At 72.6% G+C, this 55033-nt stretch carries 53 protein-coding genes, 4 tRNA genes and 1 pseudogene (2 of these 58 running past the window's edge); 25 read left to right on the top strand and 33 right to left on the bottom strand.

The genetic code is table 11. From position 1 onward, the window contains the following. The 6 genes from ACIPPM_RS11965 to ACIPPM_RS11940 form a co-directional block, all read left to right on the top strand. Window positions 1-720 carry the 3' portion of an ROK family protein gene (locus tag ACIPPM_RS11965; protein ID WP_401446060.1) on the top strand. The gene continues 411 nt to the left of window position 1, outside the view, so 720 of the gene's 1131 nt are visible here — the last part of the coding sequence; its start codon lies off the left edge, out of view; it ends in the stop codon at window positions 718-720. 108 nt (window positions 721-828) lie between these two features. Continuing rightward, the gene (locus ACIPPM_RS11960; RefSeq protein ID WP_401446057.1) at window positions 829-1911 is read left to right on the top strand and encodes a hypothetical protein; all 1083 of its coding nucleotides are present in this window, start codon (window positions 829-831) and stop codon (window positions 1909-1911) included. A gap of 144 nt (window positions 1912-2055) precedes the next feature. After that, window positions 2056-2835: an HAD-IIA family hydrolase gene (locus ACIPPM_RS11955; RefSeq protein WP_388994084.1), complete on the top strand. Its 780-nt coding sequence runs from the start codon at window positions 2056-2058 to the stop codon at window positions 2833-2835. Window positions 2836-2952: 117 nt separating this feature from the next. Next, window positions 2953-3588, top strand: coding sequence for a hypothetical protein (locus ACIPPM_RS11950; RefSeq protein WP_401446054.1), 636 nt, complete (start codon window positions 2953-2955; stop codon window positions 3586-3588). Window positions 3589-3600: 12 nt separating this feature from the next. Continuing rightward, window positions 3601-4260 (top strand): class F sortase, encoded by a 660-nt coding sequence (locus tag ACIPPM_RS11945; protein ID WP_401446052.1) that lies wholly within the window; start codon window positions 3601-3603, stop codon window positions 4258-4260. A gap of 106 nt (window positions 4261-4366) precedes the next feature. Next, on the top strand, window positions 4367-5371 hold the full coding sequence (locus ACIPPM_RS11940) for a glycoside hydrolase family 6 protein (protein WP_401446049.1): 1005 nt from the start codon (window positions 4367-4369) through the stop codon (window positions 5369-5371). 24 nt (window positions 5372-5395) lie between these two features. Here ACIPPM_RS11940 and ACIPPM_RS11935 read toward each other — a convergent pair whose 3' ends face one another. The 3 genes from ACIPPM_RS11935 to ACIPPM_RS11925 all read right to left on the bottom strand — a co-directional run bounded on the left by ACIPPM_RS11935 (window position 5396) and on the right by ACIPPM_RS11925 (window position 9642). Then, window positions 5396-7330, bottom strand: a complete 1935-nt coding sequence (locus ACIPPM_RS11935; protein WP_401446047.1) for a galactose oxidase-like domain-containing protein — start codon at window positions 7328-7330, stop codon at window positions 5396-5398. After that, window positions 7327-9204: a glycosyltransferase family 2 protein gene (locus ACIPPM_RS11930; protein WP_401446044.1), complete on the bottom strand. Its 1878-nt coding sequence runs from the start codon at window positions 9202-9204 to the stop codon at window positions 7327-7329. The genes ACIPPM_RS11935 and ACIPPM_RS11930 overlap by 4 nt, the downstream gene beginning before the upstream one ends. A gap of 364 nt (window positions 9205-9568) precedes the next feature. Beyond that, window positions 9569-9642 (bottom strand) — tRNA-Lys (locus ACIPPM_RS11925). 185 nt (window positions 9643-9827) lie between these two features. Here ACIPPM_RS11925 and ACIPPM_RS11920 point away from each other — a divergent pair. The 4 genes from ACIPPM_RS11920 (at window position 9828) to ACIPPM_RS11905 (ending at window position 13607) form a co-directional block, all read left to right on the top strand. After that, window positions 9828-11123, top strand: a complete 1296-nt coding sequence (locus ACIPPM_RS11920; protein ID WP_401446042.1) for a peptidoglycan-binding protein — start codon at window positions 9828-9830, stop codon at window positions 11121-11123. An 86-nt stretch (window positions 11124-11209) separates the two neighbouring features. Further along, window positions 11210-12334, top strand: coding sequence for an SPFH domain-containing protein (locus ACIPPM_RS11915; protein WP_401446040.1), 1125 nt, complete (start codon window positions 11210-11212; stop codon window positions 12332-12334). Window positions 12335-12467: 133 nt separating this feature from the next. After that, window positions 12468-13082 carry a lytic polysaccharide monooxygenase gene (locus tag ACIPPM_RS11910; RefSeq protein ID WP_401446038.1) on the top strand — a complete coding sequence of 205 codons (615 nt, stop codon included), beginning with the start codon at window positions 12468-12470 and terminating at the stop codon, window positions 13080-13082. A gap of 117 nt (window positions 13083-13199) precedes the next feature. After that, the gene (locus ACIPPM_RS11905) at window positions 13200-13607 is read left to right on the top strand and encodes a DUF3592 domain-containing protein (RefSeq protein WP_401446456.1); all 408 of its coding nucleotides are present in this window, start codon (window positions 13200-13202) and stop codon (window positions 13605-13607) included. A gap of 49 nt (window positions 13608-13656) precedes the next feature. Here ACIPPM_RS11905 and ACIPPM_RS11900 read toward each other — a convergent pair. The 7 genes from ACIPPM_RS11900 to ACIPPM_RS11870 form a co-directional block, all read right to left on the bottom strand. After that, window positions 13657-13730 (bottom strand) — tRNA-Lys (locus ACIPPM_RS11900). A 79-nt stretch (window positions 13731-13809) separates the two neighbouring features. Next, window positions 13810-14568 carry an IclR family transcriptional regulator gene (locus ACIPPM_RS11895; protein WP_401446035.1) on the bottom strand — a complete coding sequence of 253 codons (759 nt, stop codon included), beginning with the start codon at window positions 14566-14568 and terminating at the stop codon, window positions 13810-13812. Window positions 14569-14785: 217 nt separating this feature from the next. After that, a complete protein-coding gene (gene ehuA, locus ACIPPM_RS11890; protein WP_401446033.1) occupies window positions 14786-15559 on the bottom strand; it encodes an ectoine/hydroxyectoine ABC transporter ATP-binding protein EhuA in 774 nt (257 codons plus the stop codon). Continuing rightward, the gene (gene ehuD / locus ACIPPM_RS11885; protein ID WP_401446031.1) at window positions 15549-16199 is read right to left on the bottom strand and encodes an ectoine/hydroxyectoine ABC transporter permease subunit EhuD; all 651 of its coding nucleotides are present in this window, start codon (window positions 16197-16199) and stop codon (window positions 15549-15551) included. Before ehuD ends, ehuA begins: the two co-directional genes overlap by 11 nt. Beyond that, window positions 16196-16840 carry an ectoine/hydroxyectoine ABC transporter permease subunit EhuC gene (gene ehuC / locus ACIPPM_RS11880; protein ID WP_401446029.1) on the bottom strand — a complete coding sequence of 215 codons (645 nt, stop codon included), beginning with the start codon at window positions 16838-16840 and terminating at the stop codon, window positions 16196-16198. Before ehuC ends, ehuD begins: the two co-directional genes overlap by 4 nt. Then, on the bottom strand, window positions 16837-17766 hold the full coding sequence (ehuB, locus tag ACIPPM_RS11875) for an ectoine/hydroxyectoine ABC transporter substrate-binding protein EhuB (RefSeq protein WP_401446026.1): 930 nt from the start codon (window positions 17764-17766) through the stop codon (window positions 16837-16839). The genes ehuC and ehuB overlap by 4 nt, the downstream gene beginning before the upstream one ends. A 65-nt stretch (window positions 17767-17831) precedes the next feature. Next, on the bottom strand, window positions 17832-18779 hold the full coding sequence (locus ACIPPM_RS11870; RefSeq protein WP_401446023.1) for a D-2-hydroxyacid dehydrogenase: 948 nt from the start codon (window positions 18777-18779) through the stop codon (window positions 17832-17834). Window positions 18780-18998: 219 nt separating this feature from the next. Here ACIPPM_RS11870 and ACIPPM_RS11865 point away from each other — a divergent pair, with 219 nt between their 5' ends. Together ACIPPM_RS11865 and ACIPPM_RS11860 are read left to right on the top strand one after the other, a co-directional pair. Further along, a complete protein-coding gene (locus ACIPPM_RS11865) occupies window positions 18999-19730 on the top strand; it encodes a decarboxylase (protein ID WP_388994039.1) in 732 nt (243 codons plus the stop codon). A gap of 105 nt (window positions 19731-19835) precedes the next feature. Then, a complete protein-coding gene (locus tag ACIPPM_RS11860; RefSeq protein ID WP_401446020.1) occupies window positions 19836-20924 on the top strand; it encodes an LLM class flavin-dependent oxidoreductase in 1089 nt (362 codons plus the stop codon). Between the two features lie 29 nt (window positions 20925-20953). Here ACIPPM_RS11860 and ACIPPM_RS11855 read toward each other — a convergent pair whose 3' ends face one another. Then, window positions 20954-22783, bottom strand: a complete 1830-nt coding sequence (locus ACIPPM_RS11855) for a putative bifunctional diguanylate cyclase/phosphodiesterase (protein WP_401446017.1) — start codon at window positions 22781-22783, stop codon at window positions 20954-20956. A gap of 393 nt (window positions 22784-23176) precedes the next feature. Between ACIPPM_RS11855 and ACIPPM_RS11850 the strand changes: the two genes are divergently transcribed. Next, window positions 23177-24391: a M6 family metalloprotease domain-containing protein gene (locus ACIPPM_RS11850; protein ID WP_401446453.1), complete on the top strand. Its 1215-nt coding sequence runs from the start codon at window positions 23177-23179 to the stop codon at window positions 24389-24391. 63 nt (window positions 24392-24454) lie between these two features. Here the strand turns inward: ACIPPM_RS11850 and ACIPPM_RS11845 are convergent. The 7 genes from ACIPPM_RS11845 to ACIPPM_RS11815 all read right to left on the bottom strand — a co-directional run bounded on the left by ACIPPM_RS11845 (window position 24455) and on the right by ACIPPM_RS11815 (window position 30679). Continuing rightward, window positions 24455-24528 (bottom strand) — tRNA-Lys (locus ACIPPM_RS11845). Beyond that, window positions 24519-25151, bottom strand: coding sequence for a bifunctional DNA primase/polymerase (locus tag ACIPPM_RS11840; RefSeq protein WP_401446015.1), 633 nt, complete (start codon window positions 25149-25151; stop codon window positions 24519-24521). Before ACIPPM_RS11840 ends, ACIPPM_RS11845 begins: the two co-directional genes overlap by 10 nt. Window positions 25152-25226: 75 nt before the next feature. Then, window positions 25227-25598, bottom strand: a complete 372-nt coding sequence (locus ACIPPM_RS11835; protein WP_399710496.1) for a hypothetical protein — start codon at window positions 25596-25598, stop codon at window positions 25227-25229. Between the two features lie 114 nt (window positions 25599-25712). After that, window positions 25713-27050, bottom strand: a complete 1338-nt coding sequence (locus ACIPPM_RS11830) for an AAA family ATPase (protein WP_401446012.1) — start codon at window positions 27048-27050, stop codon at window positions 25713-25715. Then, complete coding sequence (locus tag ACIPPM_RS11825; protein WP_401446009.1) at window positions 27047-28645, bottom strand: hypothetical protein; 1599 nt, start codon at window positions 28643-28645, stop codon at window positions 27047-27049. The genes ACIPPM_RS11830 and ACIPPM_RS11825 overlap by 4 nt, the downstream gene beginning before the upstream one ends. Next, a complete protein-coding gene (locus ACIPPM_RS11820; RefSeq protein ID WP_401446006.1) occupies window positions 28636-29829 on the bottom strand; it encodes a hypothetical protein in 1194 nt (397 codons plus the stop codon). The genes ACIPPM_RS11825 and ACIPPM_RS11820 overlap by 10 nt, the downstream gene beginning before the upstream one ends. Beyond that, window positions 29726-30679 (bottom strand): phosphatase PAP2 family protein, encoded by a 954-nt coding sequence (locus ACIPPM_RS11815; RefSeq protein ID WP_401446004.1) that lies wholly within the window; start codon window positions 30677-30679, stop codon window positions 29726-29728. The genes ACIPPM_RS11820 and ACIPPM_RS11815 overlap by 104 nt, the downstream gene beginning before the upstream one ends. Before the next feature lie 215 nt (window positions 30680-30894). Here ACIPPM_RS11815 and ACIPPM_RS11810 point away from each other — a divergent pair, with 215 nt between their 5' ends. Beyond that, the gene (locus ACIPPM_RS11810) at window positions 30895-31491 is read left to right on the top strand and encodes a histidine phosphatase family protein (RefSeq protein WP_401446002.1); all 597 of its coding nucleotides are present in this window, start codon (window positions 30895-30897) and stop codon (window positions 31489-31491) included. A 5-nt stretch (window positions 31492-31496) separates the two neighbouring features. Here ACIPPM_RS11810 and ACIPPM_RS11805 read toward each other — a convergent pair whose 3' ends face one another. Next, window positions 31497-32927, bottom strand: a complete 1431-nt coding sequence (locus tag ACIPPM_RS11805) for a hypothetical protein (RefSeq protein ID WP_401446000.1) — start codon at window positions 32925-32927, stop codon at window positions 31497-31499. 265 nt (window positions 32928-33192) lie between these two features. On the opposite strand from ACIPPM_RS11805, the gene ACIPPM_RS11800 reads away from it, so the two are divergent. Then, complete coding sequence (locus ACIPPM_RS11800) at window positions 33193-33600, top strand: hypothetical protein (protein WP_401445998.1); 408 nt, start codon at window positions 33193-33195, stop codon at window positions 33598-33600. Window positions 33601-33687: 87 nt separating this feature from the next. Further along, window positions 33688-34554, top strand: coding sequence for a spermidine synthase (locus ACIPPM_RS11795; protein WP_393596730.1), 867 nt, complete (start codon window positions 33688-33690; stop codon window positions 34552-34554). 31 nt (window positions 34555-34585) lie between these two features. Here the strand turns inward: ACIPPM_RS11795 and ACIPPM_RS11790 are convergent, their stop codons facing one another. Both ACIPPM_RS11790 and ACIPPM_RS11785 read right to left on the bottom strand, forming a co-directional pair. Continuing rightward, window positions 34586-35449: an LLM class flavin-dependent oxidoreductase gene (locus ACIPPM_RS11790; protein ID WP_401445996.1), complete on the bottom strand. Its 864-nt coding sequence runs from the start codon at window positions 35447-35449 to the stop codon at window positions 34586-34588. A gap of 64 nt (window positions 35450-35513) precedes the next feature. After that, the gene (locus tag ACIPPM_RS11785; RefSeq protein WP_401445993.1) at window positions 35514-36041 is read right to left on the bottom strand and encodes a hypothetical protein; all 528 of its coding nucleotides are present in this window, start codon (window positions 36039-36041) and stop codon (window positions 35514-35516) included. 121 nt (window positions 36042-36162) lie between these two features. On the opposite strand from ACIPPM_RS11785, the gene ACIPPM_RS11780 reads away from it, so the two are divergent. The 3 genes from ACIPPM_RS11780 (at window position 36163) to ACIPPM_RS11770 (ending at window position 39828) form a co-directional block, all read left to right on the top strand. Further along, window positions 36163-36867 (top strand): response regulator transcription factor, encoded by a 705-nt coding sequence (locus ACIPPM_RS11780; protein ID WP_393913696.1) that lies wholly within the window; start codon window positions 36163-36165, stop codon window positions 36865-36867. Further along, a complete protein-coding gene (locus ACIPPM_RS11775; protein WP_401445990.1) occupies window positions 36864-38240 on the top strand; it encodes a sensor histidine kinase in 1377 nt (458 codons plus the stop codon). Before ACIPPM_RS11780 ends, ACIPPM_RS11775 begins: the two co-directional genes overlap by 4 nt. 148 nt (window positions 38241-38388) lie before the next feature. Continuing rightward, complete coding sequence (locus tag ACIPPM_RS11770) at window positions 38389-39828, top strand: cellulose binding domain-containing protein (protein ID WP_401445988.1); 1440 nt, start codon at window positions 38389-38391, stop codon at window positions 39826-39828. 61 nt (window positions 39829-39889) lie between these two features. Here the strand turns inward: ACIPPM_RS11770 and ACIPPM_RS11765 are convergent, their stop codons facing one another. The 4 genes from ACIPPM_RS11765 to ACIPPM_RS11750 all read right to left on the bottom strand — a co-directional run bounded on the left by ACIPPM_RS11765 (window position 39890) and on the right by ACIPPM_RS11750 (window position 44670). Then, entirely contained in the window at window positions 39890-41341 is a 1452-nt protein-coding gene (locus ACIPPM_RS11765) for a GH1 family beta-glucosidase (protein WP_401445985.1), read from the bottom strand. Window positions 41342-41448: 107 nt separating this feature from the next. Beyond that, the gene (locus ACIPPM_RS11760; protein WP_401445982.1) at window positions 41449-42333 is read right to left on the bottom strand and encodes a carbohydrate ABC transporter permease; all 885 of its coding nucleotides are present in this window, start codon (window positions 42331-42333) and stop codon (window positions 41449-41451) included. After that, window positions 42320-43351 carry a carbohydrate ABC transporter permease gene (locus tag ACIPPM_RS11755; RefSeq protein WP_401445980.1) on the bottom strand — a complete coding sequence of 344 codons (1032 nt, stop codon included), beginning with the start codon at window positions 43349-43351 and terminating at the stop codon, window positions 42320-42322. The genes ACIPPM_RS11760 and ACIPPM_RS11755 overlap by 14 nt, the downstream gene beginning before the upstream one ends. Next, on the bottom strand, window positions 43348-44670 hold the full coding sequence (locus tag ACIPPM_RS11750; RefSeq protein ID WP_401445977.1) for an ABC transporter substrate-binding protein: 1323 nt from the start codon (window positions 44668-44670) through the stop codon (window positions 43348-43350). The genes ACIPPM_RS11755 and ACIPPM_RS11750 overlap by 4 nt, the downstream gene beginning before the upstream one ends. Before the next feature lie 298 nt (window positions 44671-44968). On the opposite strand from ACIPPM_RS11750, the gene ACIPPM_RS11745 reads away from it, so the two are divergent. Further along, window positions 44969-46027 carry a LacI family DNA-binding transcriptional regulator gene (locus tag ACIPPM_RS11745; RefSeq protein WP_401445974.1) on the top strand — a complete coding sequence of 353 codons (1059 nt, stop codon included), beginning with the start codon at window positions 44969-44971 and terminating at the stop codon, window positions 46025-46027. A gap of 36 nt (window positions 46028-46063) precedes the next feature. Here ACIPPM_RS11745 and ACIPPM_RS11740 read toward each other — a convergent pair whose 3' ends face one another. Further along, a complete protein-coding gene (locus ACIPPM_RS11740) occupies window positions 46064-46750 on the bottom strand; it encodes a TetR/AcrR family transcriptional regulator (protein ID WP_401445972.1) in 687 nt (228 codons plus the stop codon). A gap of 116 nt (window positions 46751-46866) precedes the next feature. Between ACIPPM_RS11740 and ACIPPM_RS11735 the strand changes: the two genes are divergently transcribed. Further along, window positions 46867-48309: an MFS transporter gene (locus ACIPPM_RS11735; RefSeq protein WP_401445970.1), complete on the top strand. Its 1443-nt coding sequence runs from the start codon at window positions 46867-46869 to the stop codon at window positions 48307-48309. Window positions 48310-49050: 741 nt separating this feature from the next. Then, window positions 49051-49272, top strand: coding sequence for a hypothetical protein (locus ACIPPM_RS11730; protein ID WP_401445968.1), 222 nt, complete (start codon window positions 49051-49053; stop codon window positions 49270-49272). Between the two features lie 40 nt (window positions 49273-49312). On the opposite strand, the gene ACIPPM_RS11725 is transcribed toward ACIPPM_RS11730, so the two are convergent. After that, window positions 49313-49489, bottom strand: coding sequence for a hypothetical protein (locus tag ACIPPM_RS11725; protein ID WP_401445965.1), 177 nt, complete (start codon window positions 49487-49489; stop codon window positions 49313-49315). Beyond that, complete coding sequence (locus ACIPPM_RS11720; protein WP_401445963.1) at window positions 49486-49998, bottom strand: hypothetical protein; 513 nt, start codon at window positions 49996-49998, stop codon at window positions 49486-49488. Before ACIPPM_RS11720 ends, ACIPPM_RS11725 begins: the two co-directional genes overlap by 4 nt. Before the next feature lie 292 nt (window positions 49999-50290). Between ACIPPM_RS11720 and ACIPPM_RS11715 the strand changes: the two genes are divergently transcribed. Together ACIPPM_RS11715 and ACIPPM_RS11710 are read left to right on the top strand one after the other, a co-directional pair. Then, entirely contained in the window at window positions 50291-50500 is a 210-nt protein-coding gene (locus ACIPPM_RS11715; RefSeq protein WP_401445961.1) for a hypothetical protein, read from the top strand. Continuing rightward, window positions 50466-50999 (top strand): annotated as a pseudogene (locus tag ACIPPM_RS11710) (DUF6879 family protein). The gene ACIPPM_RS11715 and the pseudogene ACIPPM_RS11710 overlap by 35 nt, the downstream one beginning before the upstream one ends. Before the next feature lie 54 nt (window positions 51000-51053). Here ACIPPM_RS11710 and ACIPPM_RS11705 read toward each other — a convergent pair. The 5 genes from ACIPPM_RS11705 to ACIPPM_RS11685 all read right to left on the bottom strand — a co-directional run bounded on the left by ACIPPM_RS11705 (window position 51054) and on the right by ACIPPM_RS11685 (window position 54323). Then, window positions 51054-51461, bottom strand: coding sequence for a hypothetical protein (locus ACIPPM_RS11705; protein WP_401445959.1), 408 nt, complete (start codon window positions 51459-51461; stop codon window positions 51054-51056). 86 nt (window positions 51462-51547) lie between these two features. Continuing rightward, window positions 51548-51620, bottom strand: a tRNA-His gene (locus ACIPPM_RS11700). Between the two features lie 106 nt (window positions 51621-51726). After that, window positions 51727-52329, bottom strand: coding sequence for an oligoribonuclease (gene orn / locus ACIPPM_RS11695; RefSeq protein ID WP_393596766.1), 603 nt, complete (start codon window positions 52327-52329; stop codon window positions 51727-51729). A 104-nt stretch (window positions 52330-52433) separates the two neighbouring features. Then, on the bottom strand, window positions 52434-53654 hold the full coding sequence (locus ACIPPM_RS11690; RefSeq protein ID WP_401445956.1) for a GlxA family transcriptional regulator: 1221 nt from the start codon (window positions 53652-53654) through the stop codon (window positions 52434-52436). A 387-nt stretch (window positions 53655-54041) separates the two neighbouring features. Then, window positions 54042-54323, bottom strand: coding sequence for a hypothetical protein (locus tag ACIPPM_RS11685; RefSeq protein WP_401445953.1), 282 nt, complete (start codon window positions 54321-54323; stop codon window positions 54042-54044). A 312-nt stretch (window positions 54324-54635) separates the two neighbouring features. Here ACIPPM_RS11685 and ACIPPM_RS11680 point away from each other — a divergent pair, with 312 nt between their 5' ends. After that, window positions 54636-55033: the 5' portion of a universal stress protein gene (locus ACIPPM_RS11680; RefSeq protein ID WP_388993983.1), read on the top strand. It continues 130 nt past the right edge of the window; only the first 398 of its 528 coding nucleotides appear in the window; its start codon is at window positions 54636-54638; its stop codon lies beyond the right edge, outside the window.

Genomic DNA, 55033 nt, shown 5'->3' with positions numbered 1-55033 from the left:
GACGAGGTGACCGCGCTGGTCACCGAGGTGCTGGGGCACGGTCTCGCGGACGCCGGGACGCTGCTCGGGGTCGGGGTCGCGCTGCCGGGCCCGCTGGACCACGTCGGCGGGGTGCTGCACCGGGTGACCGGCTTCCCGGAGTGGGAGGGGTTCGCGCTGCGGGACGCGCTCGCCGGGCGGCTCGGGGTGCCGGTGGTCGTCGACAAGGACACCAACGCGGCGGCGCTCGGACTGGCCGCGGGCGGCGAACGGGGGTCGTTCGCCTATCTGCACCTCGGTACGGGTCTCGGCGCCGGTCTGGTGATAGGCGGCCATGTGCACCGGGGGGCGCGCACGGGGGCCGGGGAGTTCGGGCACCAGGTGATCCAGCTGGACGGACCGCCGTGCGAGTGCGGGGACCGGGGGTGCCTGGAGGCGCTGTGCCTGGCGGCCGTCGGCCGGGGTGAGACCGCGGAGGCGGCGCGGGTGCTGGGGGTCGGGGCGGGGAATCTGGCGGGGCTGCTGGACATCGACCGGGTGCTGCTCGGCGGGCGGACCATCGCGTCGGCGCCGGAGGTCTACGTCCGGGGGGTCTCCGGGATTCTCGCCGCGCGGGCCCGGCGCGAGGGGCTGCCCGGCGAGACGGTCCCGGTCCGGCTGGCGCCGGGCGGGGAGCGGGTGGTGGCCGTGGGGGCGGGGCAGTCGCTGCTGGCGCCGGTGTTCGGGCGCGCGGGCGGCTGAGCGGGCCTGCCGGTTGGCGCAGCCCGGGTCCACTGATCGGGCGGAGATGCGGGGCGGGACGGAGCGGTGCGGTGGCGGGGGACGGGCTTCCGGCATGTTCATGTGTTCATGCGATTGTCCTCGGCCCTGTCGTCGTGCCTGTCCCGGTCCCGCGCCTCCGCGTCCGCCGCCGTACCCGCCTCGCTCTGTCTCGTCGCCGTCACCGCGCTCGCGCCCGTGTCGCCCGCGGCCGCGGTGGTCCCGTGCACGGCGGGCGACGACGGTTCCTTCCCGCTCGACACCCGTGTCCACGGCGGTCCCGCCACCTACGAGGCGGGTGGGGCGCCCGGGACCTGGTACATCGACCTCGTCAACTCCGGGTCGCAGGCGTGCGCCGGGGTCCACCCGGTCGTGGTCCTCGTCGACGACGAGCGGCTGCTGCGGCCGTCCCAGGCCAAACTCGACTTCTACGACGGCCACAAGCGCCGCCCGGTCCGGCTGGAGAGCACCGACCAGCAGGAACTGGTCGGCGTGGTCGGGGCCGACGGTTTCGCCGGGTACACGGTGGCGCCCGGCAAGACCGTCACCGTCAAACTCCGTCTGATGATCACCTCCGACGCCTTCGCCGACCACGTCACCGCCAAGGCGGCCCTGGTCCAGCGGCGCGGCCAGGACGGGGAATGGGTGGGGGAATCCGAGGACTACGTCTTCGACATCGACGGCGAGGAACCCGCACGCCGCCCGGACGAGCAGCGCGATCCCGGCCGCTCGCAGGGCCCCGTACCGCCGGACGAAACGAGCGGGTCCAGTCGCCCGGCCCGTCCGGCCGACACCGACGAGCCCGCCCGTCCGGTGGGTACCGACGAGCCTGTCCGGCCGGCCTCCACCGACGAGCCCGGCGACACCGCCGACCCGGACGAACCCGACGGCACCCCGGTCAGCCCCTCCCGGGCCCCCGACACCACGGAAGCGGGCGTCACCCCGGCCGCCGAGGAGCCGTCCGCCACGGAGTCCGCCACCACCGCCCCCCTGGCCCCCGTCGACCCCGACCCGGACGCCGACGGCGACGCCGATGTCGACGACCCCGACCAGCAGCCCGCCGAACTCGCCCGCACCGGCCAGGCCCTCCCGCGTGGCCTCCTCGCGGCGGTCGCGGCCCTCCTCGTCGTCCTCGGCGCCACCGCCCTGCTGCTGACGCGCAGACGCCCCTGACCTCGCCGGACACCCGAACCCGGCACCGGTTCCGCCACCCGACCCGACGCCGCGCCCCACACCCACCCCCCACCCCCGCAACCCCTCCCACCTCACTACCCTGGACCCGTCAGCCGTCGGCAGCGCTCGCAGGAGGACGTACGCATGGCAGACCGCAGGCCCATCGAGTCATGGCTCACCGACATGGACGGGGTGCTGATCCACGAGGGTGTGCCGATCCCCGGCGCCGACGCGTTCCTGAAGAAGCTGCGCGAGGCGGAGCGGCCGTTCCTGGTGCTGACGAACAACTCCATCTACACCGCCCGCGATCTGCACGCGCGGCTGACCAGGCTGGGCCTGGACGTGCCGGTGGAGAACATCTGGACCTCCGCGATGGCCACCGCCCAGTTCGTGGACGAGCAGCGGCCCGGCGGCAGCGCGTACGTCATCGGCGAGGCCGGGCTGACCACCGCGCTGCACGACGTCGGCTACATCCTCACCGACCACGACCCCGACTTCGTGATCCTGGGCGAGACCCGGACGTACTCCTTCGAGGCCATGACCAAGGCGGTCCGGCTGATCAACGACGGTGCCCGGTTCATCGCCACCAACCCGGACAACGTCGGCCCCTCCACCGAGGGCGCGTTGCCCGCCACCGGCTCGGTCGCCGCGCTGATCACCGCCGCGACCAAGAAGAAGCCGTACTTCGTCGGCAAGCCCAACCCGCTGATGATGCGCGCCGGACTCAATGTGCTCGGCGCCCACTCGGAGACCTCCGCGATGATCGGCGACCGCATGGACACCGACGTCCTCGCGGGACTGGAGGCCGGGATGCGCACCTTCCTGGTGCTCACCGGGGTCACCCAGGCAGACGAGATCGACCGCTACCCGTTCCGTCCGTCCAAGGTCGTCGACTCCATCGCCGACCTGGTGGACCTGGTCTGAGCTGCGGGTTTACCGCCACCTTCAAACCCGGTCCCACCCGTACGGAGCAACCGGACGCCCTGTGCGGATGCGGAGGCGCACCGGACGGGGGAACCTCCCAGTATCTGGAGGTTCACGATGGGCTCACTTCGCCTCACTCTCTGTACTGGAATCCTCGTCGCCGCCGCGTTCACGCCGGTGGCCCACGCGGCGGACGGCGACTCGCACGGCACCGGTGGGCTCACCGTGGCCCCGGCCATCCCGGTCCCCGGTACCGATGTGTCGCTGCGGGTGCGCGGCTGCACGGCGTCGCAGGGCACGGCGGTCTCGAGCGCGTTCGTCTCGGACGCCCGGCTGACCGGCGGGCAGGGCGACCTCTCCGGGGAGACCCGCGTCCGCACCTCGCTCAAGGCGGGCGCCTACGACGTGCGGATCACCTGCGCCGACTACTCGTTCACCGGCCGGATCAGCGTCGACGAGTCCGGGCACGGCACGCGCCCCGACACCGGCTCCGGCTCCGACTCGGGCCCCGGCTCCGGTTCCGGTTCCGGTGACGAGCCCGACACCGGGCCGTCCCCCGTCGCTCCGGTCCACGCGGGCGGCGGCGGTACGGCGGCCGGTGGAGGGGCCGACACCAGCACCCTGTTCGCCACCGTGGCCCCCACCGGCTCCGGCCCCGGCGCCGCCCAGGCCCTGACCGGGCTGGCCCTCGCCGGCTGTACGGCGGTCACGGTCGGGGCGCTCCGATCCCGGCGGAGCCGGAAGAACGGCTGAGCGGGAGCCGGAATGTCCGAGGAGCGAGGGCACACCACCGCCACCGGCCGCCTGATCACGGTCGTGGCCTGGGGCGTGCTGCTGCTCGGACTCTGGCTCTGGGGACGGGACGCGACCGGGCTGCCGGAGAACCCCGGCTCCACCGCGCACGGCGATGTGGCCGGACTCGGCGGCATCACCCTGCCCGCCCCGGCGACCCCGCTGTCCGACTCCGTCCCGCAACGCGTCGACATCCCCCAACTCGCCGTCCAGGCACCCGTGGTGAAGCGCGGCCTGGACAGCCGGGGCGGTATCGACCCGCCGCCCTTCGACCAGCCGGGGGTGGTCGGCTGGTACGGCGCCGGGACCACACCCGGCGCGGCCGGCACCGCGCTGCTCGTCGGCCATGTCGACACCGAGACCCGGCCCGCCGTCTTCTACCGGCTCAGCACCCTCGAACCCGGCGAGACCGTCCGGGTGGTCCGCGCGGACGGCAAGGTCGCCCGGTTCACCATCGACGACGTCGAGGTCCTCCCCGCCGACCACTTCGACGCCGAACGCGCCTACGGCACCCGCCACCCCGGCCGCGCCGAACTCCGCCTGATCACCTGCGGCGGCACCTACGACCGCACGAGCCGCACCTACACGGCCAACGTGGTCGTCTCCGCGTACCTCACCGGCACGGGAGCCTGAACACCCCTGACCGTCAAAGGCGTTGGCTTCCGCGTACTCCCATGTCCGGCACGGCCGGTATGCCAGGATTGGCCCTCGGGAACCAATGCGCCCAGGGGGGAATCGCATGTTCGAGAACTGGGGGACCCGGGCGTCCGTGGTGCTGCTGGGGGCGGCGCTGCTGACGGCCGGGTGCTCATCGGGAGGCCGTGAGGAAGGTGCCGGGGGAGCGCCGGTCACCCGGCGGCCCGCGTCCGCCGACCCCTACTGGGTCAACCCCGATGGCAACGCCGCCCGCCAGGTCGCCGCCTACGAGAAGGCCGGGAAGAAGACCGAGGCCGCGCGGATACGGCGGATCGCCGAGCAGCCCGTGGGGGAGTGGATCGGCCCGGAGAACCCGGAGCGGGAGGCGCGCGGGTACACCGAGGCCGCCGCGCGGGCCGGCCGTACCGCCCTGCTGGTGCTCTACGACATCCCGCACCGCGACTGCGGCCAGTACTCGCGAGGAGGCGCGGCCGACGGAGCCGCGTACCGGGCCTGGATCGGCGGAGTGGCGCGCGGCATCGGGGACCGGGCCGCCACCGTCGTCCTGGAACCGGACGCCCTGCTCCACCTGGTGGACGGCTGCACACCCGCGGAGTTCCACGAGGAGCGCTACGACCTCCTCAGGGGCGCGGTCGCCACGCTCACCTCCCTGAAGAACACCAAGGTGTACCTGGACGCGGGCAACGCGGGCTGGGGCCAACCCGACCAGATCTTCCAGCCGTTGAAGTCGGCGGGCGTGGCGGACGCCGACGGGTTCGCCGTCAACGTCTCCAACTTCTACTCCACCGAGGACTCCATCGCGTACGGCAAGCGGCTTGCCGCCGAGGTCGGCGGCAAGCACTTCGTCATCGACACCAGCCGCAACGGCAACGGCCCGTACACCGGGGGCGCCCCCGAGGAGCGCTGGTGCAACCCGCCGGGCCGCGCCCTGGGCCAACCCCCGACCACGAAGACGGCCGACCCCCTGGTCGACGCCTACCTGTGGGTGAAACGCCCGGGGGAGTCGGACGGCGAATGCAAGGGCGGCCCGAGGGCGGGGGCCTGGTGGCCGGAGTACGCCCTGAAGCTGACCCCCCAGACCCCCTAGGTCCCCCCGGACCCCCTAGTCCCCCTAGGGGACCCGTACCCACCGGGCCTTGGACGGCGTCCCCTGGTCGTCGTCCACGAACAGCATGTACCAGCCCGACTGCACCAGGTTCCGGTTCCCCGGCACCCGCACGGTGATCCGGTCGCCCGAGACACTGAAGTCCAGCGCGATCGACCGCTGGTCCACGTCCGTCACATGCGTGGCCGCGCTCGGCCGGATCAGCCGCACCTTGCGGATGCTCGGCGCGTGCTGCGAGACGAACGTCCCCGACCCGCCCCGCGCGATGCTCTGCGGCCCCGCGCCCAGCGAGGGCCGGGAGCCCCGGTACAGGTAGGGCGGGATGTAGATCTCGATCCGCTGCTCGAAGCTGCCCGGCCTGGTGTTCGCCCGATCCCCGTACAGCGGGTCGGAGCCGAAGAACATCACCCGCCCGTCCGGCAGCAGGATCGACCCGGAGTGGTAGTTCCGCCCCACCAGCGGATCGGCGACCCGGGTGAAGCGGTCACTGTCCGGGTGGTAGATCCGCGCCTGGAGGATGTCGGAGTCACCGCGCCCCCGGTAGTCCTCCGAACCGCCCGACACCAGCACGGTGTCGTCGGGCAGCACCGAAGCCTGCGGATACCGGGTGCCCTTCTCCAGCGAAGGCCCGTCCACGAAGCGCGGAGTCCGCGCCCTGAGGTCGATGAGCCGGGTCTTCCTGCTGGACAGCGCGGACTCGCCGACCCCGCCCCCGCCGATCACCAGGAACCGTTCGTCCTGCGCCGGAGGCAGCAGCACCGTGCCCGAGGTCTCCAGCCGGTCGGGATCGCTCAGCCCGGGCAGCTCGGTGAACTCGTTGCTGCCCACGTCCCAGACGCCGGGCTTGCGCCCCACGTCGTCCGGCCCGTACCCCGCGTTGGAGCCCGAGTAGAAGACCTTGCCGTTCTGCATCAGGAATAGCGCCGGATAGGTCGGGAACTGCCGGACCTTCGGGGTGTACGCCCACTTCTTCGTCGCCGGGTCGAAGACCTCGTTCTTGCCCGGCACCAACTGGCCGATGTCGTCCAGGCCGGAGACGCTGAGCACCTTGCCGTCCGACAGGGTGGTGAGCGTCGGGTACCAGCGGGCCTCGTTCATCGGGTCGACCTTGATGTACCGCTCGGCCACCGGATCGAACTCGAAGGCGTCGCGAATCCCCTGGAAGTCCTTCTTGTCGAGCGCCAGCTTCTGCGCGATGCCGTACGTGTTGCGCGCCTCGGCGCCGGTGAGCCCGCGCACCCGGTAGTTGTCCTGGGTGCCGGTCTCGTACCGGGTGCCGCTGCGCTGCGCCTCGACGTAGATCCGGCCGAGACCGGGGTCGTTGCGCAGATAGCGGCCCGCGCGGTCGAAGACCTTCCTGGCGCGCGGGACCAGCACCGGGTCCTTGGAGACGAAGGTGCGGCCGTTGCTCTTCCCGGTGAAGCGGGTGCCCGCGGGCAAGGTGACGGGGCGGTCCGGGTCCTCGTTGTGGACGATCATCAGACCGCCCGCCTTGGTGACGTCGCCCTTGAGCTTCTCGTACCGCTTGGTGCCGCCCGCGATCAGTAGCCGGCCGTCGGCGAGCTGGGTGTGGCCGGTGCAGAAGAGGTCCTTGGGGGTGGGGATCTTCTTGATCGTGCCCTTGACCGGGTCCCAGAGCCGGGTGTCGAACCGCTTCGCGTCGAAGTTCTCCTGCTTGTTGCCCGACCCCGCCACCAGCAGCACCTTGCCCGTCCGCAGCAGCGCCGCGTGGATGGTGTCCTGGCGGTACTCCGCGGGGAACTCCACGACCTCCCAGCGGCCGTTGGCGGCCTTGTACTCCGGCTTGTCGATCTTGTACTGGTGGTACCGCTCGGTGCTGAAGCGGTACAGCCACGGCCCGTTCATCCCGGCCAGCGCGAGGACCACCACGGCGCCCATCCCCAGTCGGCGGGCGCGGCGGCGGCCGGTGAGCTGCCTCATTCGTCACGCCCTCCGAGCCCGCCGACGGCGATCCGCAGGGTCTGCTCGCTGTCACGTGCCGTGCGCTGCACCGGGACACGTGGCGCGGGCGGCTGTTCCGGTACGGGCTCGTGGGCCGCGCCCGGCGCCCGCTCGCCCCGCAGCGACCAGCCCCACACCAGGATCGGCGAAGCCGTGATCAGCAGCGCGAAGACCGCCCAGGTGATCATCGCGGGGTGGGCGTGGCCCAGCGTGAAGCCCGCGGTGAGGGAGCCCGCGAAGACCGCGATGAAGAACCAGTGGATGCGGAACGTCCCGAACAGCGTGTCCGGGCTGGCCGAGTCGCCCTTGGGGGTCACCACGAACCCGCTCTTGCGGCGCAGCACCGCGTCCAGCAGCGAGCGGGCGTACACCGGCGCGGACAGCGCCGACATCATCATGCCCGCGATGCCGCCGGACCCCTCCGGCTCGTGCGGGGAGACGTTGTGCCGCCGGTTCCAGATGTACAGGCCGATCTGGAGCGCGGAGGCGTTGCCGTACAGCATCAGCCACACGGTGGGGTCGATGTTCACGCCCGAGGCGCCCAGGCCCAGGAACAGCGCGCAACTCAGGGCGGCCAGAATCCAGTTGAGGGCGGACATCGGGTAGAAGACGATCATCAGGGTGTAGTTGAGGAGCTTGCCCGGCGGCAGGGTGAACAGGCCCTTCCCGTACTGCTTGAGGATCGTCTCGTAGGTGCCCCGCGACCAGCGCAGCTGCTGGGTGAAGAAGTCGGTCCAGGCGTTCGGGCCCTCGCCCACCGCGAGCACGTCCGGGGTGTACACCGACCGCCACTTGCGGCCGGTGGCCGGGTTCGTGGCGCGGTGCATCTCGAAGCCGGTCGCCATGTCCTCGGTGATCGAGTCGTACAGCCCGCCGATCTGCTTGAGCGCGCTGATCCGCACCGCGTTGGAGGTGCCGACGAACATCGGGGCGCCGTAGCGGTTCCCGGCGCGCTGGATCAGCGCGTGGAAGAGGAACTGCTGCGACTCGGCGGCCTTGGTGACGAACGTGTCGTAGTTGCCGTACACCTGCGGGCCGATGACGAAGCCGACGTCCGGGTCCCGGAACCAGCCGAGCATCCGCTCCAGGTAGTTGGGAAGGGGCACGTGGTCGGTGTCGACGGAGGCGAAGAAGTCGTAGCCGTCGCCGTGCGCGTCCAGCCAGGCGTTGTAGTTGCCGTGCTTGGTCCGTGCGCGGTGCGGGCCCGAGGGCTGGTTCCACCTCGCCACGCCCTTGCGGCTGAAGTGGCGGACACCGAGCCGGGCGCAGACCTCCTTGACGGCCGGGTCGTCGCCCTCGTCCAGCAGCCAGACGTGCAGCAGGCCCCGGTGCCGCAGCCGGACAGCCGCCTCCAGGGTCCGGGTGACCATCTCCAGCGGCTCCTTGCCGGGCACGAAGGAGGTCAGGAACGCCACGCGGGTCCCGGCCTCGGGCACCACCGGCACCGGGTCGCGGGCGACGAGGGTGGCGTGCGCGTTGGACAGCACGTTCAGGCAGCGGAAGAACTCGATCAGGCCGATCGAGACCAGCATGACGGTGTCCAGCGCGGGCAGGAAGCCGTACGCCGGGTAGTCCCGCTCGGTCCAGTGCTCCGGCTGGAGCAGCCAGGCCAGCAGGACGAGCGAGAGCAGCGGGGCGGCGCCCAGCATGAGCGCGGCGCGAATCCGGTGCGGCTCCTGCGAGAGCAGCGAGCGGTAGCGCACGGTGTAGGGCTCGTCGGCGGGCGGCTGGGTGAGCGGGCCCGCGAGCCTGCTGTAGTGCTCGTAGTCGTATCTCGGCAGGCTCTCCGCGGCCCGGCCGGGCCGGTGCGCGATGGTTCTCGGTCTTGCGGTCCGTGACGGAGCGTCCGTCATGAGTCATCCCCCCACACGCGGGTCAGCGCGTGTTTCGTCAGTCCTTCCGCCCGCGACGGACCTCCCCAGGCCGTCGCGGGCGACTTCAAGGCATACGGCCGTGACCACGCCCTGACTCACCGTGAGCAGGGCAGGGAACGGCGATGCTCCGGTCGCGACGCGAGATGCCCCCCTGGGCGCGGTCCGCGACCGGCACTTCCCCCCAACTGCCGCGCTTCCACGGCATCGTGGACAACAGGGTTCTACGCCGACGAGCATGATCGCAAGATGCGAAACATGCTGTTTACCGGTCAAAACCGTTCATTGCGGTGACGGGAAACGCAAGCAGGCCCCCCGTTCGCACGGGGGGCCTGCTCGTTGTCTGTGCGCCGCCAGGGACTCGAACCCCGGACCCGCTGATTAAGAGTCAGCTGCTCTAACCAACTGAGCTAGCGGCGCTTGCTGACGGGAAAACTCTACAGGACCCACCGGGGTGCTCCACGCCACCTCCGATCGCCCGGACGGCGCCCGGCGGGGGCGTGTGCACCATTCGGACCGTCAACATGCGCGTCACGCGGACAGTTGTGAGACTGATCAACGTGCACACACGCGGACATATCCACCCCGAATGTGAGGCAGATCGCATGACCGCTCCGGTGTTCGAGGAGTTCGATCCGGTGAGCGACTGCGAGTGCCTCGGCTGCGTCCGGTGGCGGCGGCTCGCCCCCCGCCCGTCGTCCGCCCGTACCGGGGGCCGCCCGGCCGCCCGGGGCGCGGTGGTCGTGGCCGCCGCCGCGTCCGCCGTCCTCGGCGCCGTCCCCGCGGCCGGTGCGCTCACCCAGGCGCCGCCCCCGCACGCGGCCCCGCACCGCCCCGGCGCCCCGGCGGCGGACGGGGACTCCGCGACCCCGCAGGGCGGCACCGCACCCCTGCACGGCCCGGCCGGCTCACCCGCCCGGCCCCAGGCCAAGACCCCGGCCACCACCCGGACGGCGATCATCAACCGGGCCAAGCTGTGGGTCACCGCGCAGGTGCCGTACAGCATGACCAAGTTCTGGTCGGACGGGTACCGCCAGGACTGCTCGGGCTATGTCTCCATGGCCTGGGGGCTGCTCTCCAACGAGTGGACGGGCAGCCTGGGCCAGTTCGCGGTGAAGATCACCAAGGAGGAACTCCAGCCCGGCGACATCCTGCTCTTCCACAACCCCGCCGACCCCCAGGGCGGCTCGCACGTCGTGCTCTTCGGCGGCTGGACCGACTACACCCACACCGCCTACACGGCGTACGAGCAGACGCCCCCGCACACCCGCCGCCAGAGCACGCCCTACCCCTACTGGAACAACACCACCAAGTACGTCCCCTACCGCTACAAGGGCGTGACCGCGGGGACTGCGGGCGCCGAGCCGACGACCGCCCCGGTGCCCTTCCCCGGCACCAAGTACTTCGGGCCCGGCGCGAACAACAAGTACGTCACCCAGCTCGGCGAGATGCTGGTGACCAGGGGCGGCGGCTCCTACTACGCGACGGGACCCGGCCCGGTCTGGGGCGAGGCCGACCGGCGCGCCACCCAGGCGTTCCAGAAGGCCCAGGGCTGGACCGGCGCCGACGCAGACGGGCTGCCCGGCCCGCGCACCTGGGAACTGCTGGTCACCGGTGGCGGCAAGGACATCGCCCCCGGCGGGAAGGCGAACCCCGGCGGGGTGCCCGCCTTCCCCGGCAAGGACCGTTTCCGGCCGGGCGCGAACAACCCCTCTGTCACCCAGCTGGGGCGGCAACTGGTGAAGAAAGGATTCGGCAGGTTCTACGCCACCGGGCCCGGACCGCGCTGGAGCGAGGCGGACCGGCGGGCCGTGGAAGCCTTCCAGCGCGCCCAGGGCTGGCGCGGCGGAGCGGCGGACGGCTATCCGGGCCCCGAGACCTGGCGCCGCCTGTTCGGCTGAGACGCCCGGTCACCCTGGGTCCCGAGTCGGCGCGGGACCCCGCATCCCTTGTCATGACGCACCCGGCGCGGAGGCTGGAGGCACCCATGAGCACGACCACATCACACACCCATGAGCCCGAGGAACACCCGGAGAGCCTGCCGGGCGGCGCGGGGACGGCCGTCCGGTCGCCCCGGCTGATCCACAACGAGGCGACCACCGAGATCCCCGTCCATCTGCTCTTCCGTGACGAGCCCGCCCCCGCCGCCGAGGCGCGGCGGCCCGCCGTGGTGAACCGTCGGCAGGGCACCGGCGAACACCCCCGGCTCGGCCGTCCGGCCCCCGTCCGCAGACGGCCCGAGCTGCGCCCCGACCCGGAACTCCAGGAACGTCCCGCGCGGGTGCTGCCCGGCGCGGCCGGGGTGGTGGCCGGGCTCGGCGGGGTCGCCGGATGCCTGGCCACCACCTGGTGGGCCGGGGTGCTGCCCGGGGAGCTGCTCGGCCCGCACCCCGGCGCGGGGCTCGGTGCCGCGCAGTGGGCGGCGTACGCGGGCGCCGGGACGCTGGGGCTGTTCGGCTTCGGGGGGCTGGCGCGCGGGCGCACCGGCCGGGCCTGGGTGCTGGGCCTCTTCGGCCGCTACCGGGGGACGGTCCGGCGTACCGGCCTGCTGTGGATCAACCCGCTGCTGCGGCGGCGCCGGGCCGATGTGCGGCTGCGGCACTGGCGCAGCGGCGCGGTGCCCGCGGCCGACGCGAACGGGGTGGCGCTGCGGGTGGTGGTGCTGGTGGTGTGGCGGGTGCGGGACACCGCGCGGGCGCTGCTCGGCATCGAGGAGCACGAGACCTACCTGCGCGAATGCGTGGAGGCCGCGCTCGCCCGGGTCCCGGTGGAGCTGCCCGGCGGGGCGCGCAGCGGGGCCGACGCGGCCGGGGACGCGCTGACCCGGCTGGTGGCGGCGGACGTGGCGCCGGTCGGGGTGGAGGTGTTCTCCGTGCAGCCGGTCCGGGTGGAGTACGCGCCCGAGGTCGCCGCCGCCATGCACCGGCGCCGGATCGCCGCGCTGGACGCCCAGCAGCGGGCCACCATGCTCAGCTCGGTGGTGGACTCGGTCGAGGACACCGTCACCCGGCTCACCACGCGCGGGCTGGTCGAGCTGGACGACTACGAGCGCAAGGCGCTGGTCCGGGATCTGACGGTGGCGTTCTGCTCGGCCCGCGCGGAACCGGCCTGACGCGTGCCGCCGGATGGTATGGACACGTTCAACTCCCGGTAATAATCTGACACTTGGTCTGGACCTATCGCACCGTCACCGCACAGCGCGGCTCAGTGAACCTTCCCCCACGACGTTCCCCAGGAGCGGCAGCATGCGTACCAGGACCAGGTTGTCAGCGTTGTCCGCGGCCGTGCTCGGCATGGCCACGGCCGGCGCGTTCGTACTCTCCACCGGCGGCGCCAGCGGCCACGGCTACACCGACCTCCCCGTCAGTCGGCAGAAGCTCTGCCAGAACGGCTCCGTGGCCAACTGCGGCGACATCCAGTGGGAGCCGCAGAGCGTCGAGGGCCCCAAGGGCTTCCCCGGCTCCGGCCCCGGCGACGGCCAGCTGTGCGGCGGCGGCAACAGCCGCTTCGGCCAGCTCAACGCCCCGAACACCCCCGGCGGCGGCGCGTGGCCCACCACCCGGGTCACCGGCGGCCAGTCGTACACCTTCCGCTGGCAGTTCACCGCCATGCACGCCACCAGCGACTTCACCTACTACGTCACCAAGCAGGGCTGGAACCAGAACCACGCCCTCGCCCGGTCCGACCTCAACCTGACCCCGTTCCTCTCGGTGCCGTACAACGGCCAGCGCCCGCCGTCCACGCTCAGCCACAGCGGCACCCTGCCCCGGGGGCTGACCGGCCACCACATGATCCTCGCGGTGTGGAACGTGGCCGACACCACGAACGCCTTCTACGCCTGCTCGGACGTCACATTCTGAGCTTCGCTTGAGGCCAACCGCCCTGTCCCATGGGTACGTTCACGGCACGCCGGTCCACCGGAGCGGCGTGCCGACCCAGGGGGCCTGATGGACGCGTTTCTCTACCTAGTGCCCGGAGTGATCTTGACCGGGTGTGTCTTCGGTGCGGTCCAGGTGATCCGCCGCGCCCTGCGCACCAGCCGGACGTGGGCCCACGGCCTGACCGCCGAGGGGCGCTGCCTCAACACGTACATGAAGACCAGCGGCGGCAACGACGCCGCCGTACGCAGCACGCTCCACCACGTCTACGAGTTCACCACCCGCGAGGGCCGGCGGTTCCGGTTCGACGAGGTCGGGGGCGACTCTACCGTGGTGGCGGGCGACCATGTGGTGGTGCGCTATCTGGCGGAGCGGCCGCAGTGGGCCACCGCGCTCGAGCCGTCCCGGGGGCGGCTGATCCTCGGCACCGGGGTGCTGGTCGCCTTCCTCGGGGCGATGGCCGTGGGCTGCGTGCTCTTCGCCGTGTCGGCGCATTCGGCCCTGTAGGAAAACGCTGAGGGGCGGATCGGTTTCCCGACCCGCCCCTCAGCAGATGTGCGCCGCCAGGGACTCGAACCCCGGACCCGCTGATTAAGAGTCAGCTGCTCTAACCAACTGAGCTAGCGGCGCGTGACTCTCGCCTTCCGCTTCTCGCGGCTGGCGACAGAGAAAATACTACCTGGTCCCCGGGGGTGCTCCGGACCACCTCTTACAGGGTGAGCGAGAGCAGGACCGGGGCCGCGTGCCGGTTGAGGGCGTCCGCGGCCTGGCGCAGCCGGTGCGCCCGCTCCACCGGCAGGGACACGGCCAGACAGCCCACGGAGGCTCCGGCGGTGATCGGGACGGCCGCGCACACCGTGCCGACCGCGTACTCCTGGAGGTCCAGCACGGGGACCGTGGGCGACTGGGACTCCAGCCGGGAGAGCAGCAGCTTGTCGCTGGTGATCGTGCGCGAGGTGAGCCGGGCCATCCGGTGCCGGGAGAGGTGGTCGCGCCGGGCGTCGTGGTCCAGCTGGGTCAGCAGGCTCTTGCCGACGGCGGTGGCGTGCGCGGAGGAGCGGAAGTCGACCCACTCGTTGACCGCGGGGGCGCCCGGTCCGGCCGCGTACTGGGTGACCTGGACCTCGCCGTCCTCGTACCGGCTGATGTAGACGGCCGCGCCGACCGAGTCGCGCAGCCGGTCCAGGGTGTGCTGGAGCTTCTCGCGCAGGGCGCGCTCGTGGCCGTGGGCCGAGGTGAGGCGGCGCAGGGTGTCGCCGGTGACGTAGGCGCCGTCGGCGGTCCGCTCGACGTACCCCTCGCGGCGCAGCATGCGCAGCAGGGCGGTCAGCCGCCCGGAGTCCAGACCGGCCTCGCGGGCCAGCCCGGTACCGGCGACCCCGGCGGGGTGGCGGGCCACGGACTCCAGCACGCGCAGCGCGTCCTGGGCCGAGTGGTACGGGGCGGTCGGCTCGTGCATCAGCGCCACGGTTTCCCCCTGCGCTCGCTTCCTGGGCCGCGAGATCCGGTCGGCGGATCGCTTCCACGGTAGCGGCCGAGCAGCGGGCGGGGAGGGGGTGTTGACGAGATCCGAGGGCCGCCGACGCCCCTCCGAGCTGCGGAGGCGACCCGCTGGCATATGCCCGAGGCATCATCCAGTGCCTGGACCTCGGCTTCCCGCCTTCACCCTCCTCCGCGCCCGGCCGCTACAGCACCGCGCTGAGGAATTCCCGCGTCCGCTCCTGCTCCGGGTCGCCGAAGATCTTGTCCGGCGGCCCTGACTCCACCACGCGTCCCTGGTCGAACATCAGCACCTGGTCGGAGATGTCCCGCGCGAAGCCCATCTCGTGGGTGACGCAGAGCATGGTGATGTCGGTGCCGCGCGCGATGTCCCGCAGCACGTCCAGCACGCCCGCGACCAGCTCCGGGTCGAGCGCGCTGGTCACCTCGTCCAGCAGCAGCACCCGCGGCCGCATCGCCAGCGCCCGCGCGATCGCGACCCGCTGCTGCTGGCCGCCGGAGAGCCGGGTGGGCCGGGCGTCGAGCTTGTCGGAGAGCCCGACCAGCTCCAGCAGCTCGCGGGCCCGCGCCTCCGCCTCGTCCTTCGACAGCCCGAGCACCTGGACCGGCGCCTCGGTGATGTTGCGCAGCACGGACATGTTCGGGAACAGGTTGAAGTGCTGGAAGACCATCCCGATCTTCTTCCGCACCTCCCGGACCTGCTTCTCCGGCGCCGGGAACAGGGCCTGGCCGTCCACCGTGATGGTGCCCTCGTCCGGCTCGGTGAGGGTCATCAGCAGCCGCAGGATCGTGGTCTTGCCCGACCCGGAGGGGCCGATCAAGGTCACGTGTCTGCCCGCGTCCACGGCGAAGTCCAGCCGGTCGAGCACGGTGTTCGCGCCGAAGCGCTTGGTGACCCGCTCCAGCCGGATCAGCTCACCGGACTGGTGCTGCTTCGGCAGGGTGATGTCAGCGGACAAGGCGTCGCTCCAGTGCTCGCAGAAGAAGGGAGGCCAGGTAGGAAAGGACGATGAAGGCCACGCCGATCACGGTCAGCGGCTCGGTGAACTGGAAGTTCGACTGCGAGAACAGCCGGGCCCGGCCGAGCATCTCCAGCACGGTGATCACCATCAGCATCGGGGTGTCCTTCAGCATGGAGATCACGTAGTTGCCGAGTGCCGGGATCACCCGGCGCAGGGCCTGCGGCAGGATCACCGCGGTCCAGATCCGCCGCCGGGGCAGGCTCAGCGCGGTCGCCGCCTCCCACTGGCCGACCGGCACGGCCTCGATCCCGGCCCGGTAGACCTGCATGGTGTACGTCGAGTAGTGCAGCCCGATGGCGAAGACACCGGTGGTCAGCGCCGAGAAGGTCACGCCCCACTCGGGCAGCACGTAGAACAGGAAGAAGAGCTGCACCAGCAGCGGGGTGTCCCGCACGAACTCGGTGACCACGCCCACCGGCCAGCGCACCCAGCGCGAGGGCACCCGCATCAGCAGCGCCCACCCCAGCCCCAGCGAGAACGACAGCAGCGAGCCGAGCGCCACCACCTGGAGCGTGACCAGCAGACCCCGCCAGAAGTACGGCATGAAGTCGCTCACGGCGTTCCAGTCCCACGTCACGCGGCACCACCCTTCAGCCGCTTCTCCAGCGACCGCATCAGCCGGGTCAGCCCGAACGCGATCACGAAGTAGACGAGCAGCACGTACGTGTAGATCTCCGCGCTCTGCTGGAGGGCGAGCCGCACCAGGTTGGCGCTGAAGGCAAGGTCGCCCATGCCCATCACCGACACCAGCGCGGTGCCCTTGAGCAGCTCGATCAGCAGGTTGGAGAAGGGCGGGATCATCTCCGGCACCGCCTGCGGCAGCAGGATCAGCCTGAGCCGCTGCCAGGGGGTGAAGCCGAGCGCGATCCCGCCCTCGCGCTGGGCCGGGTCGACCGCGTTCAGGGCGCCGCGCACGATCTCCGACCCGTACGCGCCGTACGTCAGCCCGAGCGCCAGCGTGCCCGCCCACAGCGGCACCAGCTGCCAGCCGAAGGCGATGGGCAGCACGAAGAACACCCAGAAGATCATCACCAGCGCCGAGGTGCCGCGGAACACCTCGGTGTACAGGCCCGCGAGGAAGCGCACGAGGCGGCTCCGGTAGGTGCGCGCGATGCCGACGGCGAAGGACACCGCCGTCGCCAGCAGCCCGCTCAGCACGAGGAGTTGGACGGTCGTCCAGACGCCCCGGAGGACGAGTTCCCACAGTCCCGAGGTCATCCGCCGCACAGCTCCTTCGCGGTGAGGTCCGTCATCTCGGCCGCGGTGAACCCGAACGGCGCGAGGATGCGCAGCAGTTCACCGGTCCGCTTCAGCTCGCGCAGTTCGGTGTTGAAGGCGTCCCGCAGCCGGGTCTCGACCGGCCGGAACGCGAACGCGCCCCCGTCGACGTGTGGTTCGCCCTTCACCAGTGGCGCGAACGGCTCGGTGGACTCGGCCTTCCGGGACTTCTTCACGACCTCGCGGGTGGTGAGCGCCGTACCGGCGAACACGTCGACCCGCCCGGCCTCCACCGCGTTCAGCCCGGCGACCTGGTCGGGCACGATGAGGATGTCGGACTCCTTGTAGCCCGCGTCCACGGCGTACTGGATCTCGGCGTATCCCGCGCCGGTGGCGAACCCGGCCTTCTTCTCCACCACGTCCCGGTAGGAGCGCAGGCCCTCGGGGTTGCCCTTGCGGACGATGAAGGCGTCCTTCATCTGGTAGTCCGGGTCGGCGAAGATGACCTGGCGGCAGCGCTCGGCGTTGACGTACATCCCGGCGGCCACCACGTCGAACTGCTGGGAGTTCAGGCCGGGTATGAGCGAGCCGAACTCCGTCGGCACCGGCTGCACCCGCTCCACCCCGAGCCGCTTGAAGATCACCCTGGCGAGTTCGGGCGCCTCCCCGGTGAGCTTCCCGTCCCGGTCGATGAACCCGAAGGGCACCTCACCGGCGATCCCCAGCCGCACGACACCCTGGGCGCGCAGCCGGTCCAGCAGGTCGCCGCCCTTCTCGCCGGACGCGGCCGCCACCCGCGTACACCCCGACGCCCCCAGCGCACCCACCCCGCCCAGTGCCAGCGCCCCCAACAGCACCGCCCGTCTGTCTCTCAGGGGCACCGGCGGCCGGATTCTTTCCGTGTCCTTGCCAAGTCGAGAAGCCATGGCGGCGCCGCTACCCAGGCCCGCACGGGTCATGCGCGCCGATTTCCCGCCACACGCTGGGGAGTTCAGTGTCCGGGGACGTAACCGCGCTTCTTGTCCACCACGTTGACCAGATCTCTTCCGGCCGCCCAGCGCTCGTACAGGTCCACGAACTGCGCGCCCAGTTCGTCCCGCCAGCCGACCGTGTCGCCGCTCATGTGCGGGGAGGCGAGCAGGCCGGGAAGGTCCCACAACGGGCTGTCGGCGGGCAGGGGTTCGGTGGTGAAGACGTCCAGCGCGGCGCCCGCGATCCAGCGTCTGCGCAGCGCCTCGGTGAGCGCGGCCTCGTCCACCAGTTCGCCCCGGCCGACGTTGACGAAGACCGCCGAGGGCTGCATCACGCCGAAGCGGTGCGCGTCGAACATGCCACGCGTCTGCTCGGTCAGCGGGGCGGCGGCGATCACCCAGTCCGCGCGGGCGATCAGCCGGTCCAGGTCGGCCGGGCCGTGCACGCCGGTCCGCGGCACCCGGCCCACCAGCGCGGGCGTCACCCCGAGTGCCTTCAGCGTGGCGGCGATGGCCCGGCCGATCGGCCCGGAGCCGACCACACAGGCACGGGTGCCCGCCACCCGGCGGGTCTCCCGGTGCCGCCAGACGCGGTCCCGCTGGAGATCCACCGTGCGGGGGAGGTCCTTGGCGGCGGCCAGTACCAGCGCGGCCACGTACTCGGCCATCGGCTGGTCGAAGACACCGCGCGCGTTGGTCACCACCGTTTCGGAGGCGGCCAGTTCGGGGCAGAGCAGATGGTCCACGCCCGCGCTCGCCGTGTGCACCCAGGCCGGGCGCCGCCCCTCACCGGGCCAGGCGGCGCGTACCGCCCGCGAGCGGAAGTCCCACACCAGCAGCGCGTCCGCCTCCGGCAGCAGCGCGGCCAGACCCGCCTCGTCGGTGTGCAGCACCCGGGCCCGGCCGGTGAGCCTGCCCAGCCTCGGCGGCGGATCGGCGTCCAGGACCAGCAGGGTGGGGATGGTCATCGGCCCGACACCTCCCGTCTCCCGCGCGGTCGCCCACGCTGGCACGCGCCCCCGGCGCCGTCAACGGGCCGCGCCCTCCAGGGGACGATCCGGCCTCCGCTGGGTACCCGCACCCGGAGCGGGGGTGCCCGTACCGCCGTGCGGGCCACGCGGGGCTCCCTCGCGGGAAGCGGGGGAAGACGCAGGGAACAGCCCTGAGTAACACGGAGAAAGGCCGACATGACAGCAATCGGATTCCTCTGCCCGGGCCATCGCGGCGAGGACGACTACCCACGCGTCGAGCAACTGCTCGCCGGTGCGGTCCGGCTGGACCTGGTGCACACCGGCACCGGGGAGGACGCCCACGCGGTGGACCCGCTGCACGGCGCGGACTTCGCCGGACGGCTCACCGCGGCCATGGAGGGGCTGCGGCTGACCGGCGCCGAGGCGGTGGTCTGGACGAGCCCGGCGGGCGGCTTCGCACACGGCTGGAAGGACGCGCACACCGAGGCGACGGAACTGGCCCGGCAGGCCGGACTCCCCGCCTCCTCCACCTCGCTGGGCTTCGTGCACGCCGCCCAGGCGCTCGGCGTCCGCAAGGTCGCCGTCGCCCACGCCTACCCGCCGGACACCGCCGCGCTCTTCCGCGCGTTCCTCACCGACGGCGGCCTGGAGGTGACCGGGACCGACGAGCCCGACGCCCTGACCGCCGAGCGGGCCGTGGACGGCGGCGAGGCGGAACTGCTCGCCCTGGCCCGCGCCGCCGACACCCCGGACGCCGAGGCGGTGCTGCTGCCCGACACCGCGCTGCGCACCGCCGCCCATCTGTCCGCGCTGGAGGCCGCGCTCGGCAAGCCGGTGCTCACGGCGTCCCAGGTCTCGGTGTGGGAGGGACTGCGGCTGGCCGACCGCCGACTGCACACCGACACCCTCGGCACCCTCTTCACCCGGGAGCCCGTCGCACAGCTCTGACGTCGGAGTCCGACCAGGAGCCCGGCCCCGCCGGGGGAATAAGCGGGGACAGCCTCCTGTTACGGCACGCAGGACAGAGCACGCCGTAAACAGGAGGCTTCCACCGTGCCGGCAGACGAGATCCGGGGTGCCGTGCACGGCACCGCCCCCGTCCCCCTCTCCGTACTCGACCTGGTCACCGTGGGAGCCGGGAGCACCGCCACCGACGCGCTGCGCACCAGCGTGGAGCTGGCCCGGTTCACCGAGGCGCGCGGGTTCCACCGCTACTGGGTCGCCGAGCACCACTCGATGCCGGGCGTCGCCTCCTCCTCGCCGGCCGTCATCCTGGCGAACCTCGCCGCCCACACCGACCGCATCCGGCTCGGGTCGGGCGGCGTCATGCTGCCCAACCACGCCCCGCTGGTCATCGCCGAGCAGTTCGGCACCCTGGAGGCCATGGCGCCGGGCCGCATCGACCTCGGTCTCGGCCGGGCGCCGGGCACGGACGGGGCGACGGCGGCCGCGCTGCGCCGCTCCGACACCCTGAACGAGGGCGCCGACGACTTCCCGCAGCAGCTCGCCGAGCTGACCCGGTTCCTCGACGACGACTTCCCCGACGGGCACCCCTACGCCCGTATCCACGCCATCCCCGGCCCGGTGCAGGGCAGCACCCCCGGCGGCACGCAGTCGGCGCACCGGCCGGTGATCTGGCTGCTCGGCTCCTCCGGCTTCAGCGCCCAGCTGGCCGGAATGCTCGGCCTGCCCTTCGCCTTCGCGCACCACTTCTCCGCGCAGAACACCGTCCCGGCGCTCGACCTGTACCGGGAGACGTTCCGCCCCTCCGAGGTGCTGGCCGAGCCCTACGCCCTCATCGGTGTCTCCGCGCTCGCCACCGACGACGAGGCCGAGGCGGGCCGCCAGGTGCGGGCGACCGCGCTGAACATGCTCTGGCTGCGCATGGGCCGTCCCGGACTCTTCCCCGACCCCGAGGACGCCGCCCGGCACGAATTCAGCCCGATGGAGGAGGAGTTCGCGTCCTCCTTCACCCGCAACATCGTGCACGGCACCGCCGACGAGGTCCGCTCCGGGCTGGACGACCTGCAGAAGCGCACCGGCGCCGACGAGCTGATGCTCACCAGCCACGCCCACCGCGGCGAACTGCGGCTGCGCTCCTACGAGCTGATCGCCGACGCCTACGGCCTGCCCGCCGCGTAACTCCGCACCCCTGGGGGGTGTCTCGTCGGTCAGGCCGGGCTCGCGGCCGGCCTCACCGACGAGACACCCCCCAGCAGCTCCGTGATGCGGTCCGGTGGCACCGGGCGGGAGTACAGCCAGCCCTGCCCGGTGTCACAGCCGATCCGGCGCAGCCGGGTGGCCTGCGCCGAGGTCTCCACGCACTCGGCGGTGACGGTCAGCCCGAGCCGGTGGGCCAGCTGGATCATCGCCTCCACGATCACCTCGTCGGCCGGGTTGGCCGTCGTACCGGCCCGGCTCGGATCACCGCCCTCGTACTGGAAGCCGCGCACGAAGGACCCGTCCAGCTTCAGCACCGAGACCGGGAGGCGGCTGAGGTAGGCCAGGTTCGAGTAGCCGGTGCCGAAGTCGTCGATCGCGATCCGTACGCCCATGTCGCTGAGGGCCTGGAGCGCCTGGATCGGGCGGCCGCCGGAACCCATCACGGCCGACTCGGTCAGCTCCAGCTGGAGCAGCTGCGGGGCGAGCCCGGTCTCGCTGAGCGTGCCCGCCACGTCCGCCACCAGGTCGGAGTCCCACACCTGGCGCACGGCCACGTTCACGCTGACGAAGATGGGCGGCTCGTCCGGATGGGCGAGCTGCCACTGCCGGGCCTGGCGGCAGGCGGTGACCAGCGCCCAGCGGCCGAGCTGCACGATCGAGCCGTCCTCCTCGGCCAGCTGGATGAACCGATTCGGCGTCAGCATCCCGAACTGCGGGTGATGCCAGCGCACCAGCGCCTCCACCCCGCTCAGCCGCCCGTCCTCCATGCCGACCAGCGGCTGGTACTCCAGCGCGAACTCCCCGCGCTCGATGGCCGGGCGGAGCGTGGAGGACAGGGCCTGCCGGGTGACGCGGTGCGCGTTGCGCTCGGGGTCGAACAGGGTCCAGCGGGCCTTGCCGTCGGCCTTCGCCCAGTACAGCGTGGTGTCGGCGGCCTGCATCAGACCGGTGGCCGTCGTCCCGGCGGTGTGCCGCTCGACCACCCCGATGGACGCGGTCAGCGACAGCCGTCGTCCGGCCAGGTCGAAGGGTTCCTCCAGCGCCCGCAGCGCGGAGGCGGCGAGGTCGGAGAGCTGTTCGGTGCCGGTGGAGTCCTCCACGAGCAGCGCGAACTCGTCGCCGCCGAGCCGGGCCACCAGCGGGGCACCCGCCCGCGCGCCCTCGGTCTCCTCGGCCACATGGGTCAGCCGCTTGGCCACGGCCTCCAGCAGCCGGTCGCCGACGCGGTGGCCCAGGGTGTCGTTGACCGCCTTGAACCCGTCGAGGTCCAGACAGCACAGGCCGATCCGCCCGGTGCCGCTGTCGGTGCCGTCCTCCGGCTCCGCCTCCAGCGCGGCCGACAGCCGCTCGAAGAACAGGGTGCGGTTGGGCAGCCGGGTCACCGGATCGTGCATGCGCAAGTGCCGCAGCCGCGCCTGGAGTTCACGGCGGGCGCTGATGTCGGAGACGGACAGCAGGGCGCCCGGGGTGCCCTCGGTCAGCGGGGTGACGGTGATGCGCACCCAGACGGGGTCGCCGTCCGGCTGTTTGAGGCGCCGGGTGCAGCGCAGCCGGTCCTGGCGGCCGCCGAGCACCTCGCGGTAGGCGTGCCGGGTGCGCGGGTCGGGCGCCAGGTCGACCAGGTCGGCGGCGGGGCGTCCGGCCAGCGCCTCGGCGGACGTGCCCAGCAGCGCTCCCAGCGCGGTGTTGGCGTGTGCGACCAGCCCGTCGGGGGTCACCACGGCCATGGGGAGCGGGGCCGTCGTGAAGACCCGGTGGTAGGTCATGTGGTCACCGTCTGTCACGGCTGACCGGTCGAGGTCTGCCGCGGGCGTCGGCCCTTCGGACGTTCCGCTCACCGCTCGCTCCCGCAGTGCACTCGATCCCAGTCCGTGCCGGAAAGTGTGCCGATCATAGAGGCTGGTCCCGGCCCCTTCCAGCCGGTCTCCAGTCTCCCCGACCGACCCACCCTCCTGACAGATCGTTTCTGCCCGGACCTGGACGGGTTCTTGAGGCCCACGACCACTTGTGACGTTCCGTGAGTGGTTCGGGGTGTCGGCCACCGGAGTGGCCGCCGGGGTGACCGCGGGAGCGACCGCAGGGGCGCAAACGGGCGTACTCACCCTTCCGGTTCAGGTAAACAGGGCATAGCGCAACATAAGCACACAGTCTGGGTGGCGGTGTCCCGCGAACCGCGACCGGAGGTCCCAGACGTGCCCAAGCTGCGCAGCACCGCCGCCGTGGCCACCACGATGTCGGCGCTCGCCGCGACCTCGATCCTCACCGGCCCCTCGGTGGCCGACGGCTTCTCGCCCGAGCCCTGCGCGCTGCACCGCACCGACGCCCACCACTCCGAGGGCCTGGACACCTGGAACTCCGCCTACCCCCGCCCCGACGGCCGGCTCGACGCCGCCCTGGTCTTCCTGTCGTTCCCGGACGCCGCCCCGCGCACCACCCCCGCCGAACTGACCGCCGACCACTTCCCGGCCACCAGCCGCTACTTCGAGCAGGCGTCCTACGGCCGCTTCACCCTGCGCCCGCACCCGCTGGACCGCTGGCTGCGGATGCCGCGCCCGTCGACCGCGTACGCCATAAAACGGGACTGGGGCGCCGCGGACCGCGCCGCCTATCTGCGGGACGCGTTCGCCGTGGCCGACAAGGCACTGGACTTCTCCCGCTACGACGTGGTCTACCTGGTCGCCGACCCGGACGCGCCCGGCGTGGACTCCGACGCCACCAAGGTGGTCAACCTCGACTCGCCCGTCCGGCTGGACGGCACCGACGTGCGCCGGGTCGTCACGGTCTTCGAGCAGCATCCGCCCGACCGGCTGGTGCTGGCCCACGAGACCGGGCACGCGTTCGACCTCCCCGACCTCTACCACCGCCCGACCGACTCCAAGGACGACTGGGACACCCATGTCGGCGACTGGGACCTGATGGGCAGCCAGTTCGGCGAGGCCCCGGATCTGTTCGGCTGGCACAAGTGGAAGCTGGGCTGGCTGGACCCCCGCCAGGTGGCCTGCGTCCGGGGTGCGGGCCCGACCCGGCTCACCCTGGAGCCGCTCGCGGCCGGGCCCGGCGTCCCGGTGCGCGACGCCTCCGGTACCCCGGCCTTCGGGCTCGGCAACGGCACCAAGCTCGCCGTGGTGCGCACCGGCCCCGACAGTGCCCTCGCCTTCGAGGCCCGGAACCCGGCGGGCAACGACCGTACGGCGTGCAAGCAGGGCATCCTCGTCTACCGGGTGCGCGCGGACGTCGCGTCCGGGGACGGCCCGATCGAGGTGGTGGACGCGCATCCGCACACCGAGGCGTGCTGGGAGAACTCCGTCTATCCGCCGCTGGCCGACGCCCCGGTGTCGCTGGGGGAGAGCTTCACCGTGCCGGGGGACGGGGTGAAGGTGGAGGTCGAGGAGCGCACGGCCGCCGGGGCGTGGACGGTACGGATCACGCCGGGGGTGGGCGGCTGAGGCGGGGTACGAGAGGCGGGGTACGCGAAAGGCCCCCGCTCGCGCGAGGGCCTTCGTTGTCTGTGCGCCGCCAGGGACTCGAACCCCGGACCCGCTGATTAAGAGTCAGCTGCTCTAACCAACTGAGCTAGCGGCGCCTGCTGACGTCGTAGACCTTAGCACCCTGGTCGGCGGGAGGAAAAATCGATATCCGGGCCGCCACGCGGGCCGCGCGCACCGCCGCCCAGAGCATCACCTCGGGGCCGGGAAGCCAGGGATGCCGGGTGTCCGGGGCGACCAGCCAGCGGGAGCCCGCCGGGGTGGTCCCGGAGTCTCCCTCCAGCGCCGGGACGGTCACCGCGTCCCCGGTGCCATGGCACAGCAGCGGCGGGACGGCGTGGGTGCGCGGGCCCCATTCCTCCCAGGCCAGCAGCGAGGGCAGCCGTTGGGCGGTGCCCGGTGCCGCGAACAGCAGGGTCCGGCCCCGGTGCACCGCGACCGGGCCGCAGCCGGGCCCCTCCTCCCACAGCCGGTCCAGCATCCGGCGCCCGAACACCGCGGGCGCGCTCACCACGTCGAAGACCGTGCCGCACGGCAGCACGACCGGGGCGCCGGGCCGCTCCTCCCAGAAGGCGAGCGTGCTGCGCGGATACGTGCCCGCGGAGGCGAGCCAGGCGGCTCCCTCGGCGGTGGCGGCGGTGACGTCCGGCGCACTGGTCATGCACACAGGTCTACCGGCGGTGAGCGGGCGGTTTCCCTGGGTTGCGGAAATTGGGGACACGAGGGGGCGGGAGGGGGTATCTTGCCCGCCTGGCATATGCCAGATGCGCGGGGCCGCTACCTGGCAGGTGCCTCGCTAGTGCGGATCGGCCGCCCGGCGGCCCTCGGGGTCCGCGCCCCGCAGCAGGTCCCGGCCGAACTCCACCATCTTCTTGGCGTAGTCCTCGGTCCACTCCGCCCGCTCGGCGATGTCCGCCGCCGTCAGCCGGTCGAACCGGCGCGGGTCGGCGAGCTGGGCCGCCGCCACGGCCTGGAACTCCATGGCCCGGTCGGCCGCGGCGCGGAACGCCTGGGTCAGCTCCGTGGCCCGGGTCAACAGGGCGCGCGGATCGTCCATCGACTCCAGGTCGAAGAAGTGCTCCGGATCGGCGGCCGCCTCCGCGGGCTCGAAGAGCAGGGGCGCGGGGCGTAGCCGCGGTTCGTTCCGACGCGGCGAGGGCTCCGCCATGTCTTCATCTCCTCCTCGTACGTTCGCTTGCACTCGGCCCCGCCTGAGGCCGGACCACCGTCCATTGTCCCGCGCCGGTGCAAGAGGGCCCCAGGGCCAGGCATGCACCGACGGTCAGGGCCGGTACGGGACGCGGTGTTCGGCCAGGTGGGCCAGGACCGCGTGGTTCGCCTCCCAGCCGTCCGGGAACTTCACCAGGGTGCCCAGCTGGACCGGTTCCGTGGACGGGTACTCGTCCAGCAGGTCGCTCACCCCGGCGCGGCACACCACGACGCACGCGTGCCGGTGCCGGGAGGCCAGGACGCACAGGCGGCCGGTCTCCAGGTGGAACGCGGTGGCGTCCGGGCGGCCGGAGAGCGGGTGCAGGACCACCGTCACGTCGTACTCCCGGCCCTGGAGCCGGTTCGCGGTGTCGACGGTCACGCCCACCACGCCCAGGTCCGCCAGCGCCGCGCGGACCGCCGCCGCCTGGTCCCGGTGGGCGGTGCCCACGGCGACCCGGTCGGCGGTCAGCGGCGTCGGCGTCTCCGCGCGCTCCGAGACGGCCGCGCCCCCTCGGTCCAGCAGCCGCCGCACCACCAGGGCCACCGCCCGCACCGCCTCCGGGTCGGTGCGCGGGGTGTGCCGGGCGGGCAGCTCCAGCAGCCCCCAGCCGGACTCCGCCGCCTCGTCGATCACCCGGTCCGGGCCCGACCCGTCCGACGGCACCGCGAAGGCGAGCCGCCGCTCCCCGTGCCCGGTCCCGCTGCGGAACGGCGTGTACGGGTAGAACGCGGCCGACACCAGCGGCGCCGCCGACGCGGGCAGCCGCCAGGACACCGGCAGCCGGTGCTGCGGCAGCCGGGGATTGTGCGCGAGCAGGGTGGACACCGCCGAGGCCGACGGATCGTAGGACAGGCCCGCCCACTGGTCGCCGCCCACCGTGGAGAACGGGTCCAGCTGGCCGGGGTCGCCCACGAACAGCGCCCGCTCGAACAGCCCGGCCACGGCCAGCAGCGAGTCCGAGCGCATCTGGTACGCCTCGTCGACGATCGCGTGCCGCCACGGCTCGTCCACCGAGACATGCGCCCACTTCGCGGCCGTGGACAGCACCACCGGCATACCGGCCAGGTCGGCCGCCTTCGCCGACGTACGGACGTTGGGGAGCGCGTCCAGCGCCTTGTCGTAGGCGTCGGTGTCACTGCTGTGCAGGCGGCCCACCGGCAGGTCGGGGTTCTTCTCCGCGAGGCGCAGCACCAGGTCGTCCACCTGGGCGTTGGTCTGCGCCACCACCATCAGCGGGCGGCCCGCCTCGGCCAGCTCCAGCGCGGCCCGGACCACCAGCGTCGACTTGCCCGCGCCGGGCGGCGAGTCCACCACGACACCGCGCTCGGTGCCGTGCAGGGTGTCGGCGAGGATCGCGTCCGTGGCGCGCGTGGCGGCGGCCGCCGGGTCGAAGTCCACGGTCGTCACAGCACGTCCTCCTCGGTCACCCCGTCCGGGACCTCCGCGACGGGCGCCCCGGGCGGCCCGCCGTGCGTCCACGGGGTCTGCTCCGGGTCGGGCAGCTTGGCGCCGCCGCGCTGCTCGTGCTCGAAGAGCGTGAAGCACACCGCGTCGCCCTTCTCCGGCACCGAACCGGCCTCCGGCTCCTTGCCCCGGCCCATCTTGTCCATGATCCGCAGCACCAGCACGCCGTCCTCCGGCGCGCCCTCGTACCCGGCGAACTCCGCCGTCTGCGGCTTGCCGTTCAGCGAGCGGTACACCTTGGCGCGCGCACCCAGATGCGGGCGGTCCTCGGTGCGCACGGTCACCAGCGGGCGCGGGCTCGGCCGTTTGCCCTCGCTGTACGCCATGACCACCTCGGTCACCTCGCCCGCGAGCGCCTCCCCGGCCAGCCGCCGGGCCGCCATCACCAGCGGGTCGTCCAGCGCCTCCTGCGCCTCAAGCCGGGCCTGCTCGCGCTCCCGCGTGGCCAGCTTGTTCGCCGCGGTCACCGCGTCGTCCCGGCGCGGCTGCGGGGGTTCGCCCGCCGTGATCCGGTCCCGGTGCGCGGTGAACGACCAGCGGTCCCTGGTCCACCGCTGCTCGACGTGCCCGCCCTCCGGGAGCGTCCGCAGCAGGTCGAGCCCGCGCCAGACGGCGTCCCAGGTCGGCCGGGTACGGCTCTCGACCAGCTCGCGGATGTCCCGCTCGGCTGCCGTGAGGGCGGTCAGCAGGTCCTCCGCGCCCGGGGCGTCCTCGGCGGCGGCCAGCGCGGTGCGCGCCCGGTCGTACCGCTCGATGGCGGGGGCCAGCAGCTTGTTGTCGAACGCCGGGTCGGTGGCCGGGCCCGCCGGAGGACACTGGAGCTGGCCCGCCGCGTCCCGCTCCCGCTCCGCGCGGGCCGCCGCCTCGGCGCCGGTCTCGCCCTCGGGCGGGTCGATCCAGGCCAGCAGGGCGCCCAGATGCTGGTCCTCCACCACGGACTGACCGGTCGCCCAGTGCCGGGACAGTGCGTCGGTCAGCGCCAGCAGCAGCGAGGAACCCGGCACCCGGGACCGCTCGCCGTAGTGCGTCAGCCAACGGCCCAGCAACGGCACGCGCGGCGGCGCCGGATACGGCGTCTCCGGCTCCTGCTCGGCCGTACGCCGGAACCGCATCGAGCGGCCCAGCAGCCGGACGAGGTCCAGGCCCGCGCGGCTCGGCACCACGAGCTGGGGCGCGTCCACGCACAGGTCGACCTCGACCTTGACCCGCTTGCCGGTCTCCGGGTCGGTGTCGGTGCGCTCGGCCGTCTCCACCGCCTCCGCGCAGGAGTCGAGGTGCGGCAGCACGATGTTGGCCAGCTCGGCGAGGAACGCGAACCGCAGATCACGGTCACGGGGCTGCGGCACGACCAGCAGCCGGGGCGCGTCCCGGTCGGTGCCGACCAGCGCGCCCAGTGGGGCGCCCGTCTCACCGGCGGTGGTCAGGGGCACGAACACCAGCGGGCGGTCGGACAGATGACGGTGCCGGACGGTCGCGGCGGGCTGGGCCCGGCCGGTGGCGACCGCCTCCAGGCGGGCCAGGGTGGCGATCAGGGACACGGCACGGCCTCCCGGTCCGCCGCGCGGGCGAGCGCCTCGGCGCGCAGGGCGGCGGCCCGGCGCAGCGCGGCCACCACCGGATCGTCCGGGTCGCCGCTCTCGCCGCGCGCCGCCGACAGCACCTCCTGGACGGTGCCCAGACCGCCCAGCTCGGCGCGGAGCGGACGGCCCAGCCGGGTCACCGCGTCGGCCGCGCGGGACCGCTCCCGGCAGTGGAAGGCCAGCTCGCACGAGGACAGGCACTCGGGCGCGTAGGTCGCCGGGACCGCGTCGACGGCCGCCGTCAGCTCACCGGCCGGGCGCTCCGGGTCGAAGCAGGTGCCCTCGGGCAACTCCTCCGCGATGGTCTCCACCCGGGTCAGCCGGGTCAGCTGCCGCGCGGTGACCGCCCGCTGCGCGCGTACGTCGACCGCGCGGGCGGTGGCCAGGTTGGAGAAGTCCTTCGGGCACACCAGCAGCACCTCGTGCCGCACGGCGGGCGGCGGGGTCAGCCGGGCCGCGACCGCCTCCAGCGCCAGCACGTACACCGCCGCCTGGCGGGCGGCCGCGCCCACCTTCGCCGGGTCGGCCGAGCCGTCCAGCATCGGGAACGACTTGATCTCCACGACCGTCCAGCCGCCGTCGGGGTGCACCACGACCGCGTCCGGCTCCAGGAAGGCGGGCGAACCCGCCACGTCCAGCGCCAGCATCGGGTGGTCCAGCAGCGTCCAGCCGCCCGCCTCCACCGCCTCGCGCAGCGCCAGCGCCGTACGCGCGGTGCGCCCCTCGGGGCCCGGTGCGCTCAGGTCCGGCACCGACGCCCCGGCGGGTGCCTCCGCGGCCGGGTCCAGCAGGGTGTGGGTGAGCCGCAGCAGCTCGGCCCCGCCGTCCGCCTTCACGCGGGCCTCGAAGGTGTTGCCCCGGATCAGCGCGAACTGGGACTGCCCGTACTCCGAGGGGGCGCCCAGCGCGCCGGCGAGCGCGGCCTTGTCCACCCCGGCGCCGTCCAGGATCGCGCGTCTGCGGCAGCCCGGGTTGGCCGCGAGCGCCGCGAGGGCGCGCGCGTCCAGCGCCTTGGCCGGGACGTCGGGACCGCGCAGCTCAGCGAGCCGGTGCCGCAGCGCCGTCCCCGGCTTCGCTGGGGGAGGCGTCGGTTCCGGCCGCGGGGTCGACCCGCGACTCGCGCTGCCGTGGAATTCGCTCACCCGCGGAAGTCTGGCATCCGTCACTGACAATCGGAGCGGGACCGGTGTTTCCGGCCGCCGTGAGCGGGGCCGCCCAGGCGGTCAGCCGCAGCCGCGCGGCCGTCGCGGCCCGCGTCACGAACGGGGCCAACAGCAGCCCGGCGCCCATCACGGCCGCGCCCGCGACCGCGTCCAGGAAGTAGTGGTTGGCGGTGCCCATGACCACGATCGCGGTCAGCAGCGGGTAGCCGATCGCGGCGATCCTGGCCCAGCGGGTACGGCCGCACTTCCACAGCATCACCCCGCAGAACAGGGCCCAGCCGACGTGCAGGCTCGGCATCGCCGCGTACTGGTTGGTCATGCCGCCCATGCCGCGCGGGGCGCTGGCCTCGCTGCCCCACCAGCCGTACGCGCTGTAGTGCGCCATGGTGTCCACGAAGCCGTGGCCGGGGGAGAGCAGCCGGGGCGGGCAGGTGGGCAGCAGGGTGAAGCCTATGAGACCTATGAACGTCGACGTCATCAGCCAGGTGCGGGCCGCCCGGTAGTGCTCGGCACGGAACCGGAACAGCCAGACCAGGACCGCGGGCGTGACCAGGTAGTGCAGCGAGGCGTACCAGAAGTCGGCCGGCACCCCTATCCAGGGCTCGGCCGTGAAGAGCCGGTTCAGCGGGTGCTCGGCGTTCAGATACAGCGCCTGCTCGACGCGGAGGATGGCCAGACCGTGGTCCACCGCGGAGGCGACGTCCCCGCGGGCGAGGAGCCGACCGGCGGTGTAGCAGCCGTAGACCAGAAGGATCAGCGGCAGTTCGGTCCACCAGCGCGGGCGGGTACGCGGCTCCGCCCCGGTGTTCGCTGCCTCGGTCTGCCGCATCCGATCGCCCTCCCCCTTCGCACTGCTCGGCACCCCCCGCGGGCGCCGTGACACCTTACGGTGTCGGGCCGCCCGTCCGCGCGGGCGTTCCGGCTCTCGAAGACGCCCGGATCGCCCTGCGGGTTGCCCGCGCGCGGGGTGCGCGATGATGGAAGGACCGCGCATCGCGTTTCCCCGGCGTCCATTCGGCGTCCCGCTTCCGGAAAGGTTTCCTCATGGCACCGCGCATCCTGCTGGCCCGGCACGGACAGACGGCCTGGTCGCTGTCCGGCAAGCACACGGGCCGGACCGACGTGCCGCTCCTGGAGGAGGGCAGGCGCGGGGCCAAGCTGCTCGGCGAACGGCTGCGGCAGACCCCGCCGGCCGGTTTCGCGGACGTGGAGGTGCGCACCAGCCCGCTGGTCCGCGCGCACGAGACCTGTGAGCTGGCCGGGTTCGGCGACCGCGCCGAGGCGTGGGACACGCTCATGGAGTGGGACTACGGCGCCTACGAGGGCATGAAGCCCACCGAGATCCAGGCCGTCCGCCCCGGCTGGCTGATCTGGCGCGACGGCGTACCCGAGGGCGAGACCCTCGCCGAGGTGACCGCCCGCGCGGACGAGGTCGTGCGGTGGGCCCGCTCCGCCGACCGCGACGTCCTGATCTTCGCCCACGGCCACATCCTGCGCTCCATCGGCGCCCGCTGGCTCGGCCTCCCCCTCGACTTCGCCGCCCGCCTCCGCCTCAACCCCACCTCCCTGTCCACCCTCGGCTGGGCGTACGGCGAACCGGCGATCGAGAGCTGGAACGACACGGGGCACCTGGCGGGCTAGGGGCGCTACCCCCGCCGGGGCCGGGGCAGCGAGGCGTGCCGGTCCAGGAAGTCCGCGACCCCCGCGGCACGGCGGTGCGGGAGCAGGACGCGGGCGGTGCCCGCCAGCATGGTCTGGATGCGGGACGACTGGACCTGCGCGAGGAGCTCCAGGACCCGCAGACCGGCCGCCGCCGCCTCGTCCGGGTGGCCGTCGCGGGCCAGGTCGTCGGCAAGTTCGGCCGTGTACAGGGCGATGTTGCGGGAGAAGTGCGGGTCCTGCAGCCGGGTCGCGCGGCGGGCGTGCCGGGACGCGCGGCGCCAGTCGCCCAGCGTCGACCAGCACTGCGCCTCGAGACCCGCCAGCTCGGCCTCGCCGTAGAAGCTCATCCACTCCGGGTCGGCGTCGGAGATGCCGCGCCCGAACAGCGCCTGCGCCCGGACGAGCGCCTGCTCGCAGCCGGTGCGGTCCGCGAGCCCCGCCCAGCCGCCCGCCTCGCGCAGCGCGAGCAGCGACATCAGCCGGGGCGACCCCAGCGGACGGGCGGCCCGCTGCGCCGCCTGCGCCGAGCGGACCGCCTCGCGGGGGCGCCCGGCGTCCCGCGCGAGGAAGGCGGTGTTGCAGAAGGCGTGCGCCTCCAGGCCCGCGTCCCCGGTCATCCGGGCGGTGGCCAGCGCCTCCGCGTAGTGCGAGCGGGCGTCGTCGAAACGGCCCGAGTCATGGGCCAGCCAGCCCACCGAGATGGCCAGTTCACCGGCGCCCGAGTGGAGCCGCTCGGCGGTGGTCTGCCGGGTCGCGCCCGCGTCCAGCAGGGCGTACGCGACACGCAACGGCTCCGCCGCGCGCCGGTACAGGCCGTCCGCGCCGTGCTTGTCGTCCAGCAGCCGGATGCGCCGGACGGCCTCCTCGACGGCGGCCGCCTCCGACGAACCCGGCCGCCGCGAGGCCGCCGAGGCGTCCCCGGCGATGCCCAGCGGGCCCAGCGCGGCGGCGGTCGCCACCGTGGCACTCGTACCGGTCATGAATGCGCGACGCAGCACGTCGCTCTCCTCGTGGTTCAGGGGGTCGATCGGGTACGGCCGATGGGCGCCGTACGGGGCGTCGCGGTCGTAGGGGTGCTCGTGCGCGGCCGGTGCCGCCGCGGGGGCGGCCGCCGGGCGGGCGCCTCGCCCACGCACCGCCGAGCGCGGCGCGAAGCCGAGGTCGGTGAGCGTGCGGCCGGGGAACAGGTGCAGGAACACCCGCTCGTACGCGTAGTTGGGACAGCGGATCTCACCCGCCTCGACTCTCCCGACGTAGCGCGCGTCACAGCTCACCCGCTCGCCGATCTCCCGCGCCGCGCGCCGCACCAAGGCGGCGAACTCCGCCGGGGAACGGCGGCCGCGCAGCTGCCGGAAGGCGGTGTTGGGGCGGGGCGGCCGGTCGGGCTGCGCCGAGGTATCGGTTGACGACGCCATGGCCGGTCCTCTCGTGCGAACCGTCGAACCATGCCGGAACACGGCCTCGCACGGGCATGGTTGCCCGTGTGACACCGTGGGTCCGGCGGGGCAAGAACGTACCCGCTGTGTCCGACCCGACACGCAGTGTTTAGCTACAAACCGGATATCTCATCCACGATCCGCCATGAACTGCCATCCTTTGCGGCGCACTTGTGCCGTAGCCCTTGACGCGGTCGCCCGTTGTACCTCACGGACCGCAACAGGCAGCGTGCTGGAGGCCGGCATGGAGACCCGTCCGAACAACGATCCTTGTCCGGTGCCTTCGTGGTCACGGCAACGCGGCGACGTGGCGCCCGACCTCGTCACGGTACCGACCCGCCAGGGTCTGGAGGCCGTCGACATCCTGCGCCGCGAGGCCGCCGAGGGCGTGGGCCCGGTGCTGCACGACGACGGCCGTGACACCCTCGGCTTCCTCGTCCCGCCCGGCACGGCGGGCAGCTGGGACGTGCCGGGCAGCACCTGCGTCCGGACCTCGGGGCGCGGCCTCAGGCTGGCCCCGGAGCCGCCCGTGCAGGGCTCGGACTGGCTGCTGCCGCCCGGCGAGGCCGACCTCGCCACCGACCCGGCCGTGCTGCGCCGGGCGCTCGGCGAGGCGGCCCGGCTGATCGAGGCCGCCGACAGCTGCTGCTGAGCCTCCCCACCGCAGCTGAGCTCCTCCGCCGCCGCCGAGCCTCCCCGCCGTGCGGCGGGCCCCCGCGCCACCTGCGAGAATGGCCCGATGGGCAGGTCCAGGGACAACCGGCGCAGAGCGGCCGCCGAAGCCGTGGTGGAGGCCGTCGAGGGCGGCCTCGCGGAACTCATACCCGATCCGGACCGGGCACGGGCCTGGTCGCTGCTGATCGACGGCGCGCCCCAGTCGCACGTCGACCTCGACGACCCGGCACACCTCTCCTTCGAGTACCAGCGCCGCATCGGCCATGTCATCGACCTCGTCGCCCCGCCCGGCAAGCCCGTCCAGGCCGTGCACCTCGGCGGCGGCGCGCTCACCCTGGCCCGGTACACCGCCGCGACCCGGCCCCGCTCGACCCAGCAGGTGGTGGAGCGCGACGCGGCCCTGGTCCAACTCGTCCGCCGCGAACTCCCCCTGGACCCCGGCGCCCGGATACGGGTGCGCGCGGCCGACGCCCGCGAGGGGCTCGCCAAGGTGCCGGACGGCTGGGCCGACCTGATCGTCGCCGACGTGTTCAGCGGCGCCCGCACCCCGGCCCACCTGACGTCCGCCGAGTTCCTGGACGAGGTCCGCCGCGCCCTGCGCCCCGGCGGCGTCTACACCGCGAACCTCGCCGACGGGCCGCCGCTCGCCCACCTGCGCGGCCAGATCGCCACGGCGGCGGCCCGGTTCGCCGAACTGGCCCTGATCGCCGACCCGGCGGTGCTGCGCGGCAAACGCTTCGGCAACGCCATCCTCATCGCCTCCGACCTCCCGCTCCCGCTGGCCGAGCTGACCCGCCGTGCCGCCTCCGACCCCCACCCGGCCCGCCTCGAACACGGGCCCAGGCTCACGGACTTCACGGGCGGGGCGGCCCCGGTGACGGACACCTCGGCGGTGGCCTCACCGGCTCCGCCGCCGTCGGTGTTCCGCTGAGGGAGCCCGGCACGGACCCCCGAGAGGCCCGTCAGAGCACCGGCGGTCCCGCCTCGACGCGGCGCAGCACCGGGGCGAGGCGGTCCAGGTCGGGGCCGTCCTGGTCCTGCCGTTCGTCCCACCAGGTGGCACCGGCGTCCCGCAGGGGGCCGACCAGGTCCCTGGCCTTCGCCGCGTCGGTGGGTGTGGCACCGCCGAGCACGAAGTCGAAGGGGCGCTCCTCCCCGGCCGGACGGTGCCGGTTCACGTACTCGATCAGCTCGCGCACCTCCGCCAGGTGCGGCACCTGGCCGTGCAGGGCGGACTCGAAGAGCGGTACCGCGCCGTCCCAACGCGCCGCCCGCCGCATGGGCGCGCGCTTCGGCCAGAATCCGCCGATCCACACCGGCGGACCGGGCTGCTGGACGGTGGCGGGCAGCAGCGTCACGTCCCGGACCTCGTAGTGCTCGCCATGGTGGTCCACCGGCTCACCGGACCAGAAGCGGCCGAGCAACCCCAGTCCCTCGTCCAGCCGTTCGGCGAGCACGGGCGGCTCGGTGGTGTCGCCGAAGCTGGCGTACTCGTCCTTGACCGGACCGCCCAGCCCGGCCGCGAAGGTCACCCGGCCGCCGCTGAGCTGGTCCAGGGTGGCCACCTGGCGGGCCAGTTGCTGCGGGCGGTAACGGGGGACCGGCGTCAGCAGGGTGCCCAGCCGGATGCGGGAGGTGGTCAGCGCGGCCGCGGTCAGCAGCATCCAGGGATCTCCGAAGGGGCGCCCCTGGTGCCTCCGGTGCAGCACGTGGTCCCAGACGAAGAGGCCGTCCCAGCCCGCCTGTTCGGCGGCGGTCGCCAGGGTGGCGACGTTGCGCGGGTCGGCGAAGTCACCGAAGTTCGGGATGTTGACGGAGAAGCGCATCACAGCAGGATGCGCGGCCGGTCACGGAGCGGCAACCGCTTTGCGGGACCGGCCACTTCGTCGATCAGTACGTCTGCACGTCCACGTGCGGCGGCCCGTCGTGCCAGTCGCAGAAGACCGTCACCCGGTCCGTGCTGCGGCTGAACTCGACCCTGATCCAGGTCTCCGTCTTCCACACCTGCATCGACCAGCCGGTGCCCGGCGTCGCGGAGACCAGGGTGGCGCTCACGGGGCCCAGGGCGAACACCGCCCGGCCGCCGCCCGTGTCGTACGCCTTGACGTCGCCGGAGGGGGTGGTGGGGGCCGGGGGAGTCGGAGTGGGCGCGGGGGTGGCGCGGGTCGGGGTGGGGGACGGGGGCGGCGTGGTGCGGCGGGGCGTGGGTGTGGGTGTGGGCCTGCGGGTGGGGGGCGTGGGAGGTGGCGGTGTGGCGGTGGAGGCGTGGGCCGCCGCCTCGGCCGCGGTGATCGGCACGGCGCGCGGGGGGTCGTACGCGGTGCCCGCCATCACCGTGTGCACGCCCCACCAGGACAGCGTGGTCGCCGCCGCGGTGGCCAGCAGCCACGCCAGTACGTGTACGAGTCCTCTGCGCATCGGGGCCATACTGCCCCAGCCGCCACCCGCCGCGCAGGCGACCCCAGTTGTCCACAGGTGTGCACAGGGAGTTGTCCACAGGCCAACACTTGGCAGGTGCGCATGGCGTACGGTGCGGCGCATGGCAAGTGTGCTCGTGGTCGAGGACGATCAGTTCGTCCGCTCGGCGCTGATCCGGCATCTCACCGACGCCGCCCACGTGGTGCGCAGCGTCGGCACCGCGCTGGAGGCGCTGCGCGAGGTCGCCCATCTCCGGTTCGACGTGGTCATACTCGACCTCGGCCTGCCCGACCTGGACGGCTCCGAGGCGCTGAAGATGCTGCGCGGCATCACCGACGTGCCCGTCATCATCGCCACCGCGCGGGACGACGAGACGGAGATCGTCCGGCTGCTCAACGACGGCGCGGACGACTACCTGACCAAGCCCTTCTCGGTGGAGCACCTCTCCGCCCGTATCGCCGCCGTGCTGCGCCGCTCCCGCTCCGGTGCCGCCGAGGCACCGCCCTCGCCGGTGATCCGGGTCGGCGGCCTCACCGTCGACCCGCTGCGCCGCCAGGCCGAGCTGGACGGCGCCCGACTCGACCTGACGCGCCGCGAGTTCGACCTGCTCGCCTTCCTCGCGGGCCGCCCCGGTGTGGTCGTCCCGCGCAAGGAACTGCTCGCCGAGGTCTGGCAGCAGTCCTACGGCGACGACCAGACCATCGACGTCCATCTGTCCTGGCTCAGACGCAAGCTGGGCGAGACGGCGGCCCGGCCCCGCTATCTGCACACCCTGCGCGGTGTCGGGGTCAAGCTGGAGCCGCCCGCCGTGGGGGAGCCCCGATGAGATGGGCCCTGGTCAAGGTCTGCCTGGCGGTGACCACGATGGTCGTCGTCGCCTTCGCCGTCCCGCTGGGCCTGGTCGTGAAGGAGATGGCCCGCGACCGTGCCTTCGCGGGCGCGGAGCGCGAGGCCGCCGCCGTCGCGCCCGCGCTGTCCATCACCACCGACCGGGGTGAGCTGGAGCGGGTGGTCGCGGCGGCCGGGGCAGACTCCGGGATGTCCGTGCACCTGCCCGCCGACGGCGGCCGGGGCGCGCTCGACCTCGGCCGGGGGCGGGCCGCCGCGCGGGACATCGAGGCCGTGCGCCGGATGGGCCGGGCCTCCACCACCGAGGTCACCGGGGGCTCCGCGCTGCTTCAGCCGGTCGCGCTCGGCTCCGGCGCCATCGCCGTGGTCGAGGTGTGGGTGCCCGAGGCCGCGATGAGCAACGGCGTGGGCACGGCCTGGGCGGTCCTCGCCGCCGTGGGGCTCGCGCTGATCGCCGGTTCCGTCGCGGTCGCCGACCGGCTCGGGGTGCGGATGGTGCGGCCCGCCCGGCGGCTGGTGGAGGGCGCGCACGAACTGGGCGAGGGGCAGCTCGGCGCCCGGGTCCCCGAGGAGGGGCCGACCGAACTGCGGCTCGCCGCGGTCGCGTTCAACTCCATGGCCGACCAGGTCGTCCAGCTCCTCGCCAACGAACGGGAACTGGCGGCCGACCTCTCGCACCGGCTGCGCACCCCGCTCACCGTGCTCCGGCTGAACGCCGCCTCGCTGGGCGCCGGTGCCGCCGCCGACCAGACCCGGGCCGCCGTGGCCCAGCTGGAGGGCGAGGTCGACACGATCATCCGTACCGCCCGCGAGGCCAAGCCGCAGACGGCGGCCGTGGGACCGGGCACGGGCTGTGACGTGGCCGAAGTGGTGCGCGGGCGCATGGAGTTCTGGTCGGCGCTCGCCGAGGACGAGGGCCGCAAGTGGCGGGTGGCCGGAGCGGAGCGGCCGGTACGGGTGCCGGTGGCCCGCGCCGACCTGGCCGCCGCGCTGGACGCCCTGCTCGGCAATGTCTTCCGGCACACCGCGGAGGGCACCGCCTTCGCGGTCGACGTCCACCACGCCGAGGACGCGGTGATCGTGCTGGTCTCCGACGCGGGCCCCGGCATATCCGACCCCCGGGCGGCGATGGCCCGCGGCCGGGGTTCCGGTGCGGCGGGCTCGACCGGGCTCGGACTGGACATCGTGCGCCGTCTCGCCGAGTCCACGGGCGGCGACGTCCGCATCGGCTCCTCCGTGCTGGGCGGCACCGAGGTGCGGATCTGGCTCCAGCTGGACGCCCGCAAGCCCGCCGGACGCGGCCACCGGGGCGCCGTGCGCAGGCGGCGCAAGCTGATACCCACCCGCTGACCGGTCCCGATCTTTAACCGGTCCCGATGCCTTCCTTAAGCGGACCCTAAGCCTTTCAACCACCGTCCCTGATAGGCCGATTGCCGGTTTCCGCGTCGATAGCGTGCTGCCACCACCCCCCACCCCCGCACGAAGGACAGGCACGCCAATGAGCACGCACCGGCGCAGGATCAGTGGCAGGAACAAGGCGATAGGCGGCGTGGTCGCGGCCGCCGTGGCCGGTGGCGGCGCGGTCCTGGTGACCGGGGTCGCGCACGCCGCCGGGGTCGGCGCCGCGTACACCAAGACCAGCGAGTGGTCGACCGGGTACAGCGCCCAGTACGTCGTCACCAACGACACCGGCGCGGCCGAGAAGGACTGGAGCCTGGAGTTCGACCTCCCGGCCGGTGCCAAGCTCGGCTCGCTGTGGAACGCCGAGTCCAGCGTGAGCGGACAGCACGTCACGGTGAAGGCCGCCAAGTGGGACACCGACGGGCTGGCCGCGGGCAAGTCGGTCACCGTCGGCTTCGTCGTCGACGGCGCCGGCGACCCCACCGGCTGTCGGATCGACGGCTCCGAGTGCGCCGCCGACCCCGCCGCGACCCCCGAGCCCAGTGGCCGCCCCACCGAGCCCGAGACCCCGGCGCCCACCCAGAGCACCCCCAGCCAGCCGGAGACGCCGGTCCCCACCAAGGCCGCGGGCAACGGCACCAAGGCGGCGGCCGGGTTCGCCCCGTACGTCGACACCTCGCTCTACCCGGCCTTCGACCTGCTCGGCACCGCCGACGCCACCGGCGTGAAGAACTTCAACCTGGCCTTCGTCACCGACGGCGGCGGCTGCACCCCCAAGTGGGGCGGCGTGAGCGACCTGACCGCCGACGGCGTGGCCGCCCAGATCGGCGACCTGCGCGCCAAGGGCGGTGACGTCCGCGTCTCCTTCGGCGGCGCCTCCGGCTCGGAGCTCGCCACCACCTGCGGCTCCGCCGACGCCCTGGCCGCCGCCTACGGCAAGGCCGTCGACGCCTTCAAGCTGACCAAGGTCGACTTCGACGTCGAGGGCGGCGCGCTGCCCAACACCGCCGCCAACACCAAGCGCGCCCAGGCCATCGCCAAGCTCCAGGCCGCCCACCCCGACCTGAACGTCTCCTACACCCTCCCGGTGATGCCCGAGGGCCTCACCCAGGACGGCGTGAACCTGCTGGCCGACGCCAAGGCCAACGGCGTCCGCGTCGACGGCGTCAACATCATGGCGATGGACTACGGCCCGGCGTACAGCGGCGACATGGGCGACTACGCGATCCAGGCCGCCACCGCCACCCAGGGCCAGATCAAGGGCGTGCTCGCGCTCTCCGAGGACGACGCCTGGAAGACGGTCGGCGTCACCCCGATGATCGGTGTCAACGACGTGGCCACCGAGATCTTCAAGGTCGACGACGCCGGCCAGCTGGTCGACTTCGCCAAGTCCAAGGGCATCGGCTCGCTGTCCATGTGGTCCGGCACCCGTGACAAGGCGTGCGACGGCGGCACCAAGCCCACCGCCGACGCCACGTGCAGCTCGATCACCCAGGACAAGTTCGCCTTCTCCAAGGCGTTCGCCGCCTTCAACTAGGCGCGCATGAGCGTGAGGCCCGGCGGTGTCCAGACCGCCGGGCCTCACCCATGTGCGGCGCTCAGCCCGCCGACTCCACCGACGGCAGCGCGCCCGTGCGGGCCGCCTCGCCGTACCAGCGGGCGCTGGACTTCGGAGTGCGGGCCAGGGTCGCGTAGTCGACGTAGACCGCGCCGAACCGCTTCTGGTAGCCGTAGGACCACTCGAAGTTGTCCAGCAGGGACCACAGGTAGTAGCCGCGCACGTCGGCGCCGTCGCGCAGGGCGTGCCGGACCGCCGAGAGGTGGCCGTGCAGGTAGGCGACGCGCTCGGGGTCGTGCACCCGGCCGTCCGCGTCCGGCTTGTCGTCGTAGGCGGCGCCGTTCTCCGTGATGTACAGCGGGAGTCCGGGGGCCTCGCGGGTGTAGCGCATCAGCAGGTCGTACAGGCCGGTCGGGTCTACGGTCCAGCCCATCTCGGTGCGCTCGCCGGGGCTCTGGTGGAAGAGCACGTCGTCGGCGCCGGGCCAGGGGGAGTGCTCGCTCGCGCCGTGGCCGTCCGCGCGCGGGCCGCTGACCTTGTCGGTCACCGCCGAGACCAGCGCCGGGGTGTAGTAGTTCAGGCCCAGCGCGTCCAGCGGGGCGTTCGCGGTGGCGAGGTCGCCGTCCAGGACGAAGGACCAGTCGGTGAGCGGGGCCGTCGCGGTGAGCAGGGACTCGGGGTAGGCGCCGTGCAGCATCGGGCCGTGGAAGACCCCGTTGGCCAGGTCGTCGATGCGCCGGGCCGCCGCCAGGTCCGCCGGGTCCTGCGAAACCGGGCGTACTGCGGCCGAGTTGAGGCTGACCGCGACCTGGTTGCGGGCGGGCATCGCCGCGCGCAGCGCCGAAGCGCCGAGACCGTGCGCCAGGTTGAGATGGTGGGCCGCCTTCAGCGAGGCCACCGGGTCGGTCCGGCCGGGGGCGTGCACCCCGGAGCCGTAGCCCAGGAAGGCGCTGCACCAGGGCTCGTTGAGGGTGATCCAGCTCTCCACCCGGTCGCCCAGCGCCTCGCCGACCAGGTGCGCGTACTCGGCGAACCGGTGCGCGGTGTCCCGCTCCGGCCAGCCGCCCGCGTCCTCCAACTCCTGCGGGAGGTCCCAGTGGTAGAGGGTGACGGCGGGCTTGATGCCGTTCGCCAGCAGCTCGTCCACCAGCCGCCGGTAGAAGTCCAGGCCGATCTGCACCGCCGGACCCCGCCCGGTCGGCTGCACCCGCGACCAGGAGACGGAGAAGCGGTACGCGCCGAGCCCCAGGTCCGCCATGAGGGCCACGTCGTCGCGGTAGCGGTGGTAGTGGTCGACGGCCACGTCACCGGTCTCGCCGCCCGCTGTCCTGCCGGGCGTATGACTGAAGGTGTCCCAGATCGAGGGCGTACGGCCGCCCTCGCGCACCGCCCCCTCGATCTGGTACGCGGAGGTCGCCGCCCCCCAGAGGAAGGCCGGCGGGAAGGTGACCTCGGAGGCCACGGGGGAGACCACGGAGGAGGAGTCGGGCATGGAAGCGCTCCCATCGAGAGTCGGGAAGACGTCGGGAAGACTCGGGGTAACTCGGGGTGAGGGGAAGGGGCCGGGACCTCGGTGACCCGGCCCCCGGACAGGACGGCTCAGCCCTTGATCGCGCCCTGCATGATGCCGCCCACGATCTGCTTGCCGAACAGCAGGAACGCGATCAGCAGCGGCAGGGTGCCGAGCAGCGCGCCCGCCATGATGATCGCCTGGTCCGGTACATACCCGGTGCCGAGCGCGTTCAGGGCGACCTGCACGGTCGGGTTCTGCTGGTTCAGGGCGATGATCGGCCACAGGAAGTCGTTCCAGGCGAACACGAAGGTCAGCAGGCCGAGCACCGCCATCGCGGGCCGGGCCGCCGGGAACACCACGTGCCAGACGATCCGGAGGCTGCTCGCCCCGTCCACCCGCGCCGCCTCGATCAGCTCGGTCGGCAGCGCCTGCACCAGGTACTGCCGCATGAAGAACGTGCCGAACGCGGTCACCAGGCTCGGCAGGATCACCGTCTGGAGCTGGTTGGACCAGCCGAGGTCGCTCATCCACAGGTACAGCGGGACGACGGCGAGCTGCGGCGGGATCATCATCGTGCCGATGGTCAGCAGCAACAGCAGCCCGGAGAACCGGAACCGCAGTTTGGCGAAGGCGAAACCGGCCAGCGTGGAGAACACCACCGTACTGACCGTGATCGCGCCCGCGACGACCACCGAGTTGAGCATCGCGACGCCGAGCCCGGCCTGGTCCCAGGCGGCCTGAAGGTTCTTGAACAGGTTGCCGCCGAACCACAGCGGCGGCGGGGCCTGGGCGAGCCGCCGGTCGGTGCGCGAGGCCGCGATCGCCGTCCACACCAGCGGCGCCAGCGAGACCAGCGCGAACACGGTCAGCGCCACGTACGTCACCGGACCGGCGTGCAACTGCTTGCCCGCGCCCGTGGCCCGGCGCCGTCCGGTGCGTGCCTTGGGAAGAACGAGGTCACCGGTGGTCATCGGACCTCCTCAGCCAGCGGGTCAGCAGCAGGTTGACGGCGGCGACGATCAGCAGGACCAGGAACATCGTCCACGCGATCGCGGACGCCTTGCCGAGGTTGCCGATGATCCAGCCCTGGTCGTACATGTAGAGCCCGAGCGTCTGGTATTGGTGCTCCGAGCCGCCCTTGGAACCGCTGACCCCGCCGAACAGCAGGGGCTCACCGAAGAGTTGAGTGGCCCCGATGGTCGAGACGACGATCGTGAACAGCACGGTGGGCCGCAGCTGCGGGATCGTCACGTGCCAGAACTGCTGGCGCCGGTTGGCGCCGTCGAGCGCGGCGGACTCGTACAGGTCCGCCGGGATGGCCTGCATCGCGGCCAGGTAGATCAGCGCGTTGTAGCCGGTCCAGCGCCAGATCACGATGCTCGACACCGCGAACCGCGATCCCCAGTCGGATTCACGCCAGTTGACCGGGTCGACACCGATGAAGTGGAGAATCCAGTTCACCATGCCGCCGTCCCACGAGTACAGCAGCGTGAACACCAGCGTCGCCGCCGCCACCGAGGTCGCGTACGGGGTCAGCATCACCACGCGCCACACGGTCGAGCCGCGCAGCTTGTAGTTGAGCATGTGGGCCAGCCAGAGCGCCGCCATCAGCTGCGGGACCGTCGAGATCACGCCGATGGTGAAGGTGTTCCGCAGCGCGTTCCAGAAGAAGTCCGAGGACAGCAGGTTCCGGTAGTTGGCCAGGCCCGCCCAGCTCTGCTGGTCGAGCGCGGACAACTGCACGTCGTGCAGCGAGTACCAGACCGTGTACAGCAGCGGGACCAGGGTGAACACACCGAACAGCACGAAGAAGGGGGTCACGAACGCGTACGGCGACGCCTTCGTGTCCCAGCGGTACAGCCGGCTGCGCCAGGAGGGGGCGCCGTCCGGCGCACCGCGACCCCGAGCGCCCCGGACCGCGCCCGGCGGGATGCCGGGCGCGGTCTCGGCGCTCGACGCGGGATGCGCGAGAGCCTCTTTGGAGGTCACTGGCCGAGCACGTCCTTGATCTCCTTGGACGCGGCGTCCCAGCCCTGCGCCGGGGACTTGCCCTTCTGCTCGACCTGGAGGATGCCGATGTCACTGATCGCGCCGTCGATCGGCTTGTCCTTCGGGCCCAGCGGCTGGGCCGGGATGGTCTTCGCCGCGTCGGAGAAGATCTGGGTGAGCGGCGCGCCGGAGAAGTACGCGGTGGTGTCCGCCTGCGGCTTCAGGCCCGCGTACGCCGACGGGGTGGAGGGGAAGCTGGCCTGCTTGGCGAAGACCTTGCCCTGCTGCTCCGGCGCGGTCAGCCACTTGGCCAGCGCGACGGCCTCCTTCTGGTGCTTGCTCGAGGTCGGCACGCCGAGGAAGGAGCCGCCCCAGTTGGACGCGGTCGGCGCCGCCGCCACGTCCCACTTGCCCTTGCCGGAGTCGCCGGCCTTCTCACCGATGTAGCCGAGCATCCAGGCGGGGCAGGCCACCGTGGCGAAGGAGCCGTTGGCGAAGCCCTTGTCCCAGGTGGGGTCGAACTGCTTCAGCTTGGCCGACATGTCGCTGGTCGCCACGCTCATCGCGTCGTCCCAGGCGTCCTTCACGCCGGCGGACTTGTCCCAGACGACCTTGCCGTCCTTGTCGTAGTTCCGCTCGGTGGCACCGCCGAGGGAGGCGTTGTACACCGAGGACGCCGAGTCGACGTACTTGGTGCCCTTGGGCGCCTTCTTCATGTACTGCTTGCCGAGGTCGACGTACTTGGACCAGTCGCCCTTCCACTGCTCGGCGAGCTTGGTGCGGTCGGTGGGCAGACCGGCCTTGGCGAACAGGTCCTTGCGGTAGCAGACCGCCATCGGGCCGATGTCGGTGCCGAGGCCGATGATCTTGCCGTCCTGGGTGGTGGCCTGCGCGGTCTTCCAGTCCAGCCACTGGGACTTGTCGACGTCCTTGCCGATGTCGACGAACTTGGCGGCCTGCGTCTGCACGGCCTCCGTGATGTTGCCGACCTCGATGGCCTGGATGTCGTCGGCGCCCGAACCGGCCTGGAGGCGGGTGAGCACCTTCGGCCAGTACACGTCTGTACGAGTGGTGACGTTCTCCTTGATGTTGATGTCCGGGTGCAGCTTCATGTACTCGTCGTACAGACCGGCCTGCTGGTAGCCGAAGACCCCGAAGGTGCCGACCGTCAGCGTGATGTTGCCCTTGCCGTCGCCGCCGCCCGCGTCCGACGAGCCGTCGTCCGAGTCGCTGGCGCAGCCCGCCAGCAGACCCGTGGCCAGCGCGGCCGTGACCGCCATGGCCACCGTGCCGCGCGACCTGCGGATGCTCGTACGCATTGCGTCCTCCTGTTGCCTGACGTGCCGACCCCCCGGCCAACTGCATGGAAATCGCGTGGATCTGGGCCCGTTCGTACTCGCTGCGGCTCGGGCGGGGAACGTGCGGGTTGTGTAGGTGTCAGGTAGTGTGGGAGCGCTCCCACATGTGATGGGTTGAAGAGTCGTCCGTTCGGGACGGGGTGTCAAGGGAGTGCGCACGGCCAACGCGGTTCAGTTATAGGGCTGTTAACCGGCCACTGGTTTTGGTGCGGACGGCTTGGGCCACTGTTGGACCAGTACGCGGAGAGAGGCGGAGGCCATGACGAGCCACGGAGTGCGGGGCGGCCGAGGCGGCGGGCGGCCGACGCTCGAGGAGGTGGCCGCGCGGGCCGGGGTCGGCCGGGGCACGGTCTCCCGCGTCATCAACGGCTCCCCGCGGGTCAGCGACACCACCCGCGCGGCCGTGGAGGCGGCGGTCGCGGAACTCGGGTACGTCCCCAACACCGCGGCCCGCGCCCTCGCGGCCAACCGCACCGACTCCATCGCGCTGGTCGTGCCGGAGCCGGAGACCCGCTTCTTCGCCGAGCCGTACTTCTCCGACATGCTGCGTGGGGTGGGCGCCGAACTGGCCGACACCGAGTGGCAGTTGCTGCTGATCTTCGCGGGCAGCGACCGTAAGCGGCAGCGGCTCGCGGACTACCTCTCCGCCCACCGCGTCGACGGCGTCCTCCTGGTCTCCGTGCACGCCGACGACCCGCTGCCCGACCTGCTGGACCGGCTGGAGATCCCGGCCGTGATCAGCGGCCCCCGGTCGGCGGGGGAGACCCTCACCTCGGTCGACTCCGACAACTACGGCGGCGGCCGCTCCGCCGTCGAGCACCTCCTCGCCCGCGGTCGCCGCCGCATCGCCCACATCACCGGCCGCCCCGACGTCTACGGCGCCCAGCGCCGCGTCGACGGCTACCGCGACGCGCTGCGGGACGCGGGCCTGGAGGTCGACGAACTCCTCGTCGAACCGGGCGACTTCACCGAGGACGGCGGCCGCCGCGCCATGACCGCCCTGCTCTCCCGCCGCCCCGACCTGGACGCGGTGTTCGCCGCCTCCGACGTCACCGCGGCGGGCGCCCGCCGGGCCCTCCGCGAGGCGGGCCGCCGCATCCCCTCCGACGTCGCCCTGGTCGGCTACGACGACTCCGCCATCGCCCGCCACATGGACCCTCCGCTGACCAGCGTCCGGCAGCCCATAGAGGAGATGGGCCGCGCGATGATCGACCTCCTCCTCTCCGAGATCGCGGACCGGCGACCGGCGGGGACGCGGGGGCTGGAGCGGCGGCATGCGGTGCTGGCCACGGAGTTGGTGGGGCGGGAGTCGTCGTAGGGACGTCTCCCGGGGCTACGGCTTCTCCGGGACGGATCAGTTCCCGGAAGCGGCCTGTGCGAGGAGGCCGTCGACGAGGGCGCGGAGCGCCTCCGGGTAGGTGTCCTGGGCCGCCAGCTCCGGCCAGCGGTCGCCGACTTCGGAGAGGTGGGGCAGCCGTCCGCTGTCGATACCGCTGAAGAAGTCTGCCTCTTGGGTGAGTTGGGTGCTTTCCGGTCGCCGGTGGGCGGAGCGCGCGCGGACCAGGATCTCGCCCGCCGTGTAGTACCAGATGCTCCGGAAGACGCCGACGGCCTGGTCGAGGGTGCACCCGCAGCCGACGGCCCCGGCCACGATCGTCTCGACCGCTTGCAGGGACGCCGGCCCGAGCCGGGCGAGGAAGCCGTCCACGGTGAGGATCTCGGCCGCCCACGGCCAGGCGGCGAGGGAGTCGTGGATCGCGGTGGCCGCCGCGATGATCCGCTCGCGCGGCTCGGCGGGGAGGTCGGGGCGCAGGGTCTGGTCGACGTGCTCGTTGAGGAGCTGGACCAGCAGATCTTCCCGGTCCCGGACGTGGTGGTACAGCGTCGTCGTCCCGATGCCGATGTCCGCCGCCAGCCTGCGCACGGTCAGCTTCTCCCAGCCGTCCCGCTCGATGACGCGGCGGGCCGCGGCCAGGATCTCGGCACGGGAGGTGGCCGGGGGGCGGCCGGTGCGGCCGGACGATGTGTTGCTTCGAGGCACCGCTCCATCATGCCGTTCTTCGCTTCTCGCTCGACAGGGGAGGTCGTGCGGGGTACTTTCGGAACACGTTCCGAAACTTCGGGAGTCGCGTTTCCGACGGCAGGGAGGGGCTTGTGATGGAGACAGTCGTGGAGTCGGAGGGGGCGGACCCGGCCGTCGACGCGGGCGTCCGGCCGGGGCTCACCCTGGCCGCGGTGGCCGTCGTGCAGTTCATGGTGTCGCTCGACCTGTCGGTGGTGAACGTCGGCCTGCCCGAGATCGGCGCGGGGCTGGGTTTCAGCGCGGTGGGTCTGACCTGGGTGATCCACGCGTACGCGCTCACCTTCGGCGGGCTGCTCCTGCTGGGCGGGAAGACGGCTGACCGCTACGGCCGCAAGGCGGTGCTGCTGACCGGGCTCGCCCTGTTCGGCCTCGCCTCCCTCGTGGGCGGCCTCGCCCAGTCCCCCGCACAACTGGTCGCCGCCCGCGCCGCCCAGGGCATCGGAGCGGCCGCCCTCTCCCCGGCCGCGCTGGCCCTGCTGACCACGACCTTCCCCTCCGGTCGCGCCCGCGTACGGGCCTTCGGCGTGTGGAGCGCGGTGAACGCGGCGGGCGGTGCTCTCGGCGTCCTGATCGGAGGCGTGCTCACGCAGTACGCGGGCTGGCGCTGGGTGATGTTCGTGAACGTGCCGATGGCGGTGGGGGCGCTGCTGCTGTCGTGGCGGGGAGTCGGCGCGGACCGGCGGATTCGTGGCGGACGCCCCGACATCCTCGGCGCCGCCCTCGTCACGTCGGGGATGCTGCTCCTGGTGTTCGGCGTCGTCCGCACCGACCGGTACGGGTGGGGTTCGCCGGTGACGCTGACGACTCTCACGGCCGCCGTGGCCCTGCTGGTCGCCTTCGTCCAGGTCGAACGGACCACCCGCCGCGAACCGCTCGTCCGGCTGGGCCTGTTCACCAACCGCTCGGTCCTCGGGTCCAACGCCTTCAACCTGTTGGCCGGTGCCGCGATGGCCTCCGCCTTCTACTTCATCTCCCTCTACCTGCAACACGTCCTGGGCCACGGCGCCGCCCGCACCGGCGTGGAGTTCCTCCCGCTGGCCCTCGGTGTGATCACCGGCTCGGTCCTGGCGGTCAAGCTCGGCTACCGGGTACCGCCCCGGACCCTCCTCGTCATCGGCGGCACCCTGACGGCCGCGGGCTTCGCCTGGGCGAGCCTGATCACCACGGACGGCTCCTTCACCGCCGACATCCTCGGCCCGGCGATCCTCGCGGGCATCGGCTTCGGCTTCTGTCTCGCCCCCGTGGTCTCCCTGGCCACAGAGGGCGTGGTGTCCCACGAGGCCGGCACCGCCTCCGGTCTGCTGAACAGCTCCCGCCAGATCGGCGCGTCCCTCGGCCTGACGGCCCTGGTCACGACTGCCACCCACCGCACGGGGCACGTGGTCACACCTCAGAGCCTGACGGAGGGATACGCGCTGGGGCTGCGGCTGGGGGCGGGATTGCTGGCGGCGGGGGTCGTGGTGGCGGTGACGGTGCTGCGGGGACGGCGCAGTCCACGCGCGACTGACGGGACCTGACGGTGAGGTCCTTGACCTGTACGCGGTCGCGGCTCCCGGAGACCGGCCGCACGAAAAGGGTCAGTGACCTGCCCGACCGGGTGCGCGCCCTGCCTGATGACGAGTCCCGGGCGAATCTTCACCTGCGGCTCGTACCCGTCGCGGCTCAGGGTGGTCTCCCCTTCCGGCGTGACGCCGTTCGGCTGCCGTCGTCGTCGGTACCGGTGCGGTGCTCGACACCAGGCCGGACAACGTGGACCAGGATGTGGCCCTTCCGGTCACGAGGTGGCCGCCTGGCACGTCGTCGGCGTGGACGGCGCCGACCCGTGTGACGAGCGTCGCGTCCGTGAAGGCGGCCCTCATCCAGGCCCTGGTTCGCCGAGCCGTCCACACAGGTCCAGCCGCCCGCGTCCGCGGTGTACCAAGGTGGGGCGCTTCGGCGGCGAGGCCAGCCGCGTACGGTTTCCAGTCCACCTGCGTCGGTCGACTCCTTGTAGCTCATCGGTGAGCGCCTTGTGCGAGGCGTCGCTGCCCGGGTGGATCGTGGCTATGCCGTCCAGCTCGTCCAGCCCGAGGCGACGGATGCAGACGGACTTGAGCCGACCGCCCTCGATGAAGACGGGTGACGCGCCGACTTGCACACGATGGGGGTGTGGGGCCCGACTGGCGAAGTTCTCAACCGTCCGAGCGGTTGGTGGTCAGCATCACCGGTATAGGTAACCCGTTGATCGTCTTCTCCGGAACCTCCCTAGGATCTCCGTGATGACACACGACCCCCTCGACCTCGCGACGATCACACCGGAGATGGCTGCGCAGGTTCGCAGGTGGCGATGCGACGAGGAGTACTCCTGGCGCGCCGTGGCACAGGCCGCCTGCGAGCTGTGGGGTTCCGAATGGGGCAGCAACCAGATCTTCGGCCGGGACCTCTGCGTGGCCGCGGCGAGGCTGCTGGGCGAGAACCCCTCCCAGGACCCCTGGAACTGACGCTCGTCGGACGGGCCTTCGGGGAGAACACCGAGGATCTTCACCGACGCCTTCGCGCGAGGACGCACTGCTCGCGATGACGGTAGGCGTCCGGAGCGACGCCGGTGCCGGACTCGACGGGTACGACGTCGTAGGGCTCGCCGGGCTGGAAGCAGTGGCCACAGCGGGCGCAGGCGGGGGTGATGCAGGACGGTGGCGGCTCGGCTTCGATGTTCACTGCCGTCCCTCCTGGCCCGTTCGCGCGCGTTCTGCCCGCTCGTCGGTGCAGGGGCGGCAGGCGCGCGGGAACCAGCGCTGGAGGCTGGTCAGTTGGCCGAAGTCGAGGAAGGCGGTCTCGGTGGTGAGCCGCGTGTCGCACCAGACGCAGGTGCGGCCCCGCAGGTGGTCGTCGGACAGGGTGTGGGGTGGGGGAAGTTCCTGAACGAGAGCGTTCAGTGCCTCTGCGTGGGCCGTGTGTTCCTGCCCCAACTTCTTTCTGCCACAGGCGATGAGCGCCAGCACTTCCTCGGCGCGGCACAGGTGGTGCCGACGGCGGGGCGGGGTCACCCAGAACGAGCCGGGCGGTCCGACGACGGTGAGGTCGGGCACCCCGAGGTACGTGCCGTGGCTGAGGAGTTGGGTTTCCGGGTCGCCGGGCCAGTCGTCCTGATGGGGGACCAGGGCCCAGTAGGTGGCGCCGAGGGTTCGCACGTCGTGGATGACGGGACCGTCGAGGGCGTCGCTCACCGCCAGGCTCCCGACGGCGGCATGGACGAGGTCGCCGGGGATGCGGACGGCATCGAAACGGGAACCGAGCGGGAGCAGCGCGAGTCCGCACCGAGCCCACTCGCGTCGTGCCTGCCCGGGGGACGCGTGCGAGCCGGCCAGCCAGTCCCGGACGGCGTCGGGGGGATCACTTCGGGAGGGGAGAGTGACGGGCGGGGTGACGCGGCCGCAGTGCACACGGAGCTCTCTCGGAGTCGGTAGTCCCCGGTGACGCCAGAGAGGTGGCATGCGGTGCGGCGAGCGGTGTGCATATTTGTGCGTGACCATCACTCTCCCGTGTGTAATCGGGCCGGGGTGGAAGCCGAGCCCGGAACTGCAAGCGGAATGCGCCGCGTTGGAGTTGCCCGGACACGCGGTCGGCATTCCCGAGCATGAGGCCGTGATTCGTGTCCCCGCACGCATGGTGCCGATGATCAGGGAGGCTTGTGATGTCGTCGAACGTGCCGCCGGTCGAGTTCACTGACCTTCTTGCGTCCGCACAACGCTCCGCCGTCCACCTGGAGATGCGCGACTCCTACGCCGTCGACTATGAGCGCGGACCGTTCGCCGAGTGGCGTGAGGGATTCCGGTACGACCCCGCCGACCGCCTGTCCTGATGGCGGCCGTGGCTGGACCTGGTGCGGGACACCGTGACCCGAGGGGGCGTCGTCCGGCGGGCCCGGATCGTCTCGGAGCCGGTGAGCGAGTACACCCGCTTCCTCTACGACAGCACCTTCACCAATGTGGCCGCCGGAGAGCAGGTGCGCTGGCTCCCGCGTCGCCGGACCGGTGCGATCGCTCTGCCCGCCAACGACTTCTGGGTCATCGACGGTCAGGTGGTCCGCTGGAACCACTTCACAGGAGCGGGCGCGTCCGCGGGCGGGGAGGTCACCGACGACCCCACGGCGGCGAAGCTGTGCGGTGAAGCCTTCGACACGGTCTGGGCGCGAGCCGTTCCGCACGACCAGTACGAGATCCGCTGAGCCGGCACGCACCGGACGGCCCGGCGGAGCTGGACCAGCCGTCGGCGGATGACGTCAGACGGCGGCGTCCTCATGCGTGAGATGACCGCCGGTCAGATGCCAGAGACGTTCGTGAGGGGTCAGGTGCCAGGTCTCACCGGCTTGGATTCCGAGCGTGATCCAGTCGCGGAGCTGGGGGAGGGCCCGGTCTCGGAGGATGGTGCGGGTGGTGGCTCGGGCCGGGGTGGGGACCATGGGGACGTCTATGCGGAAGCCGACCGCGTCCGGGTGCGTGTCGCGGCCATAGTTCCGGAAGAGCGGTGGCACCCAGGCCGCGCCCAGGACGATGGTCCCGGCGTCGCGCCCCGTGAGGAACCGTGTCTCCGTGACGTGGGTCATCAGGGGGCCCAGGGACTCGGTGAGGTCGGTCGAGGTCAGTGGCCAGGAGTAGCCGCGGGGCAGCCTGCGGTTTCGTGCGGACATGACACGCAGGATCGCAGAGGGGATCGTGGCGCGGAAACGACTGAGGGGCCGATCCGTCGAAACGGATCGGCCCCTCAGTCGATCAGGGTGAGTGACGGGACTTGAACCCGCGACTTCCTGGACCACAACCAGGTGCTCTACCAGCTGAGCTACACCCACCACGACCGGCGGTGGAACTTGTCGTTTCCCCGACCGGCCGAGAAGAAGTCTACAGGGTCTTGAGGGGTGCTCGCGCACACGTTTCCGTGCACGCGTTCCCAGGGGGCTACGAAGGCGGCAGGACGTACTTCGCGGCGATCGACTTCGCCGTGTCGGAGTCCGGGCCGGGCTGCGGGACGAAGACCGCCTCGCGGTAGTAGCGCAGCTCGGCGATGGACTCGCGGATGTCGGCCAGCGCCCGGTGGTTGCCGTTCTTGTCCGGGCTGTTGAAGTAGGCCCGCGGGTACCAGCGCCGGGCCAGCTCCTTGATCGAGGACACGTCGACGATCCGGTAGTGGAGGTGGGACTCCAGCGTCGGCATGTCGCGCAGCAGGAAGCCGCGGTCGGTGCCGACGGAGTTGCCGCACAGCGGGGCCTTGCCCGGCTCCTTGACGTGCTCACGGATGTACGCGAGCACCTGCTCCTCGGCGTCGGCCAGCGTCGTGCCCCCGGCCAGCTCCTCCAGCAGCCCGGACGCGGTGTGCATCTGGCGCACCACCTCCGGCATCGTCTCCAGCGCGGAGTCCGGCGGGCGGATGACGATGTCCACCCCTTCGCCGAGCACGTTCAGCTCGGAGTCGGTGACGAGGGCGGCCACCTCGATGAGCGCGTCGTCGGACAGCGAGAGGCCGGTCATCTCGCAGTCGATCCACACCATGCGATCGTTCATGTGTCTCACCTTAAGGGGACCCACAGCCACCTGGACCCGCGCGTACACACGCGGAAGGGGGTGGGAGAGGCCGAGCCCCTCCCACCCCCTCACTCGCGTGCTCCTCAGCCGCCCCCGCGCGGCCCCGGCAGCAGGCTCACCGCGCCCGCCGTGTGCCGACGGCTCTGCAGCGGAACCCCGCCGTCCCGGTCCGGGTGCAGGACCGAGGGGACCGGGGCCACCGGGCCATGGCCGGGCAGACCCGACGACCCCTGCGGCACCCCGTGCTGCGCGAACTGCTGCTCCTGCTCCACCGGCCGCTCACTCTGCGGCCTGCGGGCCCGGTAGGCGGCCCGATAGGTCGCCGGGGACGAGCCCAGCTGGCGGCGGAAGTGCCCGCGCAGCGCGACCGGGGAGCGGAAGCCGCAGCGGCCCGCGACCTCGTCCACCGAGTAGTCGGAGGTCTCCAGCAGCCGCTGCGCCTGCAGCACCCGCTGGGTGATCAGCCACTGCAGCGGCGCGCTGCCGGTGAGCGAGCGGAACCTGCGGTCGAACGTACGGCGGCTCATGTAGGCGCGTGCCGCCAGCGTCTCCACGTCGAACTGCTCGTGGAGGTGTTCCAGCGCCCAGGCGACGACCTCGGCCAGCGGGTCGGCGCCGATCTCCTCCGGTAAAGACCGATCGAGGTAGCGCTCCTGACCGCCGCTGCGGCGGGGCGGCACCACCAGGCGACGGGCCAGCGCACCGGCGGCCTCGTTGCCGTGGTCCGTCCGCACGATGTGCAGACACAGGTCGATCCCGGCGGCCGTACCGGCCGAGGTGAGCACGTCGCCGTCGTCGACGAACAGCTCACGCGGATCGACGTGCACCGACGGATAGCGCTTGGCCAGCGTCGGCGCGTACATCCAGTGGGTGGTGGCCGGGCGGCCGTCCAGCAGGCCGGCCGCGGCCAGGACGAACGCCCCGGTGCACAGGCCGACGATGCGGGCCCCCTCCTCGTGCGCCCGGCGCAGCGCGTCGAGCGCCTCCTCCGGTGGCGGCGAGGTGATCGAGCGCCAGGCCGGTACGACGACCGTCCCCGCGCGGGAGATCGCCTCCAGGCCATGCGGCGCGGTGAGTTCCAGGCCCCCTGTGGTCCGCAGCGGGCCGTCCTCGCCCCCGCACACCAGCAGTCGGTATCGCGGCACTCCGGCGTCCTGGCGGTCGATCCCGAACACCGAAAGCGGTATGGAACTCTCGAAGATGGGGCCGCCGCTGAACAGCAGCACCGCGACGATCTCCTTGCGGCGTCGCCCGGCGAGTTTCCGGACGGTGGCTTCCGGCGCGGCGGTGGAGTCGTGGCTCATACTGCTAAGCCCCCCTCGGTGGTCGCGGCTCCCTTTACGCTTCGGGTCTGTCGCTCCTGCACGTTTCCCCTCGGTCCTGCACGAGTCCCCCGCCGTAAGACATCAAGATCGAAATCTACTGGCTCCCGCGGTCTGCCGGTGGCCAGTTCCACACGCGGTGCATTGTCGACATGACAACTTGGCGTGAAGCATTCGATCACGAAGGGTTGCACTCGTGGGGCGTGCAGGGAAGTACGCCTCTGCGGGGTGGCTAAACCGCATAGGGTGCGACGGGTCGAACGACCCCTGTTTGTGCAGGTGGAACGGGGGTTGAGGGGTGGTTGGGACCCCTCCGGAGCGATATTAGGAACTTGGCTGAAAACCAACGTTCGAGGGTGTGGAAACCGGTCAGTCGACCGGTGTACTGGCTCTCGTGTGATCTGCGACTCCCCGCGCGGCCCCGCGCAGCGAGCGCACCAGCAGCGACCGGCAGACAGCGGTGGCCCCGGCCAGTCCCAGCCCCGCCCCCACGGCGGCCGTCGGCGCCGTCCCGCACCACAGCAGGACCACCGGTACCAGCACGCTGCTGAACACCGCCCAGCGGATCACCTCGCGCGCGGCGTCCGTGCCGGGCGGCGGGCCGGGCCGAGGGCCGGGCGCGGAGCGCGGTACGGGGCGGGGTGCGGGCATCTGCGGGCTCCCTGGGGGCGGCGGTTCAGGGGGTTCAACGCGCGGACGGCCGGACGGTCACCCCGGGGGCGACAGGTCCCGGCAAACCGCCTGTACGGGGCAGCGACCATTGCGTAAGGGGCGCCGCTCGTGCATGCTCCCTGGAACCCCTCGGGTCGTCCCGGAGGGCCGCTCACGGAGCGTGTGCGCGAACTGCGACTGGGAGGCGTGCCGCCGTACCCTTGGGGGTATGGGCAGGGGAAGACGTTTCCCGGACACAGCTCCGCCGCACGATGTCCCCCTCCATACAAGGATCACGACGCCGAGACAGCCATGGCCGGTCACGAATTCTTCGAACCCGCGGACCGCAAGCGGCCGGTAGCCGAACCCACGGCGGCCGAGCCCCTGGCGGCGGAAGAGTCACGCCCATCCTGCGATCCCGCCTTCCGGCACGGAGTGGTCGTCGGCTTCGACGGCTCCACCTCCAGCGAGCGCGCCCTCGCCTACGCCGTCGGCATGGCCCACCGTTCCGGTTCGGGTCTGATCATCGTCCATGTGGCCAACCGGCTGCCCACCACGGTCTGGGCCGGGTGCGAGCCGCCCGTCTTCGTGGACGTCCCGGACCATCGCACCGAAGTGCTCGGTCTGGAGCTGGCCTGCGCCGACCACTTGAGCGAGGTGCCGTGGATTCTCGTGGAGCGCGGCGGCGACATCTGCCATGAACTGGAGGA

The organism is Streptomyces sp. NPDC090119, assembly GCF_044747085.1.
Lineage (GTDB): Bacteria > Actinomycetota > Actinomycetes > Streptomycetales > Streptomycetaceae > Streptomyces.
This window is presented reverse-complemented; position numbering and strand designations above follow the sequence as displayed.

Excerpts from the sequence above, each read along its gene's own strand:
- ACIPPM_RS11685 (WP_401445953.1), bottom strand. The coding sequence starts at position 54,323 with ATGCCCGCACCCCGCCCCGTACCGCGCTCCGCGCCCGGCCCTCGGCCC.
- ACIPPM_RS11955 (WP_388994084.1), top strand. The coding sequence starts at position 2,056 with ATGGCAGACCGCAGGCCCATCGAGTCATGGCTCACCGACATGGACGGG.
- ACIPPM_RS11950 (WP_401446054.1), top strand. The coding sequence starts at position 2,953 with ATGGGCTCACTTCGCCTCACTCTCTGTACTGGAATCCTCGTCGCCGCC.
- ACIPPM_RS11805 (WP_401446000.1), bottom strand. The coding sequence starts at position 32,927 with ATGGCGTCGTCAACCGATACCTCGGCGCAGCCCGACCGGCCGCCCCGC.
- ACIPPM_RS11960 (WP_401446057.1), top strand. The coding sequence starts at position 829 with ATGCGATTGTCCTCGGCCCTGTCGTCGTGCCTGTCCCGGTCCCGCGCC.
- ACIPPM_RS11870 (WP_401446023.1), bottom strand. The coding sequence starts at position 18,779 with ATGACCATCCCCACCCTGCTGGTCCTGGACGCCGATCCGCCGCCGAGG.
- ACIPPM_RS11765 (WP_401445985.1), bottom strand. The coding sequence starts at position 41,341 with ATGCCCGACTCCTCCTCCGTGGTCTCCCCCGTGGCCTCCGAGGTCACC.
- ACIPPM_RS11750 (WP_401445977.1), bottom strand. The coding sequence starts at position 44,670 with ATGCGTACGAGCATCCGCAGGTCGCGCGGCACGGTGGCCATGGCGGTC.
- ACIPPM_RS11935 (WP_401446047.1), bottom strand. The coding sequence starts at position 7,330 with ATGAGGCAGCTCACCGGCCGCCGCCGCGCCCGCCGACTGGGGATGGGC.
- ACIPPM_RS11745 (WP_401445974.1), top strand. The coding sequence starts at position 44,969 with ATGACGAGCCACGGAGTGCGGGGCGGCCGAGGCGGCGGGCGGCCGACG.
- ACIPPM_RS11940 (WP_401446049.1), top strand. The coding sequence starts at position 4,367 with ATGTTCGAGAACTGGGGGACCCGGGCGTCCGTGGTGCTGCTGGGGGCG.
- ehuC (WP_401446029.1), bottom strand. The coding sequence starts at position 16,840 with ATGACCTCGGGACTGTGGGAACTCGTCCTCCGGGGCGTCTGGACGACC.
- ehuB (WP_401446026.1), bottom strand. The coding sequence starts at position 17,766 with ATGGCTTCTCGACTTGGCAAGGACACGGAAAGAATCCGGCCGCCGGTG.
- ACIPPM_RS11785 (WP_401445993.1), bottom strand. The coding sequence starts at position 36,041 with ATGCGCAGAGGACTCGTACACGTACTGGCGTGGCTGCTGGCCACCGCG.
- ACIPPM_RS11920 (WP_401446042.1), top strand. The coding sequence starts at position 9,828 with ATGACCGCTCCGGTGTTCGAGGAGTTCGATCCGGTGAGCGACTGCGAG.
- ACIPPM_RS11775 (WP_401445990.1), top strand. The coding sequence starts at position 36,864 with ATGAGATGGGCCCTGGTCAAGGTCTGCCTGGCGGTGACCACGATGGTC.
- ACIPPM_RS11810 (WP_401446002.1), top strand. The coding sequence starts at position 30,895 with ATGGCACCGCGCATCCTGCTGGCCCGGCACGGACAGACGGCCTGGTCG.
- ACIPPM_RS11850 (WP_401446453.1), top strand. The coding sequence starts at position 23,177 with ATGTCGGCGCTCGCCGCGACCTCGATCCTCACCGGCCCCTCGGTGGCC.
- ACIPPM_RS11945 (WP_401446052.1), top strand. The coding sequence starts at position 3,601 with ATGTCCGAGGAGCGAGGGCACACCACCGCCACCGGCCGCCTGATCACG.
- ACIPPM_RS11915 (WP_401446040.1), top strand. The coding sequence starts at position 11,210 with ATGAGCACGACCACATCACACACCCATGAGCCCGAGGAACACCCGGAG.
- ACIPPM_RS11800 (WP_401445998.1), top strand. The coding sequence starts at position 33,193 with ATGGAGACCCGTCCGAACAACGATCCTTGTCCGGTGCCTTCGTGGTCA.
- ACIPPM_RS11690 (WP_401445956.1), bottom strand. The coding sequence starts at position 53,654 with ATGAGCCACGACTCCACCGCCGCGCCGGAAGCCACCGTCCGGAAACTC.
- ACIPPM_RS11795 (WP_393596730.1), top strand. The coding sequence starts at position 33,688 with ATGGGCAGGTCCAGGGACAACCGGCGCAGAGCGGCCGCCGAAGCCGTG.
- ACIPPM_RS11865 (WP_388994039.1), top strand. The coding sequence starts at position 18,999 with ATGACAGCAATCGGATTCCTCTGCCCGGGCCATCGCGGCGAGGACGAC.
- ACIPPM_RS11760 (WP_401445982.1), bottom strand. The coding sequence starts at position 42,333 with ATGACCACCGGTGACCTCGTTCTTCCCAAGGCACGCACCGGACGGCGC.
- ACIPPM_RS11780 (WP_393913696.1), top strand. The coding sequence starts at position 36,163 with ATGGCAAGTGTGCTCGTGGTCGAGGACGATCAGTTCGTCCGCTCGGCG.
- ACIPPM_RS11770 (WP_401445988.1), top strand. The coding sequence starts at position 38,389 with ATGAGCACGCACCGGCGCAGGATCAGTGGCAGGAACAAGGCGATAGGC.
- ACIPPM_RS11730 (WP_401445968.1), top strand. The coding sequence starts at position 49,051 with ATGACACACGACCCCCTCGACCTCGCGACGATCACACCGGAGATGGCT.
- orn (WP_393596766.1), bottom strand. The coding sequence starts at position 52,329 with ATGAACGATCGCATGGTGTGGATCGACTGCGAGATGACCGGCCTCTCG.
- ACIPPM_RS11930 (WP_401446044.1), bottom strand. The coding sequence starts at position 9,204 with ATGACGGACGCTCCGTCACGGACCGCAAGACCGAGAACCATCGCGCAC.
- ACIPPM_RS11835 (WP_399710496.1), bottom strand. The coding sequence starts at position 25,598 with ATGGCGGAGCCCTCGCCGCGTCGGAACGAACCGCGGCTACGCCCCGCG.
- ACIPPM_RS11815 (WP_401446004.1), bottom strand. The coding sequence starts at position 30,679 with ATGCGGCAGACCGAGGCAGCGAACACCGGGGCGGAGCCGCGTACCCGC.
- ACIPPM_RS11790 (WP_401445996.1), bottom strand. The coding sequence starts at position 35,449 with ATGCGCTTCTCCGTCAACATCCCGAACTTCGGTGACTTCGCCGACCCG.
- ACIPPM_RS11910 (WP_401446038.1), top strand. The coding sequence starts at position 12,468 with ATGCGTACCAGGACCAGGTTGTCAGCGTTGTCCGCGGCCGTGCTCGGC.
- ACIPPM_RS11735 (WP_401445970.1), top strand. The coding sequence starts at position 46,867 with ATGGAGACAGTCGTGGAGTCGGAGGGGGCGGACCCGGCCGTCGACGCG.
- ACIPPM_RS11705 (WP_401445959.1), bottom strand. The coding sequence starts at position 51,461 with ATGTCCGCACGAAACCGCAGGCTGCCCCGCGGCTACTCCTGGCCACTG.